Origin of the sequence: Vibrio tapetis subsp. quintayensis (assembly GCF_030409945.1) — a bacterium.
Taxonomy (GTDB): domain Bacteria; phylum Pseudomonadota; class Gammaproteobacteria; order Enterobacterales; family Vibrionaceae; genus Vibrio; species Vibrio quintayensis.
The window spans coordinates 115,344-173,014 of the sequence record NZ_JAUFQV010000025.1 but is presented as its reverse complement, the minus strand read 5'-3'; the positions used below and the strand labels follow the sequence as shown (position 1 = coordinate 173,014).

At 43.8% G+C, this 57,671-nt stretch carries 49 protein-coding genes and 2 pseudogenes (2 of these 51 cut by a window edge); 31 read left to right on the top strand and 20 right to left on the bottom strand.

All coding sequences use genetic code 11. The features are described from left to right. Both QWZ04_RS10525 and clcA read right to left on the bottom strand, forming a co-directional pair. Nucleotides 1–507 carry the 5' portion of a TDT family transporter gene (locus QWZ04_RS10525; RefSeq protein ID WP_290327772.1) on the bottom strand. The gene continues 456 nt to the left of window position 1, outside the view, so 507 of the gene's 963 nt are visible here — the first part of the coding sequence; it begins with the start codon at nt 505–507; the stop codon falls past the left edge of the window. A gap of 95 nt (nt 508–602) precedes the next feature. Continuing rightward, on the bottom strand, nt 603–2,015 hold the full coding sequence (gene clcA / locus QWZ04_RS10520; protein WP_290327731.1) for a H(+)/Cl(-) exchange transporter ClcA: 1,413 nt from the start codon (nt 2,013–2,015) through the stop codon (nt 603–605). Nucleotides 2,016–2,459: 444 nt separating this feature from the next. Between clcA and QWZ04_RS10515 the strand changes: the two genes are divergently transcribed. Next, nucleotides 2,460–3,458 (top strand): CobW family GTP-binding protein, encoded by a 999-nt coding sequence (locus QWZ04_RS10515; protein ID WP_290327729.1) that lies wholly within the window; start codon nt 2,460–2,462, stop codon nt 3,456–3,458. A 58-nt stretch (nt 3,459–3,516) separates the two neighbouring features. Here the strand turns inward: QWZ04_RS10515 and QWZ04_RS10510 are convergent, their stop codons facing one another. Together QWZ04_RS10510 and ylqF are read right to left on the bottom strand one after the other, a co-directional pair. Further along, on the bottom strand, nt 3,517–4,311 hold the full coding sequence (locus QWZ04_RS10510; RefSeq protein ID WP_290327727.1) for an EAL domain-containing protein: 795 nt from the start codon (nt 4,309–4,311) through the stop codon (nt 3,517–3,519). Between the two features lie 170 nt (nt 4,312–4,481). After that, nucleotides 4,482–5,417 (bottom strand): ribosome biogenesis GTPase YlqF, encoded by a 936-nt coding sequence (gene ylqF, locus QWZ04_RS10505; RefSeq protein ID WP_290327726.1) that lies wholly within the window; start codon nt 5,415–5,417, stop codon nt 4,482–4,484. Between the two features lie 382 nt (nt 5,418–5,799). On the opposite strand from ylqF, the gene uhpT reads away from it, so the two are divergent. The 4 genes from uhpT to QWZ04_RS10485 all read left to right on the top strand — a co-directional run bounded on the left by uhpT (nt 5,800) and on the right by QWZ04_RS10485 (nt 10,864). Then, nucleotides 5,800–7,194 (top strand): hexose-6-phosphate:phosphate antiporter UhpT, encoded by a 1,395-nt coding sequence (gene uhpT / locus QWZ04_RS10500; RefSeq protein ID WP_290327724.1) that lies wholly within the window; start codon nt 5,800–5,802, stop codon nt 7,192–7,194. Nucleotides 7,195–7,362: 168 nt separating this feature from the next. Beyond that, the gene (gene uhpA, locus QWZ04_RS10495; RefSeq protein ID WP_290327722.1) at nt 7,363–7,971 is read left to right on the top strand and encodes a response regulator transcription factor UhpA; all 609 of its coding nucleotides are present in this window, start codon (nt 7,363–7,365) and stop codon (nt 7,969–7,971) included. Next, a complete protein-coding gene (uhpB, locus tag QWZ04_RS10490) occupies nt 7,971–9,530 on the top strand; it encodes a signal transduction histidine-protein kinase/phosphatase UhpB (RefSeq protein WP_290327720.1) in 1,560 nt (519 codons plus the stop codon). The genes uhpA and uhpB overlap by 1 nt, the downstream gene beginning before the upstream one ends. A gap of 8 nt (nt 9,531–9,538) precedes the next feature. Then, complete coding sequence (locus QWZ04_RS10485; RefSeq protein ID WP_290327770.1) at nt 9,539–10,864, top strand: MFS transporter; 1,326 nt, start codon at nt 9,539–9,541, stop codon at nt 10,862–10,864. 2 nt (nt 10,865–10,866) lie between these two features. Here the strand turns inward: QWZ04_RS10485 and QWZ04_RS10480 are convergent, their stop codons facing one another. Then, complete coding sequence (locus QWZ04_RS10480) at nt 10,867–11,670, bottom strand: EAL domain-containing protein (protein WP_290327718.1); 804 nt, start codon at nt 11,668–11,670, stop codon at nt 10,867–10,869. Nucleotides 11,671–11,967: 297 nt separating this feature from the next. Next, nucleotides 11,968–12,606: a hypothetical protein gene (locus QWZ04_RS10475; RefSeq protein WP_290327694.1), complete on the bottom strand. Its 639-nt coding sequence runs from the start codon at nt 12,604–12,606 to the stop codon at nt 11,968–11,970. Between the two features lie 350 nt (nt 12,607–12,956). On the opposite strand from QWZ04_RS10475, the gene QWZ04_RS10470 reads away from it, so the two are divergent. From QWZ04_RS10470 to QWZ04_RS10460, 3 genes are all read left to right on the top strand, one after another. Further along, a complete protein-coding gene (locus tag QWZ04_RS10470) occupies nt 12,957–13,199 on the top strand; it encodes a DUF2164 domain-containing protein (RefSeq protein ID WP_290327692.1) in 243 nt (80 codons plus the stop codon). Nucleotides 13,200–13,422: 223 nt separating this feature from the next. Beyond that, on the top strand, nt 13,423–13,968 hold the full coding sequence (locus QWZ04_RS10465) for a cytochrome b (protein WP_290327690.1): 546 nt from the start codon (nt 13,423–13,425) through the stop codon (nt 13,966–13,968). Further along, nucleotides 13,965–14,534, top strand: coding sequence for a YceI family protein (locus tag QWZ04_RS10460; protein WP_290327688.1), 570 nt, complete (start codon nt 13,965–13,967; stop codon nt 14,532–14,534). Before QWZ04_RS10465 ends, QWZ04_RS10460 begins: the two co-directional genes overlap by 4 nt. 136 nt (nt 14,535–14,670) lie before the next feature. Here the strand turns inward: QWZ04_RS10460 and focA are convergent, their stop codons facing one another. After that, a complete protein-coding gene (focA, locus tag QWZ04_RS10455) occupies nt 14,671–16,125 on the bottom strand; it encodes a formate transporter FocA (RefSeq protein ID WP_290327686.1) in 1,455 nt (484 codons plus the stop codon). Nucleotides 16,126–16,365: 240 nt separating this feature from the next. Between focA and QWZ04_RS10450 the strand changes: the two genes are divergently transcribed. After that, nucleotides 16,366–17,277 carry a LysR substrate-binding domain-containing protein gene (locus QWZ04_RS10450; protein ID WP_290327684.1) on the top strand — a complete coding sequence of 304 codons (912 nt, stop codon included), beginning with the start codon at nt 16,366–16,368 and terminating at the stop codon, nt 17,275–17,277. Between the two features lie 209 nt (nt 17,278–17,486). Continuing rightward, entirely contained in the window at nt 17,487–17,990 is a 504-nt protein-coding gene (locus QWZ04_RS10445) for a DUF1097 domain-containing protein (protein WP_290327682.1), read from the top strand. Nucleotides 17,991–18,132: 142 nt separating this feature from the next. Here the strand turns inward: QWZ04_RS10445 and QWZ04_RS10440 are convergent, their stop codons facing one another. Further along, nucleotides 18,133–19,764 (bottom strand): ATP-dependent endonuclease, encoded by a 1,632-nt coding sequence (locus tag QWZ04_RS10440; protein WP_290327679.1) that lies wholly within the window; start codon nt 19,762–19,764, stop codon nt 18,133–18,135. Between the two features lie 308 nt (nt 19,765–20,072). On the opposite strand from QWZ04_RS10440, the gene QWZ04_RS10435 reads away from it, so the two are divergent. Then, nucleotides 20,073–21,800 carry a bifunctional metallophosphatase/5'-nucleotidase gene (locus QWZ04_RS10435; protein ID WP_290327677.1) on the top strand — a complete coding sequence of 576 codons (1,728 nt, stop codon included), beginning with the start codon at nt 20,073–20,075 and terminating at the stop codon, nt 21,798–21,800. 327 nt (nt 21,801–22,127) lie between these two features. Here the strand turns inward: QWZ04_RS10435 and QWZ04_RS10430 are convergent, their stop codons facing one another. From QWZ04_RS10430 to QWZ04_RS10415, 4 genes are all read right to left on the bottom strand, one after another. Next, nucleotides 22,128–23,777: an ABC-ATPase domain-containing protein gene (locus tag QWZ04_RS10430; RefSeq protein WP_290327676.1), complete on the bottom strand. Its 1,650-nt coding sequence runs from the start codon at nt 23,775–23,777 to the stop codon at nt 22,128–22,130. 107 nt (nt 23,778–23,884) lie between these two features. Continuing rightward, entirely contained in the window at nt 23,885–25,777 is a 1,893-nt protein-coding gene (locus QWZ04_RS10425; protein WP_290327674.1) for a sensor domain-containing phosphodiesterase, read from the bottom strand. Nucleotides 25,778–26,059: 282 nt separating this feature from the next. Continuing rightward, nucleotides 26,060–27,259, bottom strand: coding sequence for an enoyl-ACP reductase FabV (gene fabV / locus QWZ04_RS10420; RefSeq protein ID WP_290327672.1), 1,200 nt, complete (start codon nt 27,257–27,259; stop codon nt 26,060–26,062). Between the two features lie 155 nt (nt 27,260–27,414). Then, the gene (locus QWZ04_RS10415) at nt 27,415–28,050 is read right to left on the bottom strand and encodes an arylesterase (protein WP_290327670.1); all 636 of its coding nucleotides are present in this window, start codon (nt 28,048–28,050) and stop codon (nt 27,415–27,417) included. Between QWZ04_RS10415 and QWZ04_RS10410 the strand changes: the two genes are divergently transcribed. The 3 genes from QWZ04_RS10410 (at nt 28,049) to QWZ04_RS10400 (ending at nt 32,900) form a co-directional block, all read left to right on the top strand. Beyond that, nucleotides 28,049–28,726, top strand: coding sequence for an ABC transporter ATP-binding protein (locus tag QWZ04_RS10410; RefSeq protein ID WP_290327668.1), 678 nt, complete (start codon nt 28,049–28,051; stop codon nt 28,724–28,726). The genes QWZ04_RS10415 and QWZ04_RS10410 overlap by 2 nt on opposite strands. Beyond that, complete coding sequence (locus QWZ04_RS10405; RefSeq protein WP_290327666.1) at nt 28,723–31,155, top strand: ABC transporter permease; 2,433 nt, start codon at nt 28,723–28,725, stop codon at nt 31,153–31,155. Before QWZ04_RS10410 ends, QWZ04_RS10405 begins: the two co-directional genes overlap by 4 nt. A 287-nt stretch (nt 31,156–31,442) precedes the next feature. Continuing rightward, nucleotides 31,443–32,900, top strand: coding sequence for an FAD-dependent oxidoreductase (locus tag QWZ04_RS10400; protein ID WP_290327663.1), 1,458 nt, complete (start codon nt 31,443–31,445; stop codon nt 32,898–32,900). Between the two features lie 15 nt (nt 32,901–32,915). Here QWZ04_RS10400 and QWZ04_RS10395 read toward each other — a convergent pair whose 3' ends face one another. Continuing rightward, nucleotides 32,916–33,812, bottom strand: coding sequence for an endonuclease/exonuclease/phosphatase family protein (locus tag QWZ04_RS10395; protein WP_290327661.1), 897 nt, complete (start codon nt 33,810–33,812; stop codon nt 32,916–32,918). 260 nt (nt 33,813–34,072) lie between these two features. On the opposite strand from QWZ04_RS10395, the gene nrdD reads away from it, so the two are divergent. From nrdD to QWZ04_RS10375, 4 genes are all read left to right on the top strand, one after another. Next, entirely contained in the window at nt 34,073–36,196 is a 2,124-nt protein-coding gene (gene nrdD, locus QWZ04_RS10390) for an anaerobic ribonucleoside-triphosphate reductase (protein WP_290327660.1), read from the top strand. Then, the gene (gene nrdG, locus QWZ04_RS10385) at nt 36,196–36,663 is read left to right on the top strand and encodes an anaerobic ribonucleoside-triphosphate reductase-activating protein (RefSeq protein ID WP_290327658.1); all 468 of its coding nucleotides are present in this window, start codon (nt 36,196–36,198) and stop codon (nt 36,661–36,663) included. Before nrdD ends, nrdG begins: the two co-directional genes overlap by 1 nt. A 91-nt stretch (nt 36,664–36,754) precedes the next feature. After that, a complete protein-coding gene (locus QWZ04_RS10380; RefSeq protein ID WP_290327656.1) occupies nt 36,755–37,939 on the top strand; it encodes an amino acid aminotransferase in 1,185 nt (394 codons plus the stop codon). Nucleotides 37,940–37,951: 12 nt separating this feature from the next. Further along, on the top strand, nt 37,952–38,623 hold the full coding sequence (locus QWZ04_RS10375) for an ATP-dependent zinc protease family protein (protein ID WP_290327653.1): 672 nt from the start codon (nt 37,952–37,954) through the stop codon (nt 38,621–38,623). An 81-nt stretch (nt 38,624–38,704) separates the two neighbouring features. Here the strand turns inward: QWZ04_RS10375 and QWZ04_RS10370 are convergent, their stop codons facing one another. Then, nucleotides 38,705–39,241 carry a hypothetical protein gene (locus QWZ04_RS10370; RefSeq protein WP_290327651.1) on the bottom strand — a complete coding sequence of 179 codons (537 nt, stop codon included), beginning with the start codon at nt 39,239–39,241 and terminating at the stop codon, nt 38,705–38,707. A 109-nt stretch (nt 39,242–39,350) separates the two neighbouring features. Continuing rightward, nucleotides 39,351–39,722, bottom strand: a complete 372-nt coding sequence (locus QWZ04_RS10365) for a YgiW/YdeI family stress tolerance OB fold protein (protein ID WP_290327649.1) — start codon at nt 39,720–39,722, stop codon at nt 39,351–39,353. A 163-nt stretch (nt 39,723–39,885) separates the two neighbouring features. Between QWZ04_RS10365 and QWZ04_RS10360 the strand changes: the two genes are divergently transcribed. The 4 genes from QWZ04_RS10360 to modC all read left to right on the top strand — a co-directional run bounded on the left by QWZ04_RS10360 (nt 39,886) and on the right by modC (nt 44,002). Further along, the gene (locus tag QWZ04_RS10360) at nt 39,886–41,352 is read left to right on the top strand and encodes a cobyric acid synthase (protein ID WP_290327647.1); all 1,467 of its coding nucleotides are present in this window, start codon (nt 39,886–39,888) and stop codon (nt 41,350–41,352) included. Between the two features lie 34 nt (nt 41,353–41,386). Continuing rightward, nucleotides 41,387–42,115, top strand: coding sequence for a molybdate ABC transporter substrate-binding protein (gene modA, locus QWZ04_RS10355; RefSeq protein WP_290327645.1), 729 nt, complete (start codon nt 41,387–41,389; stop codon nt 42,113–42,115). 88 nt (nt 42,116–42,203) lie between these two features. Then, entirely contained in the window at nt 42,204–42,905 is a 702-nt protein-coding gene (modB, locus tag QWZ04_RS10350; RefSeq protein ID WP_290327644.1) for a molybdate ABC transporter permease subunit, read from the top strand. Next, nucleotides 42,902–44,002, top strand: a complete 1,101-nt coding sequence (modC, locus tag QWZ04_RS10345; protein ID WP_290327643.1) for a molybdenum ABC transporter ATP-binding protein ModC — start codon at nt 42,902–42,904, stop codon at nt 44,000–44,002. The genes modB and modC overlap by 4 nt, the downstream gene beginning before the upstream one ends. A gap of 275 nt (nt 44,003–44,277) precedes the next feature. On the opposite strand, the pseudogene QWZ04_RS23550 reads toward modC, so the two are convergent. From QWZ04_RS23550 to QWZ04_RS10330, 4 genes and pseudogenes are all read right to left on the bottom strand, one after another. Next, nucleotides 44,278–44,667, bottom strand: a pseudogene (locus QWZ04_RS23550) (methyl-accepting chemotaxis protein); the annotation flags it as partial. A gap of 291 nt (nt 44,668–44,958) precedes the next feature. Then, nucleotides 44,959–45,105, bottom strand: a pseudogene (locus QWZ04_RS23545) (HAMP domain-containing protein); the annotation flags it as partial. Between the two features lie 322 nt (nt 45,106–45,427). Next, nucleotides 45,428–46,429: an OmpA family protein gene (locus QWZ04_RS10335; RefSeq protein ID WP_290327641.1), complete on the bottom strand. Its 1,002-nt coding sequence runs from the start codon at nt 46,427–46,429 to the stop codon at nt 45,428–45,430. A gap of 215 nt (nt 46,430–46,644) precedes the next feature. Beyond that, nucleotides 46,645–47,082 carry a DUF3069 domain-containing protein gene (locus QWZ04_RS10330; RefSeq protein ID WP_290327640.1) on the bottom strand — a complete coding sequence of 146 codons (438 nt, stop codon included), beginning with the start codon at nt 47,080–47,082 and terminating at the stop codon, nt 46,645–46,647. Nucleotides 47,083–47,223: 141 nt separating this feature from the next. On the opposite strand from QWZ04_RS10330, the gene QWZ04_RS10325 reads away from it, so the two are divergent. After that, the gene (locus tag QWZ04_RS10325) at nt 47,224–48,183 is read left to right on the top strand and encodes a GGDEF domain-containing response regulator (protein ID WP_290327637.1); all 960 of its coding nucleotides are present in this window, start codon (nt 47,224–47,226) and stop codon (nt 48,181–48,183) included. A 68-nt stretch (nt 48,184–48,251) separates the two neighbouring features. On the opposite strand, the gene QWZ04_RS10320 is transcribed toward QWZ04_RS10325, so the two are convergent. Further along, nucleotides 48,252–49,487 carry a GGDEF domain-containing protein gene (locus QWZ04_RS10320; protein ID WP_290327635.1) on the bottom strand — a complete coding sequence of 412 codons (1,236 nt, stop codon included), beginning with the start codon at nt 49,485–49,487 and terminating at the stop codon, nt 48,252–48,254. Nucleotides 49,488–49,728: 241 nt separating this feature from the next. Here QWZ04_RS10320 and QWZ04_RS10315 point away from each other — a divergent pair, with 241 nt between their 5' ends. The 8 genes from QWZ04_RS10315 to QWZ04_RS10280 all read left to right on the top strand — a co-directional run. Beyond that, nucleotides 49,729–50,097 (top strand): late competence development ComFB family protein, encoded by a 369-nt coding sequence (locus QWZ04_RS10315; RefSeq protein WP_290327632.1) that lies wholly within the window; start codon nt 49,729–49,731, stop codon nt 50,095–50,097. Between the two features lie 9 nt (nt 50,098–50,106). Continuing rightward, complete coding sequence (locus tag QWZ04_RS10310; protein ID WP_290327630.1) at nt 50,107–50,382, top strand: HlyU family transcriptional regulator; 276 nt, start codon at nt 50,107–50,109, stop codon at nt 50,380–50,382. A gap of 356 nt (nt 50,383–50,738) precedes the next feature. After that, complete coding sequence (gene pntA / locus QWZ04_RS10305; protein WP_290327628.1) at nt 50,739–52,289, top strand: Re/Si-specific NAD(P)(+) transhydrogenase subunit alpha; 1,551 nt, start codon at nt 50,739–50,741, stop codon at nt 52,287–52,289. Nucleotides 52,290–52,299: 10 nt separating this feature from the next. Continuing rightward, nucleotides 52,300–53,679 carry a Re/Si-specific NAD(P)(+) transhydrogenase subunit beta gene (pntB, locus tag QWZ04_RS10300; RefSeq protein WP_290327626.1) on the top strand — a complete coding sequence of 460 codons (1,380 nt, stop codon included), beginning with the start codon at nt 52,300–52,302 and terminating at the stop codon, nt 53,677–53,679. A 157-nt stretch (nt 53,680–53,836) separates the two neighbouring features. After that, nucleotides 53,837–55,282: a sensor histidine kinase VxrA gene (gene vxrA / locus QWZ04_RS10295; protein WP_290327768.1), complete on the top strand. Its 1,446-nt coding sequence runs from the start codon at nt 53,837–53,839 to the stop codon at nt 55,280–55,282. Further along, nucleotides 55,257–55,916, top strand: a complete 660-nt coding sequence (vxrB, locus tag QWZ04_RS10290; RefSeq protein WP_290327624.1) for a response regulator transcription factor VxrB — start codon at nt 55,257–55,259, stop codon at nt 55,914–55,916. The genes vxrA and vxrB overlap by 26 nt, the downstream gene beginning before the upstream one ends. A gap of 2 nt (nt 55,917–55,918) precedes the next feature. Next, nucleotides 55,919–56,788 carry a DUF2861 family protein gene (locus QWZ04_RS10285; RefSeq protein WP_290327622.1) on the top strand — a complete coding sequence of 290 codons (870 nt, stop codon included), beginning with the start codon at nt 55,919–55,921 and terminating at the stop codon, nt 56,786–56,788. Nucleotides 56,789–56,851: 63 nt separating this feature from the next. Next, on the top strand, nt 56,852–57,671 hold the 5' portion of the coding sequence (locus tag QWZ04_RS10280) for a conjugal transfer protein TraF (protein WP_290327620.1). 290 nt of this gene lie beyond the right edge of the window; the window shows 820 of its 1,110 coding nt (coding positions 1–820); the start codon lies at nt 56,852–56,854; the stop codon falls past the right edge of the window.

Below are 57,671 nucleotides of genomic sequence, written 5' to 3'. Positions count from 1 at the left end.
TGTTTCCGAATATAAAGTATGCCCCAATTGTGATCCAGCAAGTGAGCTACTGATCAGACCTACAGGGTACAAAAACCAACTGGGAACAATGTTCGATAATTTGAATGCTCTAATCTGAAAGTAGAAAAAGCAAACCATCATTACAATGTGAAGACCTAAAGCCAAAAACCAAAGAAAGTAGGCAATATTGGGCACAACAGTCGCAAGGTAATCACATAAAATGAGCAACCCCATACTAATAGGTGCCATAAGGCTGCCATTTAGAGGGTTACGTATTTCGGTAATGAATCGACGATAACTGGTTAAGTATTGAATGATGACAGGGATCAGCAATGAACCACCGAGAAATGCACAGAAAGGGCGAAACCATACGCCAATGGATGGAGCATACAACATCCAGGCTTGACCGAGCCCTATAATCCCTAACGCGAGAGAAGCAAGAGATAATGGGACATGTCGGCGTAAATTTGGTAACGCAAAGTTCAACGTAGAATCCTGTTCGGGCATTTTGGGCATAGTGTACCAAAAAGACTATGCGCTTGCTCTGTTAATCACCTGCGAGTTGTGCCGAATAATGCCCAGTTTTGTCGGATAAAACAGCTTTATTTACTCACTTCATTGTTTTCAGTGGGCAAATCTTGTTGTCTGAGCTTATCGTTTTTTAAGGTACGATGAAGCAGTTGGCTATAAATCGGTTGGCCGCCAAACAGTTGCGCGATAATAACTGCGCCTAGGCACGTAATGATAAGGGGCAGGATGAGGTAATAATTGTTGGTCATTTCTATGACCAGTAAGATGCCAGTTATCGGCGCTCTGACCGTTGCGGCAAAAAGCGCGCCCATGCCAGCGATCGCAAACATTCCCGCTTCTATGGGTAATCCTGGAAGTAGTGTTTGTGCCGTTAACCCGAACGCATAACCAAATAAAGTGCCCAGCGCGAGCATTGGGGCAAATATGCCTCCCGGCGCCCCGGACCCAAAACAAAGTAGGGTTGTTAGAATACGGCCTAGAAACAGCAATAGTAGAACATTTGTTCCGTACTCTCCCTCCGTGACAGCGGGAATTAACCCAATACCGCCTCCGGTCAGTTCAGGTACATACAGTAAGAGCAAGCCAAAACTGCCACCAAGCAGAGTGCCCGTCATCAAATATCGTTTGCGATCATTCTTGTGAATGGCGACAAAGGCATCTTGAGACAGGGTAACCAATTTGTTGAACACAACCCCAAACAGCCCAAATAAAACGCCAAGTAACAAGAATAGCCATAAAGCCTGTAGATCTGGGGCTTGGTACTGAGGCATCGTAATGACCGCTTGCTGACCGTTGATTGAGCGGAACACGATGTTAGCGGAAATTGCAGAGATGATGACGGCTTTGATCGATATGAGGGAATAACGAAACTGAGGGCGCATTTCTTCAACCACAAACATAATACCGGCTAACGGCGCGTTGAATGCCGCAGCAAGTCCACCAGCGGCTCCGGAGGCAAGTAGGGAGTGTTTTGTATCGTCGTTTTTTACACGAAAAATATCACATACCATGCGGCCAATGTTCCCGCCCATCTGCACTGTTGGGCCCTCACGCCCTAGCACCATACCGGAGCCCAATGCGCCTAGGCCTCCTATGAATTTAACAGGGAGAACGCGCCACCATCTTACAGGACGCATGTTGTCCATCGCGCCCTCAATTTCAGGTATTCCTGAGCCTGCGGCTTCAGGAGCAAATTTATGAACGAGAAAATAGCCAATGAATGCCAATGCAGCGCTGATGATAAAAGCAGCAAGCCATAACGGAACCGCATTACCGATTTCGTTTTTCAGCCAATCTGTTCGGGTCTCTGAGACAAAATGAACACCAAGCTCAAATAATGTACCTAGGAGCCCAGCCAAAATACCGACAATGCAAGACTGAATTAGAACAGATACTGGCGTGGTGTCTCGAGAAAGGAATTGATTAATCGCACCACGAGGTAGGTGTGAAAGCAAAGACTGCCTAACCTTTTCTTTTCTTGTCATTTTTTGATGCCTAGCAGGAGGAGTAGAGTGGATAGGAGTAATTATAAGTCATCTGAACGTCATCAACAGGTATAAGAATGGAAATTACAATTGCAAAAATAGTATGTGCATATTTCAAAAATGGCGAGTTTAAAATCTGAAGCAGCATCACACAATCAAGATTGTGCGAGCCAATGACTTGAAAACTTGGGGATGTGTACCATAGTTAACGTGTAAGGCGAAGTAACTCGAATCAACATGGAGGAGAAGGCGCTTTATTCACAATTTGGACGGAATCGGAAAAAATTGTAATTCCTCGTACATTGTTTAGGGCCATCGTTCGCCCTAATCCGCAAACTCACGATATGAGTCTCGAGGTAAAGGCGTACTTTAAAGAGTACGCCTTTTGTCTTTTAGTAACACATCAAAACCGAGTATACTCCTTGCTAATAAAGGAGTTTATTTATGATTACTGCAGTCCCTACCAATATTATTACCGGATTTTTAGGCGTTGGCAAAACCACGGCCATTCTTAATTTGCTTAAAAATAAACCAGAATCGGAAAACTGGGCTGTTTTGGTTAACGAGTTTGGTGAAATTGGTATCGACGGCGCACTAATGTCAGAGCATGGAGCGATGATCAAACAAGTTCCTGGTGGCTGCATGTGTTGTACGGCAGGCGTTCCCATGTCAGTTGGGATTAACGCTCTTTTACGTCAAAACCCAGATCGCTTGATCATCGAGCCAACAGGCTTAGGCCATCCGAAGCAAGTAGTGGCGGTTCTTACATCAGATCAATATCAAACAAGTGTTGATTTAAAAGCGACGTTGGCCTTGGTGGACCCGAGAAATCTGAGTGATGAGAAGTACACCTCAAACAGCAATTTCAATGATCAACTCGACAGTGCCGATGTCATCATCGCCAATAAAGCGGATCAATGTTCAAAAAGTGACCTACAGCAATTTGAACAATGGATCGAGACATCGAATGATCAAGGGAAAGTGCATGAAGTTGTCAGCCTCGGCGAAATTTCGTTGCATCTGCTTGATAGGGAGAGACTGCAAGGTGTAGAGTCGACCAAGATACATGCTCACCATCATGAGCATGCCGATCTAGAACCACAATTCATGCTGGAACCCGGCCAGTCGTTCGTAAGAAAAGAGAACAAAGGTCAGGGACACTTTAGTTGCGGTTGGCTATTTGGCGCGGAACATATCTTCGATTTTGATCTGATGTTTAGCATGCTAAGTGCACTAACCGCTGAACGAGTCAAAGCTGTGGTGAATACCACAAACGGTTGTTATTCGTTTAACTTAGCTAACGGCGTACTTTCTGTAAATCAAATGAGCCTAGATGGGTTTGAAACCAGAATGGAAGTGATCGATAGCCAGCCATTGAATTGGGATCAACTGGAAGCGGCGCTGCTGCATATTGGTGGTATAACAGAACCAAAAAGCGAGTGAATTAGCTATTTTACTAAAGTGAGGTTTTTCCTCACTTTATTTAAACTAGGTCCTGAGGCTAAGGCTTGCTATTACGTTTTGCTAGTGGGGCAGGCCTTGCGAGATAAAAGCCTTGGTAAAAATCGATATTAAGGCGCTTCATTGCGACGAGTTGCTCTTGGGTTTCAATTCCCTCTATCACGGTAGGAGCATGTAAGTTTTGACCCAATTCTAGCGTCTCGTGCAGAGGCTGCTTATCACCCGCCATATAGGCTAACAATAACCCTCTGTCTATCTTCAAAACATTTGGCTTGATTAACGCTACGCGCTCTAAGTTAGAAGATAGGCTCCCAAAATCGTCAATGGCAACGTGAAATCCATTGTCTTTCAGTTCATTTACCGCGCAGCTTAATGCGTCGTCATCGGTGGATTCACTTTCAATAATTTCTTTAACTATTTGACCTGGCTTTACGCCGATCTCATCAAGGCGAACCAATAGTAGAGAGTTAGTTTCTTGAGAGTTAGCACGATGCTCATTGGAAATAGGCAGAGTATTGATGAACAGCTTTAAATGCGATTGCTCGGATTGAGCAAAATTCCGGAGGTGGATTGATTGGCTTAACCGATCTATATTGATTTTGTCAGTATTAGGTAGAGTACTGGAAGCGAAGATGTCAGATGGCACCATCGGGGAGCTATTGATCGCGCAATTAAACCTGACTAGCGCTTCGTATCCGATAATGTCATTAGACTGATCGAAAATAGGCTGAAAAACACTACTGAGCAGCCAGTCTTTATACTGACCATAGTGCAACTTTGTCTTTTCATCGACTCTGCAGCGGGAACTGAAATCCAAACGAGATGATAAAATCATTTTTTGGCTACTACCTCGACCAAAATCTGGGTTGGTTGTGCTCGCACTATTCTTGCAGCGGCACGATCACGTAATATGCCAAAGTACCATTACTGAGTAAAAGCCAAAGTAAAAATAACAAAAATGGGGAGCGACATCCCCATTCTAGCTATTTATCAGTCGTGTTACGGTTATCTTTTGTTTCTGAGATAACGCTTACGGCGTTCTTCTTTTTTCTTAATTTGTTCTTCTGCTTTCTTCTCGGCGGCCGCTTCAACTTCGATCAGTTCTTTTGTGATCATTTCAGGTAGCTCAAGCGTGACCTTACCTAAGGTGCCATTTCGAAGTTCATGCAAAAGGATTTCAGATGCCTTGTGTAAATCGATACGTCCACCAGAACGCAATGCGCCACGTTTACGGCCGATGGCTTCCATTAGCTCTACGTCAGATTCCGGCAACTCTTCAATCTGGTAGCGCTCTTTAAGCAGATCAGGGTACTGCTGTGCCAAGTATTCAACGGTATAAAACGCGACTTCATCGTATTCCATTGCCGTGTCTTTTACCGCGCCAGTTGCTGCTAGGCGGAAGCCACTATGAGGGTTTTCAACTTTTGGCCACAGGATCCCTGGCGTATCCGATAGCACAACACCGTTTTGTAGGTTGATTCGCTGCTGACGTCGTGTCACAGCCGGTTGGTTACCTGTTACTGCAATAGTACGGCCCGCGAGCGAATTGATAATGGTGGATTTGCCAACGTTAGGTATGCCCATGATCATTGTACGTATGTTCTTGCCAAGCTGCTCTCGGTGAGGAGCAAGCTTACGGACCGTATCCATGATTTGTTGGATCTCTGCAGGTATAGAGGTAGTGACCGCCATTGCCTTTACACCTTGCTCTTTTTCAAGGTGCTTAATCCAAAGCTCTGTTAATTCAGGATCCGCAAGATCACGTTTATTCAGCACTTTCACACAAGGCTTATCGCCGCGCAAAGTAGAGATCATTGGATTTTCGCTGCTAAAAGGAATGCGAGCATCGAGAACTTCAATGATGACATCTACTTGAGGGATAACTTCTTCGATTTCTTTGCGGGCTTTGTGCATGTGGCCCGGAAACCATTGGATAGACATTGAGATAAACCTTGTATAACTAAACTTGGTGCCAATTGTAATAGCTTATACGAGAGGGTAAAGGGTTTTATTAAGAGTAAATGCAAATACGTAATTAACCAAACCAATGAATTATCCATATCAATTGTGATCTTATTCACGATTTCTTCGTCAATGCGGCTGATCTAAGAATTTTTCCTAACGATGTTAAGCCCGTTTCTCAAGCCAGATCCCTGCTTCATTTTTACAATCAGTCTCATCAATAAGAGCTGCGCCAATGAATGGAACGATTGATAGTTTGATTAATTTGGGCCGCGGTATGAATTTGACTGTTTGGTGCGATGACTGCATGTCGAAAGCGCACGAAATGGATGGACTTTAGTGAGTGTCGTGAGGATTTCACATGTTAAAACTGCTAGAACAGGTTAGAAAACCAACCGTAGACTTGCCTGTAGAACAACGTCGTAAAATGTGGTTCAAACCGTTTATACAGTCGTACTTGGTTGTATTTATTGGATACTTAACCATGTATTTAATTCGAAAAAACTTTAATGTCGCGCAAAACGACATGATCTCGACCTATGGTCTGTCCATGACCGATTTAGGTTTGATTGGCCTAGGCTTTTCGATTACTTATGGTATCGGTAAAACGGTTGTTTCTTATTATGCTGATGGAAAGAATACCAAACAGTTTTTGCCATTTATGTTGATTCTTTCAGGCATTGCGATGATTGGCTTCAGCATGAGCTTGGGTGGGTCGAGCATTAGCTTATTCCTCATGATCGCATTCTACGGCTTGAGCGGTTTCTTCCAAAGTACGGGCGGCCCTTCTAGTTATTCTACGATCACTAAGTGGACGCCGCGCAACAAGCGAGGCAGTTATTTAGGCTTATGGAATATGTCCCACAATGTCGGTGGTGCGGGTGCTGCAGGCGTTGCGTTATTTGGTGCGAACTACTTGTTTGACGGCCATGTGATTGGCATGTTTGTTTTCCCATCGATCATTGCGATTGTTGTCGGTTTCTTTGGGCTACGTTTTGGTAATGACTCACCAGAAGCTTATGGACTGGGTAAAGTAGAAGAACTGTTTGACGAAGAGCTGAGCCAAGAAGACATAGACACTGAAGAAAATCAGATGACTAAGCGCGAAATCTTCATGGAATACGTGCTGAAAAACAAAGTAATTTGGTTATTGTGCTTTGCGAATATCTTCTTATACATCGTGCGCATCGGTATTGACCAATGGTCAACAGTATACGCATATCAAGAGTTAGGTTTATCTAAAGAAACGGCAATTTCTGGTTTTACGCTATTTGAAGTAGGTGCGCTGGTCGGAACGTTAATGTGGGGATATCTATCTGACTTAGCGAACGGGCGCCGTGCGTTAGTGGCCTGTGTTTCCTTGGTATTGATTATATTTGCTCTTGAATTTTACCAACATGCGACCAATGAGTACATGTACTTAGGCTCACTGTTTATTTTAGGTTTCTTGGTATTTGGTCCACAGTTGTTGATCGGTGTTGCGGCAGTAGGCTTTGTTCCTAAAAAGGCGATCAGTGTAGCCGACGGCGTTAAAGGCACATTTGCTTATCTAATTGGTGATAGCTTTGCAAAATTGGGGTTAGGTATGATTGCCGATGGAACCCCTATTTTTGGCCTAACAGGTTGGGCGGGTACTTTCGCTGCTTTGGACACGTCGGCGGTCATATGTATAGGGTTACTTCTTTTTGTAGCCATTGCGGAAGAGAAAAAAATACGCCAAGCGAAAAAACTGTTGGCAGCTTCTGAAGCGGCATAACATCGTTTGAAATAACGACAGCCACCTAGAGCGTAAGTTCTCGGTGGCATTTTTGGTTTTATAGATTACAAGATTACAAGATTGCATTTGCTTACGGGCCTTCAATTGCTTGCCTAGCGAAAGGTTTGAGAGTAATTTAGCCCGTTTTTAAACATAGGTAGATCCAATATGATCAAAGTTGCTCTTATTGACGATCACATGATCGTGCGTTCAGGGTTTGCTCAACTTCTGTCGTTGGAAGACGACATAGACGTAGTGGGCGAATATGGCAGTGCGAAAGAAGCAAGAGCAGGACTGCCAACGACATTACCTATGGTGTGTATTGTTGATATTTCCATGCCAGACGAAAGTGGATTGGATTTACTTCAAGATATTCCGTCGTCAATTGCGTGTGTCATGCTAAGTGTTCACGATACTGCGGGTATGGTAGAAAAAGCATTAGAGGCAGGGGCAAAGGGGTACCTTAGTAAGCGTTGTAGCCCTGAAGAGTTAATTCAGGCTGTGCGGACTGCATCTGCCGGTGGTTGCTACTTAACGCCTGATATTGCTTTAAAACTCGCTTCGGGTGGACGTGACGCGAGTTACCTGAATAAGTTGACCAAACGCGAGCGTCAAATTGGTGAAATGTTGGCGTCTGGTTTAGACGTTAAATCGGTCGCATTAGAGTTAGGACTGAGCCATAAAACGGTCCATGTACACCGAGCGAATGCCATGGACAAACTGAACGTCAAAAACAACGTTGGTTTGTGTAAGCACTTCCAAGGTGATGGGATCTGATGCGAAACTATACGGTTATGTCGCTTTGTGGCTGGTTCCTGATGTTAACCAGCTGGTTTTGTTTGTGGGTCATCGGCTACTATTTTGTCATGGACGCAGAGCTAGCAATCTTGTTGTTCCCTTTTGCACTGCGACTAGGTGTGAGCTTGCATTCTCCTAAGAAGTACTGGCCAGCCATTTATGGAGCGGAATGGTTTTTAACCATCTCTCTGGCCGTTCTATTAGCGCAACCTCAGTGGCTAACAGTTTTAGCGGCGAGTGTCGCCAGTATCCCAATTATCTGGTTTGTACAAAAATACAGTGTAGATACTCAGTGGCGCCGCTTAAGCACGATGGGGGGCGTGATTGTGTTGACGGCGCTGATTAATACAGCCTTTATCGCCACTCACGGTCACCCGATAGGTTTGGTTTTTTTAGTTAGCATTACAGGTGGCTTAATGCTGGTTCCTAGTTGCTACCTCGTCTGGAGTTACCTTTTCAAAAGTACATGGGTACCACTGACTGCCGATTTGGTCTCTAGGCATATTGAATTTCGAACGCGTCATGTCATGTTTTATGCACTGCTATTTATGTTGAGTATTGCCCTGCAAGTGGGCTTGCCCGAGGAGTTACGTCGTTTCGCGCCGTTTTGCTTGGCGATACCTATTATCTTATTAGCGTTTAGATACGGATGGCAGGGCGCATTATTAGGCACATTATTGAACAGTGTGGCGTTGATCGCAGCGAGAAGTGGCGTTTCTAATATGGAAATTACGGACCTCTTATTGTCGTTATCGGCTCAGAGCTTAACAGGGATTCTTCTAGGTATTGGGATTCAAAGGCAACGTGATTTGAACGCACAGCTGCGCGATGAATTGAGCAGAAATCAAAACTTGTCGCGTCAATTGATCAAAGCCGAAGAATCAGTAAGAAAGGACATAGCCCGCGAGTTGCATGATGAAATTGGACAAAATATTACCGCTATCAGAACCCAGGCGAGCATCATTAAAAGAGTGGAAAGAACAAATATGGGTGAACGCTGCGCCGATCTCATCGAAAGCTTGTCTTTGAATGTTTATGATACAACTAAAGGGTTGTTGACCAAACTTAGGCCCAAAACACTAGATGACTTTGGCTTACAAGAAGCGGTGGAACAATTAGTACGAGATCTAGAGTTTGAAGAGCACGGCATGAGAGTGGTTATCGTTTGGCAGCCAAGTAAACCCAATCTTCAGCGTGATGACAGTAGAATCATAGACCTCAGCGACGCGACAAACGTGACAGTGTATCGAATATGTCAAGAAGCGCTTAATAACGTTGTAAAGTATTCACAAGCGACAGAAGTTAGCATCAGTATTGATGTTGGAGAATGGGTAAAACTGTCGATCATTGATAACGGAGTTGGATTCAAACCCCAAGACAATCTTAAAGGCTTTGGATTGCGGGGAATACGAGAGCGAGTTCAGGCATTGGGTGGCCAAATTAATTTGCACAGTGTGTGCGGTGATAAGGCACAACACCCAACATCAGACCGTGAGTTAAGTGGCACTAACTTGTCTGTTTCGCTACCGATTTTGTAGGGACTATGATGTTCGATTTCTTAAAGTCTTCACCCACTGTGCAACATGATTATTCCAACGAAGAAGTCGCCCAGCAGTATACGTATTGGCGTTTCCATATCATGATGACGATGTACCTAGGTTACGCTGTATTTTACTTCACACGTAAAAGCTTTAATTACGCTATGCCAGCATTGATTTCTGATTTAGGGCTGGATAAAGGTGATATAGGCCTAATTGGAACGTTGTTTTACGTGACTTACGGTTGTTCAAAGTTTGTATCCGGCATCATTTCTGACCGTTCTAATCCACGATATTTTATGGGGCTTGGTCTGATCGCGACAGGTGTTGTCAATATCGTCTTTGGATTATCAAGTTCTGTTGCGATGTTCACGGGACTGTGGGTACTTAACGCTTGGTTTCAAGGGTGGGGGTGGCCCTCTTGCTCTAAGTTACTCACCACTTGGTATTCGCGCTCTGAAAGAGGATTTTGGTGGGCACTATGGAATACGGCCCACAATGTGGGAGGGGCTATCATTCCTTTGCTCATCGGATACCTTACATGGCACTACAGTTGGCGGCATGGGTTTATTGTAACGGGCAGTTTGGCTGTTTTGGTTGGTATGTATTTGTGCTGGCGTTTAAGAGATAAGCCAACCAGTATGGGCTTACCAACGGTTGGTCGTTGGCGTCACGATCACCTAGAGCTCGCCCAAGAAAATGAAGGGCTTGGTATGAGCTCTAAAGAGATTTTGAATAAGTATGTATTGCGTAATAAATACATATGGTTATTAGCCTTCAGCTATGTGTTGGTCTACATAGTGCGCACCGCGATTAACGACTGGGGAAACCTGTATTTAACGGAGCAGCATCATTACGACCTGATGAGTGCGAATGGAGCACTATCGCTATTCGAAATTGGTGGGTTCGTTGGGTCATTAGTCGCAGGTTGGGGGTCGGATAAGTTATTCGGTGGCAATAGAGGGCCAATGAACCTTATTTTTGCTATGGGGATATTTTTGTCTGTTTCTGCTCTTTGGCTCATGCCGATTTCGGGTTTTGTATTTCATGCAGCGGCACTGTTCTCGGTTGGATTTTTTGTTTTTGGGCCACAAATGTTAATCGGAATGGCGGCTGCTGAGTGTTCCCATAAAGATTCTGTTGGCGCTGCGACAGGCTTCGTTGGCTTATTTGCTTATATGGGAGCCGCATTGGCGGGTTATCCACTGGCTTTAATTATGGAAAGTTATCAATGGAATGGGTTTTTTGTCGTTATAGCTTCAGCATCTGCTGTAGTTGGGTTGTTATTATTGCCATTTTTGAAAGCACAAACGCCCGATAGATCGGTAGTTTAGGCTTAACAAACAGAGGCTAATAGTATCGGTTTAGGCCGAATACCAATCGGTTCTGGTTGAGCCAAATGATAACCTTGAAACATATCTATATTGAGTTGAACCATACGATCAAACTGCTCTTTGGTTTCAATGCCTTCAATTACGGTCTTTGCGCCCACTTCAGCCGCCACTTTAAGGGCGGAATATAGTGGAGCGACAAGGCCACTCATGAATTGATCTAAAATACTGCGGTCAATTTTGAGGATTTTTGGGTTAAGCAGTGTCACGCGCTCTTTGTTGGATGCGTTACTACCATAGTCGTCAACAGCGATGGTACAGCCACTTTGTTCGATGACAGCCTTAACGCGAGAAAGCAACACTTGGTCTTTAACTTCAAGTTCAATAAATTCCATGACTATTTGGTTGCTTTTTAAATTCAAAGCTTTGATGTACGCGCGAATCTTACTGCTGTTATGCATATCCAGTTGATTAAATGTTGGATCAGGTAAGATATTGAGGAAGAGTTTTTTGTCGTTATGTTCAGATTGAGCGAAGTTTAGAATATGTATTGCACGACTTAGTGCTTCAATTGAAATCTTGAGTTCGTTTGAGTAGTCATCGGTATGGAAAAATGCGTCTGGGCTGATCGTACTGCCGTCATCTGCGTGAATCCGCAATAAAGCCTCTAGGCCAATAATGTCTTTATTTGCTGTAAATATAGGCTGGAAAACACTTTTTAGCACTAAGCCTGAAAAGTGAGCATAATGCTCGCCATTGCTATCCTGTTGGATACAATTATTTATTTGCTCAATGCTTGATAGAATCATAGTTATTTACGGAAATTAAAGAATTAATTATAAAACGAATTTTGTCGGCATTTTTGACCTGAATCATTTATTTGTCAAGTGTTTGATGCTTGTGCTTTTAAGTGATTGTTAAATAATGAATTGTTAATTCATTTGTAATATATAAAATAATGATAACTTCAACTGAATGTATATAGTTATAAGGGGGTTAGTTTGACGTGTATATTATGGTTACTTCAATTATGTGCTGATTTTTAATTTCGTCGTTAGCTCTCTAAATAGAGAATATATAACTTATAAAAACTATAACACAATAAATTAACGCTGCCATTCAATGATGGAGTACAGCTGAATGTACTTTCTTACAGCACTTTTGCTTTGTGGTTTGAGTAGCGGGTGGCCATATTTTATGTAACATGGAGCCAAATCAAAGTGCTGCTCCAAATCCTTACGAATGCTTGTAGCACATTCATAATGATTGATACCTTGCTGTATATAAAGGCTATTATCGTCAGGTACAGATTCATTCCACCAAGAAAATAGTTCGCGACTTGCTTTGTTGCGGCTAAACCAATGATCACTTATCACGACAAGCAAGTCGTTAGGCTGGATGGCATATCCATATTCTGCTTGCCAGAGATTGATATCCTCGAGAATGTTTTTTCTACAGCTCTTACTGGCGTTCATTAAATGATGGCTATGCACCCATACGGTGCCAATCTCAGATGTGACACGAAAATGGCTAGGTTGGGTTTCTCCTTTACCGTTATCAATGGCTTCGAAGTAATTCTTATGATCAAATTGCGTAAATTGGCTAGACATACGACGCGCAAAAGCAAGGCCTAAATGGTGATTACTCATGCCTTTGTTATGCACAGTGGGGTAGTGATTTTGGCACAGTAATAAACAATCGTTTTGAAATACGTTCAATCCTTGAATGACCAGATCTTTTAACAATTGATGTGCTCCAGTGATAACATGTTTTCTATCCATCCATTAGTTGTTGATTTTATACAGTGACTTAGCGGACTAGGTTCAATTAATTAAACCGATTTATGGTCGTAGATTTAGAACAACAACGATAATAGATTGAGCTCGATAAGACTGAGAGGTACACCTAATTATATAAAGGTTTCCTATCTTTCTAGTGATTTTGTCCCAGAAAGGCAAAACAATGACCATCAGTGCGATCAATATCAATGTCGAATGTATCAAAGCCTTACGGTTAGCTTAAGTGACTTAGACTTAAGATGTGCTAAGTTAGTAAAAATATTCATAATATCCATTGTTTATCAAGGAAGCGTAGTGTGTCGAACATAAAAATTGAATCAAAGCGTAAAAATGAATTGGTCCTAGAACTTCAAACATACTTACAAGATGAGTTAGATCTAGAGGTAGGCCAGTTTGATGCCGATTTTCTTTTGGACTTCATGGCAAAGAAGATCGGCCCTGTAATTTACAACCAAGCGCTGAATGATGCGCTGAAAGTGTTCGAATCTAAAATGATGGATGTAAGCGATGGGATTTACGAGATAGAAAAGGATGAATAGAAATGCCACATAAAAACAATTGGTTATGATTTCACATTGCATTCTTAACCTAGTTTTACACTGTAAATTGTTCACTATCCTGAAAGTTCAATTTAACTCGTTCGAAAAAATTGAATGAGTTAGTCAATATTCCCATCTTTTTACCATGGCCATTATAGTAAATAATTCTCATCAACATCTTAACTTGTAACAAAGTTGCTACATCTTGTATAAAGGGAACGCTATGAAAGCAAAATCTGAAATCAAACGTTACTCGGCACTTGCACGCTTCTTCCATTGGAGTTCGGCGTTAACGGTGTTTGGTTTGTTTGGTGTTGGTTTATGGATGGTCGATCTGACGTACTACAGTGAGTGGTACAAAACTGCACCTCACTGGCATAAATCAATCGGGATCTTGTTGGCGTTTTTAACGTTAGCACGCGTTATTTGGAAGCACTTGTCTGTTTCACCAAAGATTGAGGGCAAGCCATTCGAAGTTCTAGCGGCAAAATGGGTACATATCGCTATGTATGTACTTTTGTTTGTGATGTTCTTCTCTGGTTATCTAATATCAACCGCAGACGGGCGTGGGATAGAGGTATTTGGCTGGTTTGAGGTTCCGAGTATCGGTGAACTGTTTGCTAATCAGCCGGATATTGCAGGAAATATTCATTATTACAGTGCCTTAGCTTTAATTGGTTTGGCAGCATTACATGGAATCGCAGCGTTGAAACATCACTTTATTGACAAAGACGACACGCTACGAAAAATGATAGGAGAAAGGAAATGAAAAAAACACTATTAACACTAGGCTTAGCAGTTTCTGCTTTACTTCCGTTACATGCATCAGCAGCGGATTATAAAATTGATACCAGTGGCGCTCATGCATCTATCAACTTTAAGGTAAGTCACCTGGGTTATAGTTTTATTAAAGGCCGATTTAATACATTTGATGGTATGTTTTCATATGATGAAAAGAACGTAGCGGCTTCTTCTATTAAAGTGAATGTTGATACGCGCAGCTTAGACTCGAATCATTCAGAGCGTGATAAGCACATTCGCAGTGGTGACTTCATTAACGCAAGCAAATTTTCAACGGCAACATTTGAAAGCACAGAAGTTGTCGACAAGGGGCAGGGAATGCTGGAAGTGAAAGGTAACTTGAACTTACATGGTGTGACTAAGCCAATAACAATTGATGCTTCATTCATCGGTGAAGGCCAAGACCCTTGGGGCGGTTACCGTGCCGGGTTTGTTGGCACTACTCGTTTAGAGCTTGCAGATTTCAATATCCCAGTTATGGGTTCATCTAGCTACGTTGACATGGAAATGCACGTAGAAGGTGTTCGTAAGTAACCGCGCTATAAACGTTTATTTAGATGTCTTCACTGCCTGATATCTGAATAGTGGAAAGTCGCCCTAATTCCGAAAGGAGTCAGGGCGACTTATTGTTTATGCTGCCAGTATTTAAATACTGTCTAGCCTTTAGCCTCTATGCAATTTCCAATGCTGGTTGGTTCGCGGTAGCATCGGCTTTCTCACCATATACAGAGCGTAGTGCACGCATTACGTCAATTCGAGTTACTGTACCAATGAAGGTATCACCATCTAGTACAGGGTAAGACTTAGGTTTAGTATTTTTAAGGCTCTTAGCGCGCTCTTCTAAAGAAAGCGTGTTGAAGCTTGTAGCAATACCCATATCGGTTGTTGGGTAAAGCTGGTCTTTGTCTAAGCAAATGTACTCAGCAATGTTCACCAAAGAGTCGTTTGCGTCGATAGCCACAACATCACGGGACATCAAGTCGACAACTTTTTGACCTTTTACTGGAATGTAGTCTTGGCACCAAAGCTCGACCAGTACGTCATGAAGAGAGAAGAAACCAACCAAACGGCCACTCTTGTCTGTTACGGCTGCACCGTTAAGGTTTTGTCCTACTAACGAGTCAATCGCTAGCTCAGTTGGCATGTCAGCTTGTAGTGAAAAAGCAGGAGCGTTGATAAGCGTTTTAACTGTAGTGTTAGTATTCATAGTAATTTCCTTAATTGACGACGTTGTTAGAGTAGTTGTGATTGCTTTTAAGTTGGCCGCTTTAATTTGTGGACGGCTGTATATCGACCAGTTTGCGAGGCCAACCAATACGGCGCCGCCAACGATGTTACCTAGTGTTACCGGGATTAGGTTTGCTGAAACAAACTGACCCCAATTTAAATCTGCGTACTGAGCTGGTGTTGCTCCGACTTGAGTCCAAAACTCTGGAGAAGCAAATGTTTGGATACTGATACCGAGAGGGACCATAAACATATTTGCCACACAGTGCTCAAAGCCGCTACTTACAAACATCGCGACCGGAAGAATAAGCATCGCGGATTTTGTGAGTGCATTTGTTGCACTAAATGAAAGCCAAATTGCCAAACACACCAATAGATTACATAGCACACCCAGTGAAAACGCTTGTAGTGGCGTGTGGTGTAGCTTGTGTTGTGCAATGTTTAAAGCGTTTAGCCCCCATTGACCGTGATCTAATTGGTAAAGGCCCGCTCCGGTGACTAATGCAAGGAGGAGAATGGCACCAATGAAGTTGCCCACATAAACCTTGCCCCATATAGAAAGCATTTTTCTAACGTTAATTTGCTTATTGGCTAATGCGATGGCCGACAAAACAGAACTTGTGAAAAGTTCACCGCCACCGATAACAATAAGTATTAAGCCCAAGCTGAAAGCTATGCCTCCTACAAGGCGGCTAATTCCCCAGCCAACCGCAGAGCTTCCAGTTGTGACTGTTATATAGAACAGGAAAGCAATGCCGATGAATGCGCCAGCCATAATGGCAAGGCTGATGGTCATGCTTGTCGATTTGCTCGTTTTGCTCAGTGCAAACTTTTCAGCTTCTCCCATCATTTCGTACGGGGCGATGAAAGGTTTGAATTGTGAGTTAGACGCGGCCATGTTTGCTCCTCTGACTCAAGTACATAAAAAATCTCCTATAAAGAATGAACCCACATTATTTGTTTGCTTCACTTGTCTAATGTATTGCTCAAGTGTCGCGGCTCAAATTCAGAATACGCATAACCGCACCAATAAAAAAATTGATTATTTTCAAGATCTGCATCAGTTTTATTGATAAGTAAAAAAAACGAGGTAAAATATGTTTCATATTGAAATTTGCAGTCCTTATGTGGGTAGACGATGAGATATTCCCTGAAACAACTTGCCGTGTTTGATTCAGTTGCAGATTCGGGTAGCGTTAGTCAAGCTGCTGATAAATTGGCGTTAACGCAATCCGCTACCAGCATGTCTCTCGCTCAATTGGAAAAAATGCTAGGCCGCCCTTTGTTCGAAAGGCAAGGTAAGCGTATGACATTAACCCATTGGGGTGTATGGCTACGACCTAAAGCTAAGAAGCTGCTACAAGATGCGCAACAAATTGAAATGGGCTTTTATGATCAGCATTTGTTGAGTGGGGAAATCAGAATTTGTGCCAGCCAAACACCGGCTGAACACTTGGTTCCAGACCTCATCAGTATTATTGATAATGACTTTCCGGAAATGCGTATCTCTCTAAATGTAGAAAGCACCTCTAAAGTTATTGAAGACGTTGTGGACTATAAATACGACATCGGTATCATCGAGGGTCGCTGTGATGACAACCGCCTTCACCAAGAAGAGTGGTGTCGAGACCACCTAACGGTTATTGCTGCAGCTCATCACCCGTTCGCTCAACGTGAAAGGGTCAGCTTAGCGCAACTCGAACAGGCCAAATGGGTATTAAGAGAGCAAGGTTCTGGTACTCGCACTGTTTTTGATAGCAATATTAACAACCTGATTTCTGACCTTGATGTTTGGCGTGAATACGAACACGTTCCGGTTTTACGCAGTATGGTTGCAAACGGGTCTTACTTAAGTTGCTTACCTTATTTGGATGTTGAAAAACTCATTGCTAGCGGAGAGCTGGTTGAACTAAACGTACCTGAACTTAAAATGGATCGCACTCTATCATTTATTTGGCGTGCCGATATGGTTGAAAACCCATTAGCTGACTGCATAAAGAGAGAGGGGCTAAGAATGATGAAAGGCCGTATGAGTAATTTGCGTCGATAACACCTATTTGTAGTGACAAAGCCAGCCTTCGCGCTGGCTTTGTCAGTTATAGCCCTTACCTATTTGTAACGACTCTGTATGGTTAAGCGTTTGCGTTCTCAAATCTATGCAAACCATGAGTATCAATTACGCTTATGTGTGATTTAAGTCTCGGTATGAGTTGCTCCGAACGCTATTATCTCGTTTTGAATCGTTATCGAGAACATCGTATGAGTGTACTTTTAGCCATCGCAATTACCACCGGCATCCTTTCTGGAATATGGGGATGGGTCGCCGTTTCTTTTGGATTGATAAGCTGGGCTGGGTTCCTTGGTTGTACAAGTTACTTTGCTTCGCCAAATGATGGTCTAAAAGGGCTGTCGGTCAGCATGATAACGAATTTGTCTGGTGTGTTTTGGGCTCTGGTGATCATTGAAGGTTCTTCGTTAGTGTCTCTAGATATTATGGGTTACGTCATTACTGCATTGGTTGCGTTTTTCATGTGCATTCAGGCTAAACAGGCGTGGCTTGGTTACATCCCAGGTACTTTTATTGGGTCGTGCGCTACCTTTGCTGCGGATGCGAATTGGCAGTTAGTTATTCCATCGCTGTTAGTTGGCGGTTTGTTTGGTTACTTGATGAAAGCAAGCGGATTGTACGTTCACAAATGGGTCACTGAATCTGATGCTTCTGTATTGTCTGATGCCAAAGAAATAAAACCGAAAGTTACTTAATAAAATTTTCCGATAATTGATGGTCAGCTAGGCCATCAATTATTTTGATAGTGTTGTAATCGAACATTATTTTATCTGCCTATCTGCCTATCTGCCTATCTGCCTATCTGCCTATCTGCCTATCTGCCTATCTGCCTCAGATTTATGTATTGCCGTTCGCCATGTTGACGACCCGCTTTAAAGTCCAACGAATCAGAATGGGCACCGTTTCTGGGCCTTGTTCCTCGCAGTGACTGACAATGGCGAGTGCTAGGTCTGGTTTGGCGTATTTCTTCAACGCTTTAGCGATGACCTTTTTAGGCGGGATCGGGTGATCCTGTGGGATATGAACCAATTCGCGGAAAAAAGGCTCGAACCCATTTGAATATAGAAAGTGCTCTATGTCCCTTGCGGGCAATTCTGTTAAGCGGTGTCTTTCTTGATCGTTGCCCAATAGCGTGCGCACGGCGTGAGAGTATTTCTTGCCAGCAGGGTCGCCATCAGTAACGACATGCCAGTCGATAGACAAAGCCTGCGCTACTTTAAGTAAAGATTTGAGCCCGGACTGTGCAAACTCTATAATTTGGACGCCCTCAGCGGCAAGGTTATAACCGCATAAACGCGCCAGTTCATTAAACAACCACACTTCGGTTTCACCCTCAACCAATAACCAACAACGGGCGAATAAAGCACTAGAGCGATGGAATCGTATGTGAAAGCCGATGCGTCGTAATTCGTCAGCCCCAAATCGCTTAGGAGGAATGGAAAATGCAACGGTTTTGTCGGACTGACGAGTTAGACGCCTGATAGATGATAGAGGCACGGCGCCTAGCAGGTCGCCACTATTTGTGGTCAATATTTTTTGCATGGGCAGCAATTGAAAAATGCTCCATGCGCGAATTAGATGAGTCGGGTGTAATCGACCCTCGGGATCTTCGATGATCAAAATAGGGCGAGCGCAACGTCTTAGATCGTAGGGGCCTTTCGCTTGTATAAACGCGCTTAATAACCCCATCAATAAAAGCCGAGTCTGTTTGTTGTTGCCTTTCTCAGCCATTTGGCTCAGCGCATTTTTGTTGGTGTTCGAACTGCCAAAAAAGATACGGTCTCTTTGCCTACGAGGATTACTTCGTGACTGTCCATTAACGGTAAAGTAATGCTCTACTAGGTTTTGCATAGAGAGGAGGCTGCTTCGCATTTCGCCTTTGTTAACGTGCCCAGGGCTAGCAAGTAACCGCCTTGTGGTGTTTTCTATTCGTTTTTCGGCGCGGGAGTTACTGATTTCTTTAATGTCATCTCGGTTTTGACGCCTAGCATCTCTTAAACGAATTACTGGGTGAAGTGCCATCAATTCTTCTGCGAATTTGTGACAATGGTGTAGGGGCAGTGGTGTGCCATTTTGGTCCAAGAATACGTATTTTGTGGTGACTTTATGATCAACTCTGGTGGCACTCAATCGATAGATTATTCGTTTGACGCCATCCTCATCCTCTGTCCACACTGGTTTTATTTTACGATAGCGGCCCGCAAGCTCTTCGTTTTCTGCGCTGGTGCGCCAACTCAATACTATTTGTAGGTGTTGCGATTGAGGATGCGAAGCGGAATAGTCGACATGGAAATCTTGCAGCACAAACTGATAAGGAGTGCAATTGCTCGGAAGTGCGACACTAAGCGCATCGAGTAATGACGACTTCCCCCATGTATTTTCGCCAACCAATGTCGTGAGTTCGTCGAAGCCAAGAGAGAGTCTCCGGATACCCCTGAAGCCTGAAATTTCAATACGCTCTAACTGCATGTAAGAACCTCCGTGATATTACTAAGCATATATGAGTATGGATGATTTGAGCGGTTACTTGATCACAGTTATTAAATAACAACTACTTAGGGGAAGCTCTGGCCGCGTGATAGCTTGATTTTTGTACGAATGTTGGCGCCGTGAAACATAGGTTAGCTAACTTGAGGCCTTTGTTTTGGTCATTAACGGTTAGGTGGACGTACAGTGCGCCATTCGGCGTTAGTGTCATTTAACTGTCACGAAATGTGACCTATGATAAACTAACAATGAAATCAAAATGATAAACAATATAAAAAGAAAAAAATACTATGACTAATATCAACAAACCTGCCGCGCTAACGTTAGCGCACATTAACGATACTCACTCTTACTTTGAACCAAGCACAATGCAATTGCATTTGTGTGTCAACGGTAAACAGGTGGCTCCATTTGTCAGTGTGGGTGGCTTTGCTCGAATCGCAAATCGGATCGAGCAACTTAGAAGCCACACTAAGCAAGCGAATAGAAAATTTGTGTTTTTACACGCTGGCGACTGTTTTCAAGGGACATTGTACTTTTCCTTATTTAAGGGCGAAGCCAACGCAGAAATGCTCAATGCGATTAAACCAGACGCAATGGTGATCGGAAATCATGAGCTGGATATGGGTAATGAACCCGTTGCGGATTTTTTAGATAGGATTGAGTTCCCAATGCTTGCAAGTAATTGGGATCTCTCAGCCGAGCAATCGAATAAAAAGAACCCACTGTCGACTAAGGCTAATTTACACAGCTACCAAGCCGATGTTGGAGTGGGAAGTTGGTTAACGATTGATGTTGAAGGTGAGCCAGTGGCGCTGTTTGGCTTATCTCTGGATAAAATGGCGGCTATCTCCAACCCTGACAGTGATACTCCTTTTCTTAATGCGACTATGGTTGCCGAACAAACCGTTCAAGCTATTCACAAGTCGGGCATTAATAAAATCATTCTTTTAAGCCACCTCGGCTATGAAGAAGATCAGCAACTAGCAAAAGCGATTGATGGTATCAGTTTAATTGTTGGTGGCCATTCTCATCAGTTACAAGGCGACTTCACGGACCTTGGGTTTCCTATGCAAGATGCGTATGGCATTACAGTAAATGATACCCGCATTGTTCAGGCTGGCTGTTATGCACAATTTATGGGTCATTGTGAAATCGATTTTGACACCAATGGTAAGGTTACGCGTTTTGAAGGGCGTAATGAATTGTTAGTCGGACGTAGATTGGGTATGGATGCCAGTTTAGAAGAGCTGGTGGACGATCACGTTTACGAACAGACCCAAAAGCAAATATACGCACATCCCAATGTGGTTCGTTGTACTAAAGATGCCAAAGTCAAAGCGATTCTAGATGATAAATACCGCCCAAGAGTCAATGAAATTAAGTCGCAAGTGATTGGACGCTCGCCAATCAATTTGAGGCACGTTCGTATTCCAGACGAACAAGGACCAAGTCAGCTAGGTCCGCTCGTTGCGGAATCGTTTTTTAAAATGATGAATAAGTCAGATTATAACGTTGAGTTTTCTGTACATAACGCGGGCGGTATTCGTAACTCGCTGGCGGCCGGTGACATAACGGTTGACGACATAGCAGGTAAAATATTGCCGTTTGCGATTCCGGTAGGGTATTACGACATTCGTGGTCAGCACTTGCAGTTAATGTTGGAGGGAGCCATCAACAATGCAACTGGAAACGGCGTTGACGGTACCGGCTCTGGGAGTTACCCGTACACCCATAATCTGCGTTTTCAATATCTCCCAGACGCACCGATGGGTCAGCGGATCAGCAGCCTAAAAATTCTGCAACAGGGAGAGTGGAATACGGTAAACTGTGACGATTTATATCGTGGTTGTTCAACGGCTTATACGATGAAAGGTAAAGAAGGCTATTTTGCAATTTTGAATATGGAAGGCGAGGGAACTACCACGTATTCAATGGCGGATTGCTTCATTGATCTTTTACGCAGTACACCTGACCTATTTGACCGCGATCCGATACCTTGGCAGCATTCTAAGTAATCACTATCTGTATCATAAAAAAAGGCGTCGAGCGTTAAAATGAATTAATTGGTATAGATATTGCTCTATTAACAATGAGAGATGATTCGAAATCGATAGGTTGCCGCCGTGACCTGTTTTGGAAATCACGAATTGTTGGAGGATGCCATGTGGAGTACTGATTTGCTCGATACGGTTATGGTTGTAGCTTGGGTTTTTGCTTGGTCAGCGCTTGTGTATTTTGTACCGCTGGCAGGTTTATGAGGCGAAGCTCAATAAGAATAAAAAAGGAGCGATTAAGCTCCTTTTTTGTTGCCTGTAACATGGCAATCAAGAAAGCCAGTTCGGTTATTTAAACTGGGCTTTGCGCATACGGTTAAGGGTTGCCATTACGTCTAATGTTCTTGGCTTTGCAATGTCACCATGGTTTGGCATATTTGCATACCATTGCTCAGAACTTAGCAGTGCGTCAATATCTTCGGCTGGCGCGTTTAACCAACCCGTCATTTGCGCCATTTGAAACCACACCCAACCAATTGCGTTGATTTCATTGGCAGATTCAAGCTGTTCCAATACAGAAATATCAACTTGCTCTTTACCAAATCGCAAGCCATCTTTGCCTTTTGCATTCACGCGGAACTTTCCATCCGCCAATATCGCTTGCAAACAACCAGGGTTGAACTGACGCGGCGCAAACGTATTAAGTGTTTCACTCGCTTCTTGAAGTCGTTGTGATGGGTGTTGAGCAATGACTAGCTTTGCTTTTTCTGTTACGTCAACGGCTTGATAGTCGTGCATTTGAATGACGGTATCCGCAACGTCTAAGTAGTCGCCGGAGCCCCCCATAACAATAACCGTAGAAATACTTAGCTCGTCGCGTAATTGCCCGATGCGATCGACCAATGGTGTGATCGGCTCGTCACCTTTAGATACCAACGCCTGCATACGCTCATCGCGAATCATGAAGTTAGTCGCCGACGTATCTTCATCGATAAGAAGGCTTTTCGCCCCAGCTTCCAATGATTCTTGTAACCAAGCCGCCTGTGATGTTGAACCAGACGCGTCTTGAGTCGAGAAGTCTTCGGTATCACGACCTTGTGGTAAATGGTTTATGTAATTTGATAGGTTTAGGTTATGAACGCAGCGACCGTCTTCAGCACGGATCTTCATCGCACTTAAGTTGCTGACAATAAGTTCACGGCCATCACCAGGAATGTGGTTATAGATAGAGCGTTCCACCGCATTCAATAATGTCGATTTACCGTGAAAACCACCCCCAACAATGAGGGTGATGCCTTTTGGAATACCCATACCCCGAACTGTGCCTGAGTTCGGCGTTGTTAATTCAACGGCGAGAGAGTCAGGAGACTGAAATGCAACCGCTTCTTTCATCGGTAGGTCACTGTTACCAGCAAAACGAGGTAAGATACTGCCATCACCAATGAAAGAAACTAAGTTGCGATCGTCCAGTTGAGCACGTAATGCAACCTGATCTTCAATGGCCTCGCAATGCTTCTTCAATGCCGCAATATCAAGTTCACGTTCAATCGTTGCTTTACGAATGAACTTAGGTAGGTGGAAAGACAACACATTGATGGCTCGCTTTCCCAAAATGGTGCGGCCGTCTGCTGGTAAGTCGACACGAAAGCGAAGTTCAATGCCGTGGTCTGTAAACAGAACGCATGTTTGGTCGAGAACGGTCTGGCCGCTTAACGACATGAATACGCTGTTTTCTTGGTTTGCAAAATGACAAAAAGCGCGAGCAATAAAGTCTCTAGCAGCAATTTGGTAAGCAGGAGACGTCTCTTTTAGCCAGTCTAGGCCGGTTAAAGACCAAGCACGAGTCGCACGAAGGCGTGATGCTGGTGCGTAAGGGTCGGCTTGAGTAGTGTCTATGTGAAGATCAAAATCACCAAAATCATAACTTCCTTTGATTTGCTGATAAGCGCGATAATTTTGTTTTTCCAATTTTTTGAGAGTTGCGATCAATAGATCCATAGGGCACTACTTTTACTTAGATAGGAAGTTGGGCGAGGATTATAGAAAACCCAAGCCCTTTAAGCAAAAAATAGTTACTCTAATTCATCAATTACGGGCTTTTTAAGCTAGGTTGTGCCGTTATAGTTTCTCGAAATTAAGCTTTGTTCGAAAACTTGGCAGTTCATTGGTTTGCCATATAAGTAGCCTTGGCCATAATCACAGCCCTCGTCTAAGATAAATTGCTCTTGCTCGGAAGTTTCAATACCTTCCATAACGACTTTTAGGTGCAGTTTTTTGGCGACATTAATGATCGAGCGAACGATCTCTCTGTCTTGTGAGCTTCGAGTGATTTGGATGATGAAGCTCTTGTCGATCTTGATGCAATCAAATGGGTATTTTTTCAAATAACTGAACGACGAATACCCCGTGCCAAAGTCATCTAGAGACAGAGTGATTCCCAGTTGGTGTAGGGCATGCAGAGTATTGCCTGCCAAAAACTCATCAGCAATTAGGCTAGACTCGGTGACTTCTATCTCTAAATAACGGGCAGGTAAGTGGTATGTCTCCAATAGATGTTCCACTTGTTCGACGAAATGAACATCGCGTAACTGCATGGCCGAAACGTTAACGGCAACCTTGAAGTCTTCAACGTATTGGGTCCACTCGCTGGCACGTTCAATAGCAGTGCGCAGTACATAATTGCCCACTTCAAATATCAGACCGTTTTGTTCAGCCAGTTGGATCAAGGAATCATTAGATACTTGCCCTAGTACCGGGTGATTCCACCTTAGAAGAGCCTCAGCGCCGAGCCATTTCCCGCTCTTAGGGGAAACTTTAGGTTGAAAATAGAGCATCAAGTCGTTGCTGCGGACGGCCTCCAGCAAATAGCTCTCCAGTTGGTTTGTTGAAGGAGACGTGACTTTAGTATTGGCGTAAAACGCGTATTTTTTGCCGGTATCGCGGCAAGCGATCATCGCTTCCCCTGCATGTTTGAGCATTTCATCGGGTGTTTTACTGTCTAAGGAGGTCGCGACCCCAACGTAGGCATGCAAGTGCAGCGGCTCGTCACCAACAAAAAAGTCAGAGTGGCTGATATCCACGAGCTTTTTACAAACCAGTTCGACATCCGTTTCACTAGGGTCAAGTTCCAGTGCAACCACCAAATCAATGGTTGATGTGCGAGCGGTAATCGATTGTTTTGCTTTAATAGGGCCGACGCGGTTTCTATATTCGCGCAATACGTTATCAAACACATCGTAACCGAACCGGTTTTGAAGTCGTCGACCGTTTGTAAAACCAATATGGATATACACCATGCTTGATGGAGAGTTTTGAACCCTCTTGAAAATAGGCGTTGTTTCTTCGATGAGTGCATTGCGGTTAATGAAGCCTGTCCCCAAGTCGTGGGTTTTCTGGTAGGCGACTTTTTGCTCGGCTTCCTTTCGTTTCTCGATTTCGGCGCACAAAGAAAAATTCAGGTTCGCAAGATCTTCGGTGCGGCTTTTTACCCTTAGCTTAAGATCTTTGTTGGATCGATGCAAAATCGCGTGTTGATACAAAAGGGCGAGTTGAGACTCAATTGATATGCGAAATGATTCAATTAAGTCACGAAATGTCGATTCAAAATGATTCTCTTGCCTGTCGAGCATGCATATGGTGCCGAAGCTGTCACCATTAGGCCAATTAATAGGGATGCCGTAATAAGCAATCATGCCTAATTTGATATCGGGGTTGTTGCTCCAGTTTGGGTCTTGCAATGCATTAGGAACACACAGAGGCGCATTGCTTTCGACGACGGACTCACAATATAGCCCACCCCCCAATGTTTCACTGCTGCCGGTTTTGTACGGAGAGTGTGGAGACTGGTTGCCAACAAGGACTTCAATGCTTTCCTCATGAATTCGCATGATCAATGCTGAAGGAACCGTAGACAAGGTTGCAATCAGATCGACGATATTCTGCCATCCATTGAGCATGTATGGAGGTACTTCTATGGTATTTGTGGGTACTTTTGGCATGCATTATTGTTCCTTTGAGCGGTATTGATCTTCATCCTTGAAGAGCGCTATGGGTTCGAGCATTTACCGTTGTTTAGCAAAGTGACCATTTAGAATTACGTACTATTAACGGTAGGAAAAATCGAAACCCATTACCTGTGTCTTGATTTCTTAAGTATAAGACTGGGTTGGTCAGAACAACAACGCTAAGTTCAATTATATTGCGAGGAATTGAGAAAAGTTGCAACTTTGATACTGTGCAATGTACATACAAGTGGAAACTGCACAGTATCTGAGCGAAAGTTACGGTTGTAGCTCTTTTAGTACGTCGAATGGAACTTCAGTTTCATAGTTGACCCCGTCGAGCCCAAAGCCGTTAAGTGCCATGAAGTCGCCTTTATAGCCTTGATAGTCGCCAATTTCAGCAAAATTTGTACTGTTCATTTGGTCGATGAGAGATTTAACTTGGCTTTGAGTGTCTGCATCCAGTTCAAGCTCATCAATGCGGATGAGGCGCTCTGCATCTACAGGCGTTCTGCCATCGGCATAAAGCTTATCTCGGAATAGTCGCTGCATTTGTTCAATGCAACCCTCGTGAGTGCCTTTTTGTTTCATCACTTTAAATAGAGCTAAAATGTAGGGAGTGAAAGCAGGAATAAATACACTTGCTTTAGTGACAAGGGCTTTACACACACTAGCGTAAGCTCCACCACCAAACTGAGCAAGTTTGAGGTTTAATGCGTGGCTGGTTTGGTGCAAGTCTATTTTAGCTTGTCCAAGTGTGCCATCGAGGTAAATCGCGTGAGTTTTCTCTGAACCAATATAAGAGAAAGCGACTGTTTGGCAGCCTTGAGCGATGGATTCTTCATTGATAAGTGTATCTATCCAACTTTCCCAGTCTTCTCCGCCCATGACTTTTATGGTCGCGTCTAACTCTTCTTGCGATGCCGGTGAAATATGGGATTCAACCCAAGAGTCAGTATCTAACAATACTGTAGCACCAGAGACTTCCGTATCGACTGGCTTGATGGTGGATTGCCAAAAATCTTCACTGTCAGGCTTTGGTCTAAACCCGGCGGCCAAGCTGTAGATGATGAGATCCACTTCACCTTCAAAATAGGTTTCAATGGCTTCAATGACACGTCTACGGGTATCTTGAGCAAATGCGTCACCAATAATATTAATGGCAGTACGGCCTGCTTTTTCTGCTTCTTGTTTGAAAAAGATGTTGTTATACCACCCAGCAGAACCGGTGCCTTTCTCTGATGGGCCTTTTTCAAACGAGACACCGATGGTATCGGCATTGGCACCGCCAAACGTCAGTGCAATTCGAGAAGCAAGCCCAAAGCCAGAAGAAGCACCAATAATAAGAACGCGCTTAGGGCGGGTGGTGATGGGCTTTGCTTGTTTTACGAATTCGATTTGTTCCTTAATGGCAGCATGACAGCCGAATGGATGTGAAGAGCGAGCAACCACTCCTTTAATTACGGGCTCAATTAGCATAAAACTCAGTCCTTTCACCAATAAGACCTGGGCTTTTGGGTTCACTTAAATTGACGTGTGATCCAAAAGTGTCCTCAGGCCGTACCTATCTAAATAGTAAATAACGTTGGTAAACTATATACGATGCCCTTGATAGATGTATTGAGCTAGAACAGTTAACTTGCTGTTTTTATGAATGGTAAAATTTGCTCACCGATGTAATTGGCTATCCATGGTTGAGCTTCAGCTTTGGGGTGTAATCCATCGTTCATCATCCACTCAGGCTTTACGATGACTTGTTCCAGAAAGAAAGGAATAAGCGGAATGTCAAATTCATCAGCCAGCCTTGGGTACAAATTGTTAAATAACTGGTTGTATTTCTTGCCATAATTAGGTGGAATACGTATTTGCATTAGTATCACTTCGGCGCCACCTGCTTGGCTTTGAGTGATGAGGGCTGACAGGTTACTTTGGATACGACTTGGAGGAAAACCTCGAAGACCATCGTTGGCGCCCAGCTCAATGACTACCCAGTTGGGCTTATGTAATTCCAATAAGGTATTTATTCGAGCAAGGCCATTGCCCGTAGTATCTCCCGAAACAGAAGCATTTATTATTCGAGTGTTAAGGTTTTGTTCATCTAACTGTTGTGATAATAGGTGAGGCCATGCCTGTTGGGGTTTCATTTGATAACCCGCGCTGAGGCTATCACCCAATATTAGTATCGTATTTTCATTGGTCGTTGCTTGCGCAGTTGATACATTAGTGAATATAAAAAAACAAAAAGTCAGTACCGAAAGGAATCTAATCATGAGCACGTCCGTTATTAAAGCTAAATCAATCGCTAAACATGTTACGACTAATCAGGAGCGTTTAACAATCCTTGAAGGCGTAAATTTGGATGTTAAAAAAGGCGAGAGTGTCGCCATCGTCGGAGTTTCTGGTGCAGGTAAGTCGACTTTAATGACGCTGCTAGCAGGGTTAGACCTACCCAGTGAGGGTGAAATATCCCTTTTGGGCCAGTCTTTAATGGGGCTAGATGACGAACAAAGAGCAGCGCTTAGAAGTAAATCAATCGGTTTTGTATTTCAGAGTTTTCTGCTTATCCCTACACTGACGGCGCGAGAAAACGTCACGTTACCCTGCTTATTGAGTGGGGAAGATGAAGATACTGAGCGCGCAGAACAGCTATTAACATCGGTTGGGCTACAAGAACGGATGGATCACTTGCCAACGCAACTTTCTGGGGGAGAACAACAGCGCGTCGCCCTTGCTCGTGCATTCATGATAAACCCGGAAATATTGTTTGCCGATGAACCGACCGGAAACTTAGATCAGCACACAGCTGCAAACGTGATTGAACGTTTATTTGATTTGAATAAGCAGCATGGCACAACACTGATTTTAGTCACCCATGATAATGAGTTAGCCCAGCGTTGCGATCGTGTTCTTCATATGCAAAACGGCGTATTGGAGGAGGTGAAATGAAGCCCAACTCCGGTATAAAGCCTCTGTTTATGTGGAGCATCAAAGAAATACGATTGGGCCAACTATGGCCTATCGTTGCGGCATTGACCTTGATCGTCGGAAGTATTTTCGCACTGTCAGCACTGGCGGACAGGCTTGAACAGGTTATCGTGAAGCAAGGCAAAGACGCACTGACCGCCGATATGGTATTTGTGTCGGCTAATACTCTTTCTGAGCCTTTATTAAAGCGCGTTGAGAGCAACGATTTTACGTCCACCGAAATGACGCGTTTTACCACTATGGCGTTCAGTGAAGACGGTATGCAGTTGATAACCGTTAAAGCCGTGGACGGTTTATACCCGCTGCAAGGCGAGATGCTGCTCGAAAATTCAAAGAAACAAGTTAACCGAGTTTCACCTGGTGAGCTTTGGCTTGAGCAACGAATTCTAGAACAGCTAGGGGTTAACGAGGGTGACGCTGTCACTATTGGTGACGCGGACTTTCGCATATCCGGTGTGATCAAACAGCAACCGGGCTTGGCCTTTAATCCATTTCAGCAAATGCCCACCGCTTTTATTCATCATACTGACATCGAGCAAACTGGGGCCATTCAACTTGGCAGTCGCGTCCAATATCGCTTATTCCTCCAAGGAGAGAAAGCGGCATTGGATGAGTTGAAAGAAAACACACCGCTAACGGCAAGCGATCGGTGGATGTCAGAAGATAGCCAGAGCCGAACCTCAGACATATTCAATCGAACGAAACAATATCTCTCTTTAACCGTAGCGATCGTTATTCTCATGGCCGCAACGACGTTAGTGCTTACGAGTCAGCACTACGTGGCAAGCCGAAGAAAAACGGTGGCGATGTTGAAAAGCTTGGGAGCCAGTCGTCTATGGATAAGAAAATGGCTTTTCATTCAGGTAGCACTGCTGTTTGCCTTGGGTTCTATCGCAGGCCTTCTATTAGGAGGGGCGTTAGAAGTGTTACTGAGGCTTCCTCTGACCGATCTATTGCCTGACCCATTGCCAAGCTATGGTGTTGCTCCTTATCTTGTCGCATTAGGTAGCTGCTTAGTGGTTGCTGTGCCGGCATTAGGCCTCCCGCTTATCAACTTGCTACAAACACCGGCCATGAGCGTTATGCAAAGTAGCTCCACGCCATTTGAGAAGAAGTGGTTGGGGCTTTTACTTGTGCCACTCATTCCGCTGTTGTGGGGCTATGGCGATAATGTGTTCGTATGGCTGGTTTTTGTTGGTGTTGTTGTTGCGTTTGTCGTACTTTCTGGCGCAAGTCTCGTGATGTTGAAGTTGGTGCGTCGCTTTCCATTAACAACGTCTATGAAGTTGGCGATGAGCCGCATTAGCCGCGATAAGACCTCGACCGCTGTTCAGCTTGGTGCGTTATCTTTGTCGTTAATGTTGCTTGCAATCATCTGGTTAGTTCGTACCGATTTGCTCCAAGATTGGCAAAAAGCACTGCCAGCTGATGCTCCTAACGTGTTTGCACTGAATATCGCCCCGTATGAGTCAGAACAATACTTAGCTGCAATTGACGAACAAGGCCTAAATCGTTCAGAAGCTTACCCAATTGTGAGAGGACGTTTAACTGAAATCAACGGTAAGCCTGCAGAGGACAATGTTGAGGTTAGCCCTCAAGAAGAAAAAACCGACGCGCTCAGACGCGAGTTAAATTTCACGTGGGGCGAATCGCTGCCTGATTACAATGAAGTACTTGAAGGGCAGTGGACGTCAAAGCAGGGCGTCTCTGTCGAATCTGAAGTTGCTCAGGCACTTAATATTGAAATAGGCGATGCGCTAACGTTTACCATCAACAGCCAGGTCGTCACCGCGACAGTGAATACCATCCGTTTAGTTGAATGGCGAGAAATGAAGCCCAATTTCTATTTCATCTTTACTCCAGACACACTAGCGGATATCCCTGCTACTAACCTGGTTAGCTTTCGCGTTGATGATGAGATCCAGTTCCTTAATGACCTTGCGAGGCAGTACCCAACCGTGAGTTTGTTGGATGTCAGAAGCATTGGCAGTAAGATCCAAACCCTATTGGAGCAAATTGTTTGGGCGGTTACTGTACTGGCAGTCTTAGGGGTTGCAGCTGGAGTTATGTTGATTTTTACCTTGCTGCGTCTGAGCCTGAGTCAAAGACAGCAAGAGTTTCGTCTATACCGAACATTGGGTGCCTCTAAAGCGCGCATCACGCGTACCATTTGGTTTGAATATGGCGCTATTGCGTTCATCGCGGGTATCGTGGCGAGTATTGGGGCTGAGGCGAGTGTCGCAAGTATTATGCGGTGGGGGTTTGAACTATCAACGACCTTACACCCAGGGTTATGGTTATCCCTACCATTGCTTTCGTTTTTAACATTGACAATCGTACTTAACACACTGATTAAACGCCTATTAATCCCTGTGAACAAAGATGCGTAACCAATATTGTGAATATCTTTTGTGAGTTATCCACAAAAACGGTGGATAAATATTTGGATAACTTTTTTCAAAAAAATGCTGGACAGGCGCCAAGCCCGATGGGGCGGATGTTATGGCAATTCGGTTATTCACACGCATTAAAAAATTGGTTTTTTTAGCATCGCGTCAAGTGTTTTTTAAGATTATTTTACGAAAAGAATAAATATTAAAGACACAATAAAAATGCGATTTTAATCAGACAAATAAGACAGTAAAATGCTTGAGCATCAAAATTGATTAGAGCAATTATGACTACGGTAACTGATCCAATAAAACCAATAGAAATCGCAGTGGTTGGCGGTGGTATTTCTGGCGCTACAGCGGCGTTAACGTTAGCCGAAATGGGCCTGAACGTCACGGTATTCGAAAGAAACACCAGTTTAGTGAGCGGCCCGCCAATTTGCCACTTGCATGCAGGGGGAAACCTGTATCGTGAAATTTCTGAGCAGCAGTGTCTTACATTGCTACGTCAGTCGATAGATACGGTCAAGCTGTTTAAACATACGTTGAACATTCGACCGACGGTCATTGCGGTACCCCATAGTGACCCAGGTGAAGCCGATGCCATCATTCCTCGACTTAAAGTTGTGAAAGCGTCTTATCAAACTTTAGTTGATCAAGATGCCAGCAATGAAGTGCTTGGACTGCCAGAGGACTATTATCGCCTGTATTCAAAAGAAGAGTTGCTCGGCTTACGAAATAAGGTTCAACCTGTTACCCCCGTATCTTTTGATGAATGGATGATACCTTTTGCCCAACATGCCAACCTTGAAACCTTGAAGTATCCGGTCGTAGCCGTGCAGGAATATGGTTGGAGTGTGTTTAGGTTATCTGCAAGTGCGAATTTAGCACTAGAGCAACTCAAGAATTGCCAACTTTATCTTAATACGGGTGTTAACCGTATTGAAGCATCGGGTAGTCAGTGGGTGGTGAACTTCACTCACGCGGATGGAGTGCAAACGCAACGTCGGTTCGATTATCTAATTAATGCTTGCGGCTTTGAAACGGGCATCGTTGATGACTGGGCTAATGCGCCAAGACAACGTTTGGTTGAGTTCAAAGCGGCTTATGTCACGCAGTGGACACAATGCAATCAAGAGTGGCCAGAAGTGATCTTTCATGGGCCAAGGGGGACACCGCAAGGAATGGCCCAATTGACCCCATACCCAAATGGACACTTCCAATTGCACGGTATGACGGAAGACATCACTTTGTTTCGTGACGGCTTGGTTTCCTCATCAAACGACAGCTCTCAACCAGAGCTCCCTAGTCTTCTTCAGCGAAAGGTCAAACGAGGTTGGACAACCACCGAGTTTGAGCTGAGAACGAAGAATGCGATTGACCATATGGCGCAGTTTATTCCTGATTTCGAACAAGCGTTAGGTGAGGGGAAACCTTTATTTGGAGCACAACAAATACCTGGTGACAATGTCACGTTAAGGGCGGCGGATGTGTCATTTTCAGGGCAAAACTATGCCAGATTGGAAGTGGTAAAAGGCTCTTCTGCGCTAGACGCATCAAATAAAGTTGTTGAACACATGGTGAAAAGTGGCTTACTCAAGGCGAATGCTTTGTCGCCAACAGAATACAAGACGACCATGAGTCTGACATCAGACCAAGTCGAGAAAAAGGCCGAGTACCTCGCGCAATTGAGAGGGTACCCGGTAGCACTTGCTCAGATCCCCAAAACTAATTCGGCATCTTAGCGTCATTTTGATTCGTTAGTGAATTTGCGTACTGATAGGACAATGGTCACTGAGTTGTCTTTTCAGTACGTCTTGTTTAGTGAATACGGTTTGCACGGTGTTGCTTGGCGTTAGATCCTTGCTGACAATAATGTGGTCAACAAGATGGCGAAATTGATGGGTTTGATTCCGGTTTCTATTCGACTTAACTAGGCATTTGGCTTTGGTCGCTTGGGTGACCAGTGTGATGTCGCCTTTTACCCCATGAGACAATACTCTCCATAACCAATCATTGTTATACGATAAATTATGATTGAAGTCTCCCGCAACGATGAAGGGCTGTTCGTTCGCGACTCTCTCTTTTAGCCATGTATTTAACACTTTGGCCTGCTTATTAATGATGGTGCACGAGTGAGAGTTCTTCTTAGCACCACTGCAGCCTGCTTTTAAGTGAAGAGAAAGCATATGTATTGGTTTATCGCTGTGGCTTTGCACGACAACGTAGGTAGCCAGGCGCAATTTGCTGGTGGATGAGGGTAAGAGATCCAAATCTGGTTGATTGGTAAAGGTCATGCGCTTATCAATGGCAAAACCGGTAAATTGGTTAATCCCATCAAATTGCCTGTTGGGGTTCATTGCGCGCTCCGAAAAAATGATATTGAAGCGCTCAGGGTGAATTATTTTTTCGAGAGCTTGTGCATCATTCACTTCTTGAAAAGCCAAAACTTGCGGTGATATTTTGTCAAAATAATGCGCTAATTGTTGGTAATCTTGCTCGCTTCTTACACTTGCTTTGAATTGATTGCTTGGTTGTGTGGATAACCATTCTATATTCCATGTAGCAAAGGTGAGTGGAGACGCGACAAGGATCGCCGGCATTATTCCAAATAGTAATATCAGTATTAGGCGCATCAATTCTCTCTTTTGGCTCATATTTATCCCCAGATTATGCGCAAGCATACCCACATCGAGAGACAAAATCTTGGAAAAAAATCGGGTTTTCATAGTGTCATTCAAATGTGGGATCAACTCCGCTAAGATCGACTTGATCTTAGTCGCTCATCGGTATTTATTGATCTACATCAATACCAATTCTAGTGTGTTTTTGGTTTAATACGCCACAACATATAGTGCTTGTTCGTTATATGTACACAATATAGGGTGAAAACCTTTACTACTGAGGGTGAGGAAAAATGGTCAATACTGTTGTAATCAAAAGGGATGGTTCGCAAGCTCCGTTCGAAAGAGCGCGTATTGTGGCAGCTGTAGAAAGCGCTGCGGAACACGTAGATAGTACGGTTGCTGAGTACGCGGCACAGGTTGCTATCGCTGTTCAAGACAAGGTTCGTGATTGCAAGCAAGTAGACATTCAAGAAATCCAAACCATGGTAGAAAACGAATTGATGCAGGGCGACTGTAAAGCATTGGCTCGTTCGTATATTGAGTACCGTCACGACCGCGATATGGCGCGTGAGAAGAAAAGCGCATTGAATCAAGAAATTCAAGGCTTGATTGAACAAAGCAATGCCGACCTGCTTAACGAAAATGCAAACAAAGATGGTAAGGTTATTCCAACTCAACGAGATCTGCTTGCGGGTATCGTGGCTAAACATTATGCGAAAACACACATTTTGCCGCGTGACATCGTTCAAGCTCATGATAACGGTGATATTCACTACCATGATTTAGATTACGCACCGTTTTTCCCAATGTTCAACTGTATGTTGATTGATTTGAAAGGTATGCTGACCCATGGCTTTAAGATGGGCAATGCTGAAATTGATACCCCTAAATCAATTTCAACGGCGACTGCGGTAACTGCACAAATTATCGCGCAAGTGGCGAGTCACATATACGGTGGCACCACGATCAACCGCATTGATGAAGTTCTCGAGCCTTACGTGTTAACCAGTTACGAAAAGCATTTAGAAGTGGCACGTGAGTGGGATATCCATAATCCTGAAGCCTTCGCGATGTCGCGTACAGAGAAAGAATGTTACGACGCCTTCCAGTCGTTAGAATACGAAGTGAACACACTTCATACCGCAAATGGGCAAACACCATTTGTTACTTTTGGGTTCGGGTTAGGTACTAGCTGGGGATCGCGCCTTATTCAGAAGTCGATTTTGAAAAACCGCATTGCAGGTTTAGGTAAAAATCGTAAAACAGCGGTATTCCCTAAGTTAGTTTTTGCCATTAAAGATGGTTTAAACCATCGTAAGAGCGATCCTAGCTACGACATAAAGCAGCTGGCGCTAGAGTGTGCGTCTAAGCGCATGTACCCTGATATTCTGAACTACGACAAAGTAGTAGAAATCACCGGTTCATTTAAAACTCCAATGGGTTGTCGCAGTTTCCTTGGTACGTATGAAGAAAATGGCGAGCTTATCCATGAAGGTCGTAATAACCTTGGTGTGGTGAGCTTGAACTTACCTCGTATCGCAATTCAAGCTAAAGGCGACGAAAAAGCATTCTATGCTTTACTGGACGAAAAGCTGGTGATTGCTCGTCGTGCTTTGGAAACCCGAATTTCTCGTTTAGAGAATGTTAAAGCCCGCGTTGCGCCAATTTTATACATGGAAGGAGCGTGTGGTGTTCGCTTGAAAGCTGAAGATTCAGTTGCGGAAATCTTTAAGAACGGCAGAGCATCAATTTCATTGGGTTACATCGGTATCCATGAAATGGTGACGGCACTTTATGGTAAAGAAAATCATGTTTATGATGACGCAGCGCTACGCCAAAAAGGCTTAGACATTGTTACGTACCTTAAGAAGAACATTGACGCTTGGACTGAAGAAACGGGCTATGGTTTTAGCCTATATGGTACGCCAAGTGAAAACTTGTGCAGCCGTTTCTGTCGTGTTGATGCAAAAGAGTTCGGTGTGATTGAAGGCGTGACTGACAAAGGTTATTACACCAACAGCTTCCACCTCGATGTGCAAAAGAAAGTAAACCCATACGACAAGATTGATTTCGAAAAACCGTACCCTGAAATTTCAACCGGCGGTTTCATTTGTTACGGTGAATTTCCGAACATGCAGCGCAACATTGAAGCGTTAGAAAATGTATGGGATTACAGCTACGCTCATGTGCCGTATTACGGAACGAATACGCCAATAGATGAGTGTTACGAATGTGGCTACAACGGTGAGTTTGAGTGTACAAGCAAAGGCTTTACTTGCCCTAAATGTGGTAACCACGACTCAACGAAAGTATCCGTAACTCGCCGTGTTTGTGGTTACTTAGGCAGCCCCGATGCGCGACCATTTAACTTCGGCAAGCAAGAAGAAGTGATTCGTCGAGTGAAACACCTCTAATGAATTACCTACAATATCATCCTATTGATGTTGTTAACGGGCCGGGAACACGCAGTACGCTGTTTGTTTCCGGCTGCGTTCACCAATGCCGCGGATGTTATAATAAAGCGTCATGGTCTGTTTGTTCAGGCCATGAGTTTACAGTCGATCTAGAAGACCAGATCATCGCTGATCTCAATGATACGCGTATTCCAAAACGTGGTTTGTCGTTATCTGGTGGCGATCCACTGCACCCGGATAACGTGTCAGGAATCTTGAAGTTAGTAGAGCGTGTTCGTCGAGAATGTGTAGGAAAAGACATTTGGCTTTGGACTGGTTATCTACTTTCCGAGTTAGATGAGCAACAAAAACAGATCGTAGAGCTTGTTGATACGCTGGTGGATGGCAAGTTCGAGCGAGATCTCGCCGACCCTAGCTTAGATTGGAGAGGAAGCTCAAACCAAGTAATTCATACCTTTAAGCTTTAAAAGTCGTAGAACAGGTAAAAATCCCTTCGAATTTCGTAACGACAGTGTTAATTTGAAGTTCATTATTGAATTTCAAAGGGTTGTGACTTTCATGCTTTCTCATCTTCCAGCACCACAGCAAGATCCCATCTTATCTTTGTCTGTGGCATATCGTAGTGATCCACGTAGTGAAAAAGTGGATCTCGGCATTGGCGTATACCGCAATAACCAAGGTGAAACACCGATAATGGAAGCGGTCGCGCTGGCCAATCAACGCGTTATTCAAACTCAAAAAACCAAAGCGTATGTAGGCTTAGCCGGTTGTGAAGAGTTCAATCAATCTATGGTTGATTTACTACTTTCTGGTACGTCAGCGATGTCTCGAGTTGCGGCAATACAAACGCCAGGCGCGAGTGGAGCGTTACGTATGCTCGGCGATCTAATGAATGTCGCTCAGCCAGATACCACCGTATGGTTAAGTAATCCAAGTTATGTAAACCACCGTCCTGTGATGGAAGCGGCAGGCCTTAAAGTACGTCATTATCGTTATTTTAGCCCTGAAACAAAACAAGTGGATCTCGAAGGGATGTTGGAAGATATCTCTACAGCGGGGCCAAAAGATGTGGTGTTACTGCATGGTTGCTGCCATAACCCAACGGGTGCAGATATTGATTTTGCAACTTGGAAAATTATTACGGAGCTTTCATTGAAGCTGGGGTTCATCCCATTTGTTGATATCGCTTATCAAGGTTTCGGCGATGGTTTAGATCAGGATGCTCAGGGCTTGCGCCACATGGCAGATAGTGTTGAAGAAATGCTTATCACAACATCTTGCTCTAAAAACTTTGGCTTGTATCGTGAGCGTACTGGTGCCGCCATCGTCATAGGTAAAAATAGTCAAGAAGCAACAAACGCAAAAGGCAAATTACTGCAATTAGCGAGAGCGACCTACACAATGCCGCCAGATCACGGTGCAGCGTTGGTTAAAACGGTACTGCAGAGTGATGAACTGACCGCTATATGGAAACAAGAGCTGTCGCAAATGCAGCAGCGTCTGGTGACTTTACGAACAAATCTGTGCCAAGAGTTTAATAATACTCACAATAATCAGTATTTTGACTTCATCAAATCTCATAAAGGTATGTTTACTGTGCTAGGCTTTAGCAGTGAACAAATGACAAGATTACGGGAAGAATACGGTATTTATGGCGTCGGTGATGGTCGTATTAATATCGCTGGTTTGTCTGAAAATGACATTCCATACGTAGCAAATGCTATTCAAACCGTAGCCAAATAGCGGAGACAGCAAATGACACCAAGACAAAAATTGTTAGTGGCATTAATGGCAGGAAGCCTAGCAGCATGTGCTAATACCAATACAAGCCAGAGCAATGCTGATACAGAAAATTCGGAAACGAAAGTGGAAGTGGAAGTTACTGAACCAGAAGTCACCACTCCAGAAGTCGCCAAACCAAGCGAACCTGAGGTTAAGCCAACTCCAGAGGTTGAAAAACCAAAGCCGGTCGTTAAACCTAAACCGGAACCGTTGACCACCGCCGATGGTAAACTGATTTTAGGCGAGCGAGAGTGGGTTTATTTCCCTGGCTTAGACAAGAGTTTCAAATCTCGTATTGACACAGGAGCAACAACCTCTTCAATAAGCGCTGTAGACTTGGAAGCGTTTGAACGTGATGGCAAAGATTGGGTCAAGTTTAAAGTCGGCCATGACGAGGTGACAAGTGAAGTGCTAGAGGTTCCAGTAGAGCGTTGGGTTCGTATTAAGCAGGCAAGCAGTGAAGAATTTGATCGCCGTCCTGTTGTTATGGGGTGGGTTCAAATCGGTGAATTGAAAGAAAAAACGCCGTTTACACTGACCGATCGGTCACATTTAGATTTTCCGGTCCTGTTGGGGCGAAGCTTCTTTAATGATGTTGCCGTGGTCGACGTTTCTAAAGAGTATGTACAACCAAAAGTGAAATAAATAACCAAGTTCACTTAGGCGGTAGACAAACAAAAAGACCACTGAATTGACAGTGGTCTTTTTTACATCTGTTCGACTCGCTTAGAACATGAACCTTGCACCAAGTAGAAGTTGAGGGCCATACACCCCATGATCAGCAAGGTTGGCGCCAATAGAGAGTTGGTCTGTAGAATGGAAGCGACCGCCAATGCTATAGATGGTTTCAGAACCATCAGAGTACACTAGCTGCCCAATCATGACATTGGCTTCAATACGGTCGATAACCCATGCACGCATGCCAAATGCTAGCTCTGGTATAAAATCACTGCCGACAAACTTGTCGCTTGAATCTTTAATGTTATGCAGCAAAATGTGGCCATAAATGTCTGCAAACTGGGTCGCAGGGCCATTGAAGCCGATACCACCTGCTAAGTCGTAATCACTTTCGAAATTTGAATCAAAACGACCGATAAAATGGGTGTTTTCTGTGAATGCCATTTTACCTTCAGCACCGTATGTGCTTGGGTTTGCGCCAATCCTAACTTCCAATGAAGTATAGTTAAAATTGTTAGCGTTAGCCGCAAAAGGGCTAAGTGCTGCAAGTCCTAGTAACGCCACAGCTCGGGCTCGTCCAAACATAATATTTCCATCCATTCAATGTCTTGGCAGACCGCCAAAGATACATACATAACAAATAGCCTGCAAAAAGCAGACCATTTATTATTAAAGGACGGAGTTTAACGGAAATTTACAATACAGATATGTGATCAACCTCAATTTCTGGAGTGTTACCCCCTTCATATTCACCAAATAGTCGAACTTTTGACTCTGCAGTCAGCGGAGTGGTCAAGTTTATGTCGTCATCCAGCTCTACCTGTATTTCGGCTTCACCATCTGTAAACACAAAAGTATCCTTGTTGATTTGGCGAATGATATGCCCATCGATGACTACGTCTTGTTCAGCAAACATACTGGTGTCTTTTAAAAGCTCGGTAACTGATGTTGTTTCAACAGGTCCGGTGTATTGAAGGTTGCTCTTTTGGTGATGGTCGTCTTTTGCTAGTGCGAAAGTCGGAGCGATAATAAGTGCAGCAGCGATAGAGTAGCAAAGTGTTTTCATAGTGTTGTTCTCGTTGTTTGTTTAAGTTAGGTCTATTAAACACCGAGTTAATTGAATGATTACTGAGTAGAGCATTCATTTTTGGTTCATTAACGGTTGGGCTTAGCGTGGTATGAGGATACTATTAGCGATAATCTAGAAAAAATCAGAAAAAGAATTACCTATGTATACTCCATTTGAAGCGCTGATGGTGCAAGGAACCACGTCGGATGCTGGTAAAAGTGTATTAGTGGCAGGATTGTGCCGAGTGTTAGCGAGAAAAGGGATAAAGGTTGCCCCTTTTAAGCCGCAAAATATGGCATTAAACAGTGCTGTTACATCGGATGGTGGTGAAATTGGACGTGCTCAAGCCGTTCAAGCACAAGCTTGCAATGTTGAGCCTACGGTTCATATGAATCCTATACTGCTTAAGCCAAATTCGGATACGGGTGCTCAGGTGATCATTCAAGGGCGCGCTTTAAGCAACATGGAAGCCACCAGCTATCATGACTATAAGCAAGTCGCTATGGACAGCGTGATCGACTCCTTTGACAGGCTTAAATCCGACTTTGAATCTGTGATGATTGAGGGGGCAGGTAGCCCTGCAGAGATAAACTTACGAGCCCATGATATTGCCAATATGGGATTCGCCGAGAAAGCCGATGTCCCGGTTATTATCGTTGCAGATATTGACCGCGGCGGAGTGTTTGCCCATCTAGTTGGTACATTGGATTTATTGTCCCCAACAGAGCAAGCTCGTGTAAAAGGTTTTGTTATCAACCGCTTTAGAGGTGATATCAAGTTGCTAGAATCAGGCCTCGATTGGCTTGAAGAAAGAACAGGTAAGCCTGTTATTGGTGTGATTCCATTCCTACATGGTCTTAACCTAGAAGCAGAAGATGCAATAACTGCCGATCAAATAAAAAGCGATGACGCCTTATTCAAAGTGAAAGTCCCCGTGGTCACTCGAATCAGTAATCATACCGACTTCGATCCGTTAAGGCTTAACCCTTCTATTGACTTTGAATACGTAAGAAAAGGTGAATCACTGCAAGGAGCGGATCTTATTATTCTGCCTGGGACTAAATCGGTGCGCGCAGACTTGGCGTTTTTACGAGAGCAAGGTTGGGACAAAGATATCCAACGTCACTTACGTTTTGGTGGAAAAGTGATGGGTATCTGTGGCGGATATCAAATGCTGGGTAAGGTAATTGACGATCCTGAGGGAATCGAGGGCCCAGCGGGTTCGAGTCAAGGGCTGGCCTGCTTGGATCTTGATACGGTTTTGCAATCAGAAAAACAATTGAAGCAAGCGAAAGGCGAGTTAACCCTTAACCAGAAGACTGTTGCCGTGACAGGCTATGAAATTCATGCGGGGGTTACTACTGTCAATGAACAACAACCGATACAACTGGGTGAAGAAAAAAGTGCAGATGGTGCAATCAGTGATTGTAATCAGATCTTCGGCACGTATTTGCACGGCGTGTTTGAACTCGCGGACGCATGCGAATTGATCATGACTTGGGCTGGGAGTTCCAAGCTTGAGAAAGTGGATTTCGAGAAGATGAAAGAAGAAGGCATAGATAGAATTGCTGACGCACTGGAAGAGTCTCTCGATCTGAAGAAGTTATGGCCAGAAATTTATGCGTAGTATCAGTTGGTTTCTAAAATGCGTTGGTTTGATTATGGCAATGGCTTCATTTTCAAGCGTCGGCCAAGTCCGAGTTCTTGCGGCATCCTCTATGACGAATGTATTGTCAGACATTGCGGCAGAGTTCGAGCGTAGCCAGGGTATCAAGGTACAACTTGTGTTTGCTGGCTCATCATCATTGGCAAGGCAAATAGAGCAGGGTGCCCCTGCTGATCTCTACATATCCGCCAACACCAAATGGGCTGACTACTTAGTTGAACAAGGGATTGTTGATCAGACGGCAGTGCAGGTACTTGCTCGAAATCGATTAGTGGTGATAGGTGAACGTGATGGTGTAAAGCCCAATGACGCTAATGTGATAACTAAGCATAAGTGGTGGTTGGAGCAACTGAAGGGAGGCCGCCTTGCTATGGGGAACCCAGATGCGGTTCCTGCTGGGATCTATGCAAAGCAGGCATTAGAAAACCAAGGCATTTGGTCAGTTGTCAAAAATAATTTAGCGCCAACGAGTAATGTTCGTATTGCGCTGACGTTAGTAGCACGACAAGAAACGCCTTTAGGCATCGTGTATGCGACGGATGCAAAAATAAGTGACGATGTCACGGTTCTTGGTGAGTTTCCTGTCGGATCATATGATCATATTGAGTACCCGTTGGTTAAGCTCAATGATAAGGCTGAAACACGATCTTTAGTCGATTATTTGCTGTCTTCTCAAAGTGAAGTCACCCTTGTAGAATACGGATTTATACCGCTAAGCCAATAGATAGATGTAGAACGATTCGCCAGAAGCTTTGGCCAACTTCTTAAATTAAAGGGCTCGTCGTTAAGGAAGAGTAGGGATTGAAAAACAAGTGTATTTGACGGAATTTGAACAGCAAGCTTTGTTTTTAAGCCTAAAAGTCGCGACGACTTCTGTATTGTGGTTGTTGCCAGTGGGTTTATTTTTGGCTTGGCTATTGGCAAGAAAGCAGTTTTTTGGCAAAAGCTTGTTAGACAGCATCATTCACCTTCCTCTGGTACTGCCTCCGGTGGTGATTGGCTATTTATTACTGGTTTTGATGGGAAGGCGAGGGTTTATTGGCGAATGGCTATATGAAAGCTTTGGTGTCGTGTTTGCTTTCAACTGGAAAGGCGCGGCTCTTGCTTCGGCCATTGTGGCACTGCCTCTGATGGTACGAGCTATCCGTTTGAGTTTAGAAACGGTAGACGAAAAATTAGAGCAAGCTGCCCGAACTCTTGGGGCTTCGCCGCTAAAAGTGTTTCTCACCATTACCTTACCGTTAACCTTACCGGGTATTGTCTCTGGCGTTATGTTGGCGTTTGCTCGCAGTCTTGGGGAATTTGGCGCTACTATAAGTTTTGTTTCGAACATACCAGGAGAGACACAAACCTTGCCGCTGGCAATGTACAATTTCATTGAAACTCCGGGTTCCGAAATGGATGCCGCTCGATTGTGTGTGATTTCGATTGTGGTCGCGCTGCTTTCATTAGTTGGTTCAGAATGGCTCTCGTCACGTATGCACCGCTGGATAGGTATAGGAAGTAAACCATGATCACTATAGCTATCAAGCAAGAGTTAGGCGATCTGTTGTTAGACATACACACTCAGCTGCCATCTAAAGGCATTACCGCGATATTTGGCCGTTCAGGTTCTGGCAAGACGTCGTTGATCAACAGTATTTGTGGTATCAGAAGCCCTGACAGTGGTTTTATTGATATTAATGGACACCGTGTATTTGATTCGCAGCAGAACATAAACCTAGCGGTTGAAAAACGTAATATTGGTTACGTATTTCAAGACGCACGCTTATTTCCGCATTTTAGCGTCGAAAGAAATCTGCGTTATGGTGTAAAAGAAGCCGATGCCGAACTATTTGCTCACGTGACATCTCTGCTTTCGATAGACGGATTATTGAAGCGTAAGCCTAGTGATTTATCTGGCGGAGAAAAACAACGAGTCGCGATAGGCAGGGCTCTTTTATCTAGCCCAGACTTACTATTGATGGATGAGCCATTGGCTTCCCTCGATTTGCCCCGCAAGCGAGAAGTGATGCCTTACCTTGAGCGTTTAGCTAAAGAAGTAGAGATACCTATTTTGTACGTGACTCACAGCATCAGCGAGATCTTACGATTAGCGGATCATATGCTATTGCTGTCGAACGGCAAAATAGATTCTAGTGGTACGTTGGAGCAAGTGTGGGGATCGGATGCGATGCGACCTTGGCAGTCGTTTTCCGAGCAAAGTTCGGTTTTTGAGGCATACATTCAATCCCAGCATCCTACTTATGCTTTAACCCAACTGAGCTTAACGGATGATAAAGCACTTTGGGTACAGAAAGTGGAGGGTGATATTGGGGATCAAGTACGTGTACAGGTACGAGCCAATGATGTTTCGATCAGCTGTGAGTTGCCGATAAGAACGTCGATAAGAAACATCATACCTGTCACTATTTGCGCCATTGAGAGCCATCGACTCTCTGACGACAAACAGAGCGTTTCTGTCAAACTTCAACTGGACAAGAGCAGGGTACTCAGCGCAAACCTGACCCAATGGGCTGTAGATGATTTACAGCTCGAAGTTGGTCAGTTGGTTTATGCGCAGATTAAAGGCGTCAGTGTCACTCAAAAAGACATGATCAGAGTGAACTGATCGACGGTGCTCTCTGGGCACAAACAATGTACGTCATTCTTGCTTACATTGTTTGTGCGGTTACCGACGTCGATATAACATTGGCTAACTGTTAACCATCAAACTTCAAATTTAATCATTAAAGAGTCGAGTTCTTCACACTGACTTGCCAGCATTTCACAGGCATTTTCCGCGCTACTGACCATCTCAATCATCTGATAACTTCCATCAAGAACCGTCTGCATATGATTACTCACATCACTCGCCAATTGCATTTGTTGTTCTGATGAAGATTCAATTTCAAGGGTACTTGAAGCGACGGCAGTAACGGATTGAGTTACTGATTGAAGAGTTTCAAGGGTTAAACCAGACAGTTGAACGGTTTCTTCGCTGGTTTTACAACTTACATTGACCGCAGAGACCGCTTCATGAGTCGCTTTCCTTAGTTCGTCTGTCATTTTTTGTATCTTATCGGTACTTTCTTGGGTTTTACTGGCAAGCGCCCTTACTTCGTCGGCAACAACGGCGAAACCGCGCCCTTGTTCCCCGGCTCGTGCGGCTTCTATCGCAGCATTCAGAGCAAGTAGGTTGGTTTGCTCGGCTATTTCCACGATGACCCCTAAAATAGTGACAATATTAGTAACGTTGGAATCAAGGTTGCTGATCACGCCACCGGCTTGGTCAATTTGTGACTCCAAGGTCTGCAGTGATGAAGATGTTTGATTGAGCAAAGAGGTCGCTTCGTCGAGTTGTTTGATTCCTTCGCTACTATGGGCTGAAGCATTCACGGCATTGTGACTCACATTGTCACTGATACTTTGTACTTGGATTGCTGAACTGGAAATATGGTCAGTGTTACCTTGTTGGCTCGAAACATACATAACGATGCCTTGGGTCAGACTACGAATATTCTCCATCTCAGCGCGAACAGAATTGGAAGTAATGATGACTTGTGTCATGGAGCTTTGCATAGAATCAAGCAGCTGATTAATCTGGCTACCAACGGATCCCAATTCATCGCTTGAAGAGACTGAAACTCTTTTAGTTAAATCTAGCTGGTCATTATTTAAGGTGGCGACTGTGTCGTGTAGTTGTTGAATAGGCAGGGTTACCCAGCTCAACATTAAAAAAAGACAAATACATGAGATGACAATAACAACGCCCAACCCGACGTAAAGTGATTGAGTGGCCTCTGTAATAGCTTGGTTTGGGTTCGCCAGTTGATTTGGAGTCAATCCATTCAGGTTGTTGATGGCGGAAAAAACCATCGCAGAAAATAAAGCGATGATGACGATGGTGGGAATGAGTACTTTTTGTTTAATAGAGAGCGAGTGAGTCCATTTCATTGTTCACCTGTATTCGGTTTGAGTGCGTGCTGTTAGTTAACTATAGGACAAAAAAAACGACCCTTAGAAAGAGTCGTTATATCGTTTCGTATCGAGTTGTTTATTCTTCTACAGTAAACTCATCGATCGTCACTTCAACACGGCGGTTCATTTCTTTACCCGCGGCTGTTTTATTTGATGCTATTGGGCTAGCTTCACCCTCACCTTCAACTTTAATTCGTGAAGGCTCAACACCTTCAGAAATTAAGTAATCGGCAACGGCTTGAGCACGCTTTTCAGAAAGTTGTTGGTTAAACTTAGCTGAGCCGCTGCTGTCGGTGTGACCTGTTACGGTAACATCAGCCTGAGGGTATGTGGTAAGTAGGGTTACCAGCTCATCGAATTGGTCAAGGCCAGCTTTGCTTAGCTTGTTACTTCCTGACTCATAAAGACCCACGCCCTTTTTAGATTGGAAAGTAATGGTTTTTGGCGCAACGACAACAGGTGCAGCGGCAACAACCACTGGTGCTGGCTCTTCAACTACAGTTGGACGAGGTTCAACGGGTGCAGCTTGTGTCGCAACAGCTGGTTCATCGCTGCCAAAGTGATAGCTTAGACCTATGCTAACTAAATGTGCCGCCAAGCCGCCAGTATCACCTGAACCTATGCCACCGATCAGTTGATATTCTAAGCGAGTAGACCATTCACGAGTGAACCCATACTCCAGGCCTAACGCTGCCATAACGTTTAGGTCATCGTCTATGACGTCATAATTGGTAAATCCGACACCAAATTTAGTGAAGAAGCCGAGTGATTCATTAATTGGAATCCCAAATTTAGGTCCTAGAGTCAAAGAAGTCATTGCTCCTTTTGCTTGTTTACCAGAGCTAAAGTTAGATTCGAAATCACCAATTTTGTCGATACCGGCCTCCAAGGAGAACATATCGCTGAATTTGTATCCACCAAAGCCGCCAAAACCGATACTGCTGTCGTCACAAGGCTCGGAGATGCTACAGCTATTCTTTAATGAAGAGCTACCTACTTTTGCGCCTAAATAGTATTCCGCTGAAACGGTGAAGGGGATTGCTGCCAAAACAGACAGTGCGATCAACTGCTTTTTCATAATTGTATCCTTACTTTGGATTATTGTTGCTTTTTTGTAATTATAGTACTCGTGAATTATGAGAACTAAGTCATTGTAATTCAATTATTGATTATGTGAATTACATCCAATTAATCACATAATCTCAATTATGATACATACATGTTGCAATAAAAAGAAAGCAAAAAAAATCCGCTCATAAAATGAGCGGATTACAGATTGGGTACTGGAAGTGATTACTTGGCAAATACTTCTTTAAAATCTCGTTTCAAAATAGCATCTCGGCGAGCTTTCTTCATCTGCTTAGCCATGTCTTTAACGCAGTTATGCAGCGTTTGGTCTAGCAGTTGTGTGCGGTAAGCTTCTTTTTCTTCGTCGTTCATGTCTTCCGGCAGGCTCAACTTAGGAAACTCTTCCATGACATTTACGCCGGCAAATGCTTGGCTCACCGAAACAAGCGCGTGGAATTGCTCAAAGTTATCTAGTACGTTCTGTGCGCTAGCAGGCATGCTGTCCCAGGCTTCACGTACGGCTTCTTCTGAAACTTCATGAATGGACGTTACCATGTAGTACATTGCTTCAGGAACTTGGTCAAACTCAATGACTTTCTTAAGTTCAGGTGAGACTGTATCTAAGTCTACTTTTTGTTCCACTTCTTGGATTTCTTCTGACATGGTGTTGTCCTACTTCTTTCAAAAAACACATGCTATGAAACTGGCAATAAAAGTCAACCAATTCATTCGTTTCTAGTGGGTTAAACGCTAAATAGCATGCTATATTGCTGTTAAGGTCTAGAGGATATCAAAAGACAATATATGGAAATATCAAATACTTCGATTCGGATTTTGCTGGTCGATGACTTGCAATTAGAAAGAATGCAACTGGGAATACGCCTCAAGCAATTAGGTCATAAGGTAGAAGCCGTTGAAAGTGGTGAGAAAGCGCTCAAAATCTATACGTCTTTTGACCCTGAGTTGGTTTTGCTCGACATTTCAATGCCTGTCATGGATGGTTTTGACGTAGCACAGGAAATTCGGACGCGCTTTAAAGATTGGGTTCCTATCATTTTTCTGAGTAGCCATGAAGAACCGGAGATGATTGCAAACGCCATCGAAATGGGGGGAGATGACTATTTGGTTAAGCCTGTTAACAAGATGGTTCTCAGCGCCAAGCTCAAGGCGATGCAGCGGATCGCAGATATGCGAAGAGAGCTAAAGGCTGTAACAGCCAAACTTGAAAGCGTTAATTCAAATTTGCAGCAGCAAGTGAACGAAGATGGGTTGACTCGGATCTACAATCGAAGATTTATAGACAGTGAGCTAAAGACCATGGTGACGTGGCATGGACGGCACAGTTTGCCTTTGACGGTTATCCTATTAGATGTCGATTTCTTCAAATTGTTTAATGATAATTACGGCCACATTGAGGGTGATCAGTGTTTACAAAAGATAGCTTCTCGGCTTGATAGCAGTTTTGTGAGAGCGGGTGAAGTAGTAGGCCGTTATGGCGGGGAAGAATTCGTCGTTATCTTGAGCAATGCAGATGTTGATTATGCAGAAAAACAAGCGGAGCGCATTCGTCGCTCAATTCTTGACTTAGCGATTCAGCATAAAAAATCGACCGTATCAGGGTTTGTGACGGTGTCACAAGGTGTGTATAGCTTTATCCCGACAGGCCAAGAGTCATTGCAGGACATTTTCCAGCAAGCCGATGTTTTACTTTATGGCTCAAAACAAAATGGCAGAAACCAATTCGTGTCAAATAAAAGCAAGTAATAGGGGGTGAGGGGTGACCTCGATAGTATAGGTGTCGGTTAACGTTGTCTTGGCGTTGTTTTTTATAATCAAGCGCTTATAACGCAGTTTCGGCCTTTTTTCTTTGCTTTATACAGGGCGTCATCGGCAGACTTGATGACTTTTGTTGGGTTTCTTAACTCATAGCTGTCGGCTACACCAATACTAATGGTAATGTTGACGGTTTTTTCAGTATTTCTTTTTCCTCGTTTTTGTGTGCCTTGTTTGTCATCTTTAGGTCTTTGCTCCTTGTCACGAATGATCATGTCGTACTGTGCGATGCTTTCTCTAAGATCTTCTAAGTGTTCGATAGTTTGAGCTGCCGATTTACCTTTAAACAACACCGTAAATTCTTCGCCACCGTAGCGATAAACTTTGGCACCCCCACCTGTTTTTCGTAGTTTCTTTGCGACTAATCTTAGGACGTGATCACCAGTATCATGCCCGTGGGTATCGTTGAACTTTTTAAAGTGATCTACATCCAGCATCGCGATGGTGTATTTTCTCCCAAGGTGAGCCATTTCATTTTCTAAAGCGCGTCGGCTTGGAATTTCGGTTAACTGGTCGATAAAAGCCAGTTTATGGCTGGTTGAAATCACGTTGTATATAAGCATCACACCGGCCAGTGAAAACAGAATGGCCGAAATATAGCTAATTTGAAAGCCGCCAAATGTGATCGCGGAAAATAGCAAACAACTATAGATGGCGTTATCGACAGCGTCGTTTCGCTTTAACACCATGATAGCAGCGATCCCGACGCAAACAATGCTGTAAAGAATGGCAAGAAATGGCAAACGGCTCAATTCAGGAATAGAGAACAAAATGCCATCCCAGAGTGTGTCCATGCCATTTTCTGCAAAGTGGTCGACGGTTAAATATGCCCAGCCCAAGAAAAATAACATGAGGAGCGAATACCCTAATCCTGAAATCGAAAAAAAGCGGCGATTTGGGAATGCGTAAACGACCATGCAGGCAACGGGCAGTAGGAAAGCGAGTATAGAGAACTCTAATTTAGTGGTGCCGACACTAAGGGGGACTTGCAGACGCTCCTGGATGAAGAAATAGGCGAGCATCATTGCGATGGCAATCATTCCCATGCGTCCTTGGCTAAAGCTATGACACAAGATGAGCGTGATTGAGAACAAGATATAAGGCAGGTGACTCACCATACCAAGGTTTTCGACGACGAGCGTAGTTAGGGCATCTATTGCAAATATACTGATGCTTGCCAGAAAGATAGGCATTAAAAATTTAAAAAGATTCGTATTATTTAACGTACTTAGCATCGAATTCACAGCAAGAGAAATGGCTAACTATGGATAAAATCATAGAAAGTTGAGCTTGTTAGGATACTTCTATTGTGGGAATTTCCAAGTGTTTTGCTAAACTTAATTGAAAAAATATTCGAATTATTGCCAATATGATGATTTAAACCACAAGTCGGGACATATGAACTTTTTTCCGCCGTATTTACCGCCTAGCATTAGGTAAGATTGTTCCGTAACAAGTGACATGAGGAAGTGAAACATGCAAATTAGCGTAGATGTACACAATTATATGGAAACGCTTGTTGGAACCAAACTGGCGCTGCTCGAGTACACTGAGCGTTTTGACTCCGAGCAACTTGCCGATTTGGCCTGTATCGCGCTGAATCAGCTTAGGCCGGTTTATATTCGTCATGATATCGACTTTTTGTCTGCGTTACCCGAAGAAAAGCTGGTTATCCTAAGTGATCAAGTTGAAGTTGCCCTCATTGCGGCCGAGTCGATGATTAAGAATGACCGACGCACTCGTGATGACGATCTACCTGTTGTGTTTAGTAAGCCTTCGCGCCATGATGATGACGAATTGGAGTGGTATGAAATGCCACTGCTAGACAAAAAACGAATCAAGTAAGGATTGTTTGTGGGGTTATTTTCCTATTTCTTCGGTGGAAACAAAGAGAGTGTAGCTACAGAAGTAGCGCCTGTTGAGTATAAGGGTTATTTGATCTATCAGGAGTCTCGTTCTGAAAGTGGCCAATATCGCATTGCAGGCCGTATTACTAAAGAAGTTGATGGCGAACTAAAAACGCATACCTTTATTCGCTCTGATGTATTGAGTTCTGAATCTGATGCGAATGAATTTATGCTGAAAAAATCGCAATTATTCATTGATCAGATGGGCGACAATATTTTTTAGGTGTCGATTAGAAAGCTCGTTACTTCGAGTTGATTAACATCACTTTAATTAGGGCCATTTAGCGATATGCTAATGGCTCTTTTTATTTCCATTAAATTTTTACATCTATCGTTGTTGGTTTAATGAGCTGTTTGTTAAGTTGTTAATTTTTCGAATAGAATTTCCCGGGAAATTCGTCTGGTTTGACCTCTGCTTAGTACCATAAATGTTGTCATTTAACGCTTTTGAAGCGAGAATCCATCGTTAATTTGGTTATATGTAATGAAAGTTTGTATATTTCTTACAAAAAGCTTGAAGTTACCTCCAACCTTAGATAAAAACAGATTATTCATTTGTGCCAATAGTAGGGAATAACTATGCAAATTGGTGTGCCTAGAGAAATACTCGTAGGTGAAACTCGAGTGGCTGCGACGCCGAAAACGGTTGAACAGTTATTAAAATTGGGATTTGACGTCTCAATTGAAACACAAGCTGGCGTTCTCGCTAGTTTTGACGATGCTGCATTTCAAGCTGCCGGTGCGACTATCGTATCGACAGAAGATGTATGGAAATCAGACTTAATCTTTAAGGTAAACGCTCCGCTTACTGGTGAAGCTGATACCGTTAATGAGATCGATTTGATTAAAGAGGGGGCAAGCCTAGTCAGTTTCATCTGGCCTGCGCAAAACCCTGAGTTAATGGAAAAGCTTTCTAGCAAAAACATTAACGTAATGGCTATGGATGCGGTTCCTCGTATTTCTCGTGCTCAAGCGCTCGACGCGTTGAGTTCTATGGCTAATATTGCTGGTTACCGTGCTGTCGTCGAAGCTGCCCATGAATTTGGTCGTTTCTTTACCGGTCAAATTACCGCTGCAGGTAAGGTACCACCAGCGAAAGTGCTGGTTGCAGGTGCCGGTGTTGCGGGCCTAGCGGCTATCGGTGCGGCTGGTAGCTTAGGTGCAATCGTTAGAGCTTTTGACGTACGTCCCGAAGTAAAAGAGCAAGTGCAATCAATGGGCGCAGAGTTCTTGGAAGTCGATTTCCAAGAAGATACTGGCGCTGGTGATGGTTACGCAAAAGAAATGTCCGATGATTTCAACAAAAAAGCAGCTGAGCTATACGCAGAGCAAGCAAAAGATGTTGATATCATTGTTACAACGGCGCTGATTCCAGGTCGACCTGCTCCGAAGCTTATCACCAAAGAAATGGTTGATTCGATGAAAGCGGGTAGCGTTATCGTTGACCTCGCGGCAGCAAATGGTGGTAACTGTGCTTACACCGAAGCAAACAAAGTTATTACTACGCCAAATGGTGTCAAGATCATCGGTTACACCGACATGGTTGGTCGCCTACCGACTCAATCTTCTCAACTTTACGGAACGAACTTGGTCAACCTTGTTAAGCTTCTTAGTAAAGAGAAAGACGGCAACATCAACATCGATTTTGAAGACGTAGTATTACGCGGTGTAACGGTTGTTAAAGAAGGTGAAGTGACTTGGCCTGCTCCTCCAATCCAAGTTTCAGCTCAGCCAGAAGTTAAGCCACAACCTATAAAAGTTGAGGTGAAAGTTGAAGAGCCGACATCACCCGTTAAAAAAGCTATTGGCATTGCGGCTGGTATTGCTGCGTTTGGTTGGGTTGCATCCGTTGCTCCTGCAGCATTCCTAGCACACTTTACGGTATTTGTACTGGCGTGTGTTGTAGGTTACTACGTTGTTTGGAATGTTTCGCATTCACTGCATACACCACTTATGTCGGTAACTAATGCCATTTCTGGCATCATCGTTGTAGGTGCGTTGCTTCAGATTGGTCAAGGAAGTGGCGTTGTCACGTTCTTATCATTCATTGCCGTGTTAATCGCAAGCATCAATATTTTCGGTGGCTTTACGGTCACGAAACGTATGCTTGAAATGTTCCGTAAAGACTAAGGAGTAACAAATGTCTGCAGGATTAGTACAAGCCGCATACATTGTCTCTGCCGTTCTCTTTATTATGAGTCTGGCGGGACTGTCTAAACAAGAATCTGCACGAGCTGGTAACTACTACGGCATCGCAGGTATGGCGATCGCTTTGATCGCAACCATCTTCGGGCCTGATTCGTCTGGTGTGGTTTGGATCATCATTGCTATGGTGATCGGTGGTGGTATTGGTATCCACTACGCAAAGAAAGTTGAAATGACCGAAATGCCAGAGCTCGTTGCTATTCTCCACAGTTTTGTGGGTATGGCTGCTGTTTTGGTCGGGTACAACAGTTACATTGACGCACCAGAAGCGGCCACGCATGCTGAGCATGTGATCCACTTAGTGGAAGTTTTTCTTGGCATCTTCATTGGTGCTGTGACTTTCACAGGTTCGATTGTTGCCTTTGGTAAACTTCGCGGTGTGATCAGTTCATCTGCGTTGAATCTGCCTCATAAACACAAATTGAACCTTGCTGCTTTGGTTATTTCTGCGTTCTTGTTGGTTCAATACGTGAATGCTGATGGCAGCATGTTTGCCCTTATCGTCATGACTCTCATTGCTTTTGTATTCGGTTACCACTTGGTTGCTTCAATCGGTGGCGCGGATATGCCGGTAGTAGTTTCAATGTTGAACTCATACTCTGGCTGGGCTGCAGCTGCAGCAGGTTTCATGCTAGCAAATGATTTGCTGATTGTGACCGGTGCCTTAGTAGGTTCGTCTGGTGCGATATTGTCTTACATCATGTGTAAAGCAATGAACCGCTCTTTCATCAGCGTTATTGCTGGCGGCTTTGGTCAAGAAGTTGCTGCAAGCGATGGTGAGCAAGACTATGGTGAGCACCGTGAAATCAATGCTGAAGACGTAGCGGATATGCTCAAAAACTCTAAGCGAGTGATCATCACCCCAGGGTATGGTATGGCAGTTGCGCAGGCTCAGTACCCAGTACATGAAATCACTGAGAAATTGCGTGCTCAAGGTGTTGAAGTTCGCTTTGGTATTCACCCTGTAGCGGGTCGCTTACCTGGTCACATGAACGTATTATTGGCGGAAGCTAAAGTACCATATGATATCGTGTTAGAAATGGATGAAATTAACGATGATTTCTCCGAGACTGATACCGTGCTTGTTATCGGTGCGAATGATACAGTGAACCCAGCGGCACTTGAAGATCCAACAAGTCCTATCGCTGGAATGCCGGTGCTTGAAGTTTGGAATGCAGAAAACGTTATCGTATTTAAGCGTTCAATGAACCCGGGTTATGCAGGCGTTCAGAATCCACTGTTCTTTAAAGACAACACACAAATGTTGTTTGGTGATGCTAAGGAAAGTTGTGTAAACATTTCTTCTCACCTTTAAATGGTGACGAGTAATAATGAAGGAGGCCAATTGGCCTCCTTTTTTTTACCTTATATTTACGCCCATGACGATAAGCTAACTTAAGCGTCGGTGCACCGACAAGAGTTTGATGTTATATTTAGCCTATTAGGATTATGTGAAAGAGAACGGCAATAGTTTGTTATATAAAGTGATCTTGTTGGCGACGTTAACGTCAATCGCAAATGTTGCCCAAGCTGAAAGCTTGCCAGAGCGTATTGATGCGTTTCGGTCATTATTTGATAACTCTCCAGCTATTGCGTCTTATGATACAAGAATTATCCAGTCAGATTTCCCCAATAAGCTACTAGCACCTGAAAGTATGCTTCCGCAAACAGCGGACTACCCACTAAGAGACGTACAGCGCCTTTATAGTTTGGCACAAACCTGCAAAGGGAAATTACCACTTAGCCCACTAATCACCGAGCCTTTAGTGTTCACTCGTGCTATGTGTAAGGGAACCAAACTTCCCCTAAAATGGTTTGCTCGTTCAGCGCTCATTCACCCCGGTGGTGGTACTTATGCGGCTAGGTACGCAGAAAAATATCCAGTTCTTTATGATGATCTAAAAGATTACATGCATATTAAAGAGCGCCCATCTGCGGAGCCTGATAGCTTACTTGGTCGCTTACAAGAAATGGACTACAGCGCTTTGAGTGCGTTGATCGCTGGGTCTGACATGTTTATCCATAACAATGATTTATGGTTAAGGCAGGGTGACAAATACCTGTTGTTCGAAAGAACCAAATGGAGTGAGTTTTTAGACAAAACCAACCTAAGAGCCACCTTAGATAAAGAAGCGTCCATTTGTTACGTTAAGAGTGGCAACATATGTTGGGAAGTGGAAGATCATTCAGATCTTCTTATGAATATAATGATCGGCCTGGTCCTATTCAACGTTGTTATATTGACGGCTTGGGCCACGTCTCGTTGGAACAATAAACGTGAAGAGATGCGGAGCCGAATGTTGGTTTTGCAAATATTGACTCACGAACTAAGAACACCGATAGCAAGCCTTTCGTTAACCGTTGAAGGTTTCAGAAGAGAATTCGAACGGCTACCAGAGTCTGTTTACGATGAATTCAGGCGATTATGCGAAGATTCTCGCAGACTCAGGCAATTAGCGGAAGCGAGTAAAGATTATTTACAATCAGATAACAATCAACTGGCAACAGAATGGTTACCATCAGTAAATGAATGGTTAGAGTATCGATATGAGGAACTTTCTACGCCAGTTGAAATCCAAATTGAACATGATAGTGCCATCAAAATCAATATTTACTGGTTAGGCACCTGTTTAGATAATTTAGTGAATAACGCAGTAAAGTACGGTGCGACACCGATCAAACTGAAAGTCATTGTTAAAGAGAACAAAGTACGTTTCGAGATTATAGACAACGGAACGTTGAGTAAAAAAGATTGGAAACATGTAAGAAAACCATTCGTAAGTAAGAGTGGTTTAGGATTAGGCTTAACGATAGTTGAATCTATGGTTGAGCGCATGGGGGGCAAAATGTCATTAGAAGGCCCACCGACGACATTTATTTTGGAGATACCTTGTGAAACAGACTCTGCTTCTAGTTGAAGACGACAAAAACTTGGCCGATGGCTTATTGGTGAGCTTGGAACAAGCTGGCTATGAGTGCTTACATGCAGAAACAATCGCAGAAGTCGCACCATTATGGGAGAAAGTAGATCTCGTCGTATTGGATCGCCAGTTACCTGATGGTGATTCGGTTACTCATCTACCTGAATGGAAAAAAATCAAAAAAGTACCTGTGATCTTACTGACCGCTTTGGTTTCTATTAAAGACAAAGTTTCAGGCCTGGATGCCGGAGCGAACGATTATCTAACTAAACCGTTTGCAGAAGCGGAACTCTTCGCCCGAATTCGTGCACAGTTACGTGCGCCAGAATCAGACGAGAGTGAAGAACATCGCGTAAGCATTGGCAACTTGCTCATCGATACGCAAACACGTGATGTTGTATTTAACGAAGAATCTGTAACCTTAACTAGAACAGAATTCGATTTGTTGCTGTTTTTGGCAACCAATATCGGCCGTGTATTTACTCGTGACGAACTTCTCGATCATGTATGGGGCTACAACCATTTCCCAACAACACGTACCGTTGATACACATGTTTTACAGCTAAGACAAAAATTGGCCGGAATAGAAATCGAGACCCTTCGTGGTGTCGGTTATAAAATGAAGGGCTAGTTGTGAAAGGTCTGATTGCGTTAGTTGTTATTCTTAGTTCGGCGGCCATTGCTGATGACAACATCCAATGGTTTGAACAGCAAACTGCCTTAACTAATGCCCATAAAAAACTATTGCAAGATGATCTAGACGGTGCCTTTAAAGGCATCGTTCAAGTCTGGCAACAGTCGCCAGATGAGCACGTTGCAAAACACCTAGACAAATTTTTCGTCAAGTCACTAGAAAAAGATTGCGGTCAGTCGTTACAAAAAAAACCTTTACCCGATTGGGTAGACGAACTTGTTGTTCGCAGGCAAGTAATCCAATCTCCCGGCCGACAATCCTCGAGTGTTGTCGTCGATTTGTTGTCTCGTAAGGAAATTGACTCAATTGGATTCACTCGCTGGCCTCAAAGCAAAGTGTCTTCCGATACAGAATTCGAAAGGTTATCAAGCAACGATAAAAGTAATTTTGTTTATCAAAAAAGCTACAGCCTCAATTCGCGTTTGAGCAGCGGGCTGTTTCAAGTCACGATAAAACCGGTTGAAGGCGATGAATGGAAGTCCTGGGTCGTGATGGCGGAGCCACAATCAAAAGAGATTCTCCGTTGGCAAGCAAAAGGGGTTTGGAAAGTAGAAAAAACCGGCCTGCTTAACAGGCATTGTCCGTTACCCGTTATGAATATATCTGTGTTTGATTACTTAGATGGTCAGTATCAAAAGATCTGGAGCCAAGAGTATGAAAGTGATTATCCCACCGAAATTCCATTAAGAGATCTTGAACCTGATCGCTATGTTTTAGCCGTTTCTATTACGCATAAACGTTGGCAAGGTGCGATTTCCGTAGAAGATCAGCAAGTTATTAGCAAAACTTACGACATATCTATAGATTAATAGCGCTAAAGGTTCGATAATTACTGCCGATAACAGTGAAAAGGAACTATTGGCGGTTATGTTATGAATAAAATCGGATTATCAGCGTCTATCGTAATTGCACTAACAGCAACGTCAGTGTCTGCTGCAAACTATTCAGTTGATGGCCGAGGTGACGCAATGGGCGGTACTGGTGTTGTATCAGCAGACTTTCTTACTGCGCCATTTTACAATCCCGCTCTTGCTGCACTTTATCGTAGGAACGACAATGCTGGCATGATTTTACCGGGTATTGGCCTTACCTATACCGATCAAGGTGATATGGTAAAGACCATAGGTGAAGCAGCAGATGTCGGGTCAGATCCTGTAAAAGCGCAAGAAGTGTTAGATAAGCTGGATAAAGGTGAGCTTAGCTTTGATATAGGTGCGGTTGCCGCATTCGCAATACCCAATTCATTTGTATCAATGAACGTATTTGGAAAGGCATACACTGAGTCATACGTAACAGCGAATATCGCTACTGGTGGAACACCTGATCTAGATCTCGCAAATTCTAATACACAAATTTTATCAGCAGGGATAACGGAATTAGGCATGACTTTTGCCAAATACTATACAGTGTTTGGTCAGCACATGTCATTTGGTGTTTCTCCAAAGATCCAACGTGTCTACACACTTTTAGATCAAAAGTCTTTTGATGACTTTAACTTTAGCTCAATCTTCGATTCCTTGTCTGGCGAAACATCCTTCAATATGGATGCGGGTGCGGTTTGGTTCTACGGACCTTATCGTGTCGGTTTTTCTGCAATGAATATCATGTCACGCGAAATCGAGACAAACACGATTGGTACTTCAAGCTACAAATACCAATTAACGCCAAATTACACCATCGGAGCTGGCTTGG

Excerpts from the sequence above, each read along its gene's own strand:
- clcA (WP_290327731.1), bottom strand. The coding sequence starts at position 2,015 with ATGACAAGAAAAGAAAAGGTTAGGCAGTCTTTGCTTTCACACCTACCT.
- QWZ04_RS10515 (WP_290327729.1), top strand. The coding sequence starts at position 2,460 with ATGATTACTGCAGTCCCTACCAATATTATTACCGGATTTTTAGGCGTT.
- QWZ04_RS10510 (WP_290327727.1), bottom strand. The coding sequence starts at position 4,311 with ATGATTTTATCATCTCGTTTGGATTTCAGTTCCCGCTGCAGAGTCGAT.
- ylqF (WP_290327726.1), bottom strand. The coding sequence starts at position 5,417 with ATGTCTATCCAATGGTTTCCGGGCCACATGCACAAAGCCCGCAAAGAA.
- uhpT (WP_290327724.1), top strand. The coding sequence starts at position 5,800 with ATGTTAAAACTGCTAGAACAGGTTAGAAAACCAACCGTAGACTTGCCT.
- uhpA (WP_290327722.1), top strand. The coding sequence starts at position 7,363 with ATGATCAAAGTTGCTCTTATTGACGATCACATGATCGTGCGTTCAGGG.
- uhpB (WP_290327720.1), top strand. The coding sequence starts at position 7,971 with ATGCGAAACTATACGGTTATGTCGCTTTGTGGCTGGTTCCTGATGTTA.
- QWZ04_RS10485 (WP_290327770.1), top strand. The coding sequence starts at position 9,539 with ATGTTCGATTTCTTAAAGTCTTCACCCACTGTGCAACATGATTATTCC.
- QWZ04_RS10480 (WP_290327718.1), bottom strand. The coding sequence starts at position 11,670 with ATGATTCTATCAAGCATTGAGCAAATAAATAATTGTATCCAACAGGAT.
- QWZ04_RS10465 (WP_290327690.1), top strand. The coding sequence starts at position 13,423 with ATGAAAGCAAAATCTGAAATCAAACGTTACTCGGCACTTGCACGCTTC.
- QWZ04_RS10460 (WP_290327688.1), top strand. The coding sequence starts at position 13,965 with ATGAAAAAAACACTATTAACACTAGGCTTAGCAGTTTCTGCTTTACTT.
- focA (WP_290327686.1), bottom strand. The coding sequence starts at position 16,125 with ATGGCCGCGTCTAACTCACAATTCAAACCTTTCATCGCCCCGTACGAA.
- QWZ04_RS10450 (WP_290327684.1), top strand. The coding sequence starts at position 16,366 with ATGAGATATTCCCTGAAACAACTTGCCGTGTTTGATTCAGTTGCAGAT.
- QWZ04_RS10445 (WP_290327682.1), top strand. The coding sequence starts at position 17,487 with ATGAGTGTACTTTTAGCCATCGCAATTACCACCGGCATCCTTTCTGGA.
- QWZ04_RS10440 (WP_290327679.1), bottom strand. The coding sequence starts at position 19,764 with ATGCAGTTAGAGCGTATTGAAATTTCAGGCTTCAGGGGTATCCGGAGA.
- QWZ04_RS10435 (WP_290327677.1), top strand. The coding sequence starts at position 20,073 with ATGACTAATATCAACAAACCTGCCGCGCTAACGTTAGCGCACATTAAC.
- QWZ04_RS10430 (WP_290327676.1), bottom strand. The coding sequence starts at position 23,777 with ATGGATCTATTGATCGCAACTCTCAAAAAATTGGAAAAACAAAATTAT.
- QWZ04_RS10425 (WP_290327674.1), bottom strand. The coding sequence starts at position 25,777 with ATGCCAAAAGTACCCACAAATACCATAGAAGTACCTCCATACATGCTC.
- fabV (WP_290327672.1), bottom strand. The coding sequence starts at position 27,259 with ATGCTAATTGAGCCCGTAATTAAAGGAGTGGTTGCTCGCTCTTCACAT.
- QWZ04_RS10410 (WP_290327668.1), top strand. The coding sequence starts at position 28,049 with ATGAGCACGTCCGTTATTAAAGCTAAATCAATCGCTAAACATGTTACG.
- QWZ04_RS10415 (WP_290327670.1), bottom strand. The coding sequence starts at position 28,050 with ATGATTAGATTCCTTTCGGTACTGACTTTTTGTTTTTTTATATTCACT.
- QWZ04_RS10405 (WP_290327666.1), top strand. The coding sequence starts at position 28,723 with ATGAAGCCCAACTCCGGTATAAAGCCTCTGTTTATGTGGAGCATCAAA.
- QWZ04_RS10400 (WP_290327663.1), top strand. The coding sequence starts at position 31,443 with ATGACTACGGTAACTGATCCAATAAAACCAATAGAAATCGCAGTGGTT.
- QWZ04_RS10395 (WP_290327661.1), bottom strand. The coding sequence starts at position 33,812 with ATGAGCCAAAAGAGAGAATTGATGCGCCTAATACTGATATTACTATTT.
- nrdD (WP_290327660.1), top strand. The coding sequence starts at position 34,073 with ATGGTCAATACTGTTGTAATCAAAAGGGATGGTTCGCAAGCTCCGTTC.
- nrdG (WP_290327658.1), top strand. The coding sequence starts at position 36,196 with ATGAATTACCTACAATATCATCCTATTGATGTTGTTAACGGGCCGGGA.
- QWZ04_RS10380 (WP_290327656.1), top strand. The coding sequence starts at position 36,755 with ATGCTTTCTCATCTTCCAGCACCACAGCAAGATCCCATCTTATCTTTG.
- QWZ04_RS10375 (WP_290327653.1), top strand. The coding sequence starts at position 37,952 with ATGACACCAAGACAAAAATTGTTAGTGGCATTAATGGCAGGAAGCCTA.
- QWZ04_RS10370 (WP_290327651.1), bottom strand. The coding sequence starts at position 39,241 with ATGTTTGGACGAGCCCGAGCTGTGGCGTTACTAGGACTTGCAGCACTT.
- QWZ04_RS10365 (WP_290327649.1), bottom strand. The coding sequence starts at position 39,722 with ATGAAAACACTTTGCTACTCTATCGCTGCTGCACTTATTATCGCTCCG.
- QWZ04_RS10360 (WP_290327647.1), top strand. The coding sequence starts at position 39,886 with ATGTATACTCCATTTGAAGCGCTGATGGTGCAAGGAACCACGTCGGAT.
- modA (WP_290327645.1), top strand. The coding sequence starts at position 41,387 with ATGGCAATGGCTTCATTTTCAAGCGTCGGCCAAGTCCGAGTTCTTGCG.
- modC (WP_290327643.1), top strand. The coding sequence starts at position 42,902 with ATGATCACTATAGCTATCAAGCAAGAGTTAGGCGATCTGTTGTTAGAC.
- QWZ04_RS10335 (WP_290327641.1), bottom strand. The coding sequence starts at position 46,429 with ATGAAAAAGCAGTTGATCGCACTGTCTGTTTTGGCAGCAATCCCCTTC.
- QWZ04_RS10330 (WP_290327640.1), bottom strand. The coding sequence starts at position 47,082 with ATGTCAGAAGAAATCCAAGAAGTGGAACAAAAAGTAGACTTAGATACA.
- QWZ04_RS10325 (WP_290327637.1), top strand. The coding sequence starts at position 47,224 with ATGGAAATATCAAATACTTCGATTCGGATTTTGCTGGTCGATGACTTG.
- QWZ04_RS10320 (WP_290327635.1), bottom strand. The coding sequence starts at position 49,487 with ATGCTAAGTACGTTAAATAATACGAATCTTTTTAAATTTTTAATGCCT.
- QWZ04_RS10315 (WP_290327632.1), top strand. The coding sequence starts at position 49,729 with ATGCAAATTAGCGTAGATGTACACAATTATATGGAAACGCTTGTTGGA.
- pntA (WP_290327628.1), top strand. The coding sequence starts at position 50,739 with ATGCAAATTGGTGTGCCTAGAGAAATACTCGTAGGTGAAACTCGAGTG.
- pntB (WP_290327626.1), top strand. The coding sequence starts at position 52,300 with ATGTCTGCAGGATTAGTACAAGCCGCATACATTGTCTCTGCCGTTCTC.